At 31.9% G+C, this 57,197-nt stretch carries 61 protein-coding genes and 1 tRNA gene (1 of these 62 only partly in view); 19 read left to right on the forward strand and 43 right to left on the reverse strand.

Annotated features, from left to right (window positions below; all coding sequences use genetic code 11):
• Both ACQKCJ_RS02700 and ACQKCJ_RS02705 read left to right on the forward strand, forming a co-directional pair.
• Positions 1-326, forward strand: partial view of a two-component regulator propeller domain-containing protein gene (locus ACQKCJ_RS02700; protein WP_271334831.1) — the 3' end only. Its footprint begins 397 nt before the window's first position; only the last 326 of its 723 coding nucleotides appear in the window; its start codon lies off the left edge, out of view; it ends in the stop codon at positions 324-326.
• A 324-nt stretch (positions 327-650) separates the two neighbouring features.
• Positions 651-728, forward strand: a tRNA-Val gene (locus tag ACQKCJ_RS02705).
• Between the two features lie 207 nt (positions 729-935).
• Here ACQKCJ_RS02705 and ACQKCJ_RS02710 read toward each other — a convergent pair.
• Complete coding sequence (locus ACQKCJ_RS02710) at positions 936-1,871, reverse strand: DUF2268 domain-containing putative Zn-dependent protease (RefSeq protein ID WP_271334832.1); 936 nt, start codon at positions 1,869-1,871, stop codon at positions 936-938.
• Positions 1,872-2,343: 472 nt separating this feature from the next.
• Positions 2,344-2,958, reverse strand: a complete 615-nt coding sequence (locus ACQKCJ_RS02715; protein WP_271334833.1) for a tetratricopeptide repeat protein — start codon at positions 2,956-2,958, stop codon at positions 2,344-2,346.
• 305 nt (positions 2,959-3,263) lie between these two features.
• Between ACQKCJ_RS02715 and ACQKCJ_RS02720 the strand changes: the two genes are divergently transcribed.
• Entirely contained in the window at positions 3,264-4,469 is a 1,206-nt protein-coding gene (locus ACQKCJ_RS02720; protein WP_427401295.1) for a PQQ-binding-like beta-propeller repeat protein, read from the forward strand.
• A gap of 127 nt (positions 4,470-4,596) precedes the next feature.
• Here ACQKCJ_RS02720 and ACQKCJ_RS02725 read toward each other — a convergent pair whose 3' ends face one another.
• Both ACQKCJ_RS02725 and ACQKCJ_RS02730 read right to left on the reverse strand, forming a co-directional pair.
• A complete protein-coding gene (locus tag ACQKCJ_RS02725) occupies positions 4,597-5,028 on the reverse strand; it encodes a hypothetical protein (protein WP_427401296.1) in 432 nt (143 codons plus the stop codon).
• A 215-nt stretch (positions 5,029-5,243) separates the two neighbouring features.
• Positions 5,244-5,807, reverse strand: a complete 564-nt coding sequence (locus ACQKCJ_RS02730; protein ID WP_271334836.1) for an adenylate kinase family protein — start codon at positions 5,805-5,807, stop codon at positions 5,244-5,246.
• Positions 5,808-6,182: 375 nt separating this feature from the next.
• On the opposite strand from ACQKCJ_RS02730, the gene lepB reads away from it, so the two are divergent.
• Positions 6,183-7,790, forward strand: a complete 1,608-nt coding sequence (lepB, locus tag ACQKCJ_RS02735; protein ID WP_271334837.1) for a signal peptidase I — start codon at positions 6,183-6,185, stop codon at positions 7,788-7,790.
• A 115-nt stretch (positions 7,791-7,905) separates the two neighbouring features.
• Here the strand turns inward: lepB and ACQKCJ_RS02740 are convergent, their stop codons facing one another.
• The 5 genes from ACQKCJ_RS02740 to ACQKCJ_RS02760 form a co-directional block, all read right to left on the reverse strand.
• Entirely contained in the window at positions 7,906-8,433 is a 528-nt protein-coding gene (locus ACQKCJ_RS02740) for a hypothetical protein (protein ID WP_271334838.1), read from the reverse strand.
• 36 nt (positions 8,434-8,469) lie between these two features.
• Positions 8,470-9,267 carry a hypothetical protein gene (locus ACQKCJ_RS02745; protein WP_427401297.1) on the reverse strand — a complete coding sequence of 266 codons (798 nt, stop codon included), beginning with the start codon at positions 9,265-9,267 and terminating at the stop codon, positions 8,470-8,472.
• Between the two features lie 124 nt (positions 9,268-9,391).
• Entirely contained in the window at positions 9,392-9,967 is a 576-nt protein-coding gene (locus tag ACQKCJ_RS02750) for a hypothetical protein (RefSeq protein WP_427401298.1), read from the reverse strand.
• A 197-nt stretch (positions 9,968-10,164) separates the two neighbouring features.
• Positions 10,165-11,730, reverse strand: coding sequence for a serine hydrolase (locus ACQKCJ_RS02755; protein ID WP_427401299.1), 1,566 nt, complete (start codon positions 11,728-11,730; stop codon positions 10,165-10,167).
• A 302-nt stretch (positions 11,731-12,032) separates the two neighbouring features.
• Positions 12,033-13,109 (reverse strand): calcium:proton antiporter, encoded by a 1,077-nt coding sequence (locus ACQKCJ_RS02760; RefSeq protein WP_427401300.1) that lies wholly within the window; start codon positions 13,107-13,109, stop codon positions 12,033-12,035.
• A gap of 392 nt (positions 13,110-13,501) precedes the next feature.
• On the opposite strand from ACQKCJ_RS02760, the gene ACQKCJ_RS02765 reads away from it, so the two are divergent.
• Positions 13,502-14,572 (forward strand): serine hydrolase domain-containing protein, encoded by a 1,071-nt coding sequence (locus tag ACQKCJ_RS02765; RefSeq protein ID WP_427401301.1) that lies wholly within the window; start codon positions 13,502-13,504, stop codon positions 14,570-14,572.
• 230 nt (positions 14,573-14,802) lie between these two features.
• On the opposite strand, the gene ACQKCJ_RS02770 is transcribed toward ACQKCJ_RS02765, so the two are convergent.
• The 16 genes from ACQKCJ_RS02770 to ACQKCJ_RS02845 form a co-directional block, all read right to left on the reverse strand.
• Positions 14,803-14,943 (reverse strand): hypothetical protein, encoded by a 141-nt coding sequence (locus ACQKCJ_RS02770; protein ID WP_427401302.1) that lies wholly within the window; start codon positions 14,941-14,943, stop codon positions 14,803-14,805.
• A gap of 47 nt (positions 14,944-14,990) precedes the next feature.
• The gene (locus ACQKCJ_RS02775) at positions 14,991-15,788 is read right to left on the reverse strand and encodes a hypothetical protein (RefSeq protein WP_427401303.1); all 798 of its coding nucleotides are present in this window, start codon (positions 15,786-15,788) and stop codon (positions 14,991-14,993) included.
• An 88-nt stretch (positions 15,789-15,876) separates the two neighbouring features.
• Positions 15,877-16,380 carry an endonuclease V gene (locus ACQKCJ_RS02780; RefSeq protein ID WP_271334887.1) on the reverse strand — a complete coding sequence of 168 codons (504 nt, stop codon included), beginning with the start codon at positions 16,378-16,380 and terminating at the stop codon, positions 15,877-15,879.
• 244 nt (positions 16,381-16,624) lie between these two features.
• Complete coding sequence (locus ACQKCJ_RS02785; protein WP_427401304.1) at positions 16,625-17,203, reverse strand: YdeI/OmpD-associated family protein; 579 nt, start codon at positions 17,201-17,203, stop codon at positions 16,625-16,627.
• An 18-nt stretch (positions 17,204-17,221) separates the two neighbouring features.
• Positions 17,222-17,788, reverse strand: coding sequence for a DUF4256 domain-containing protein (locus ACQKCJ_RS02790; RefSeq protein ID WP_427401305.1), 567 nt, complete (start codon positions 17,786-17,788; stop codon positions 17,222-17,224).
• 40 nt (positions 17,789-17,828) lie between these two features.
• Positions 17,829-18,884, reverse strand: coding sequence for a linear amide C-N hydrolase (locus tag ACQKCJ_RS02795; protein WP_427401306.1), 1,056 nt, complete (start codon positions 18,882-18,884; stop codon positions 17,829-17,831).
• 182 nt (positions 18,885-19,066) lie between these two features.
• On the reverse strand, positions 19,067-20,659 hold the full coding sequence (abc-f, locus tag ACQKCJ_RS02800) for a ribosomal protection-like ABC-F family protein (protein WP_427401307.1): 1,593 nt from the start codon (positions 20,657-20,659) through the stop codon (positions 19,067-19,069).
• Between the two features lie 200 nt (positions 20,660-20,859).
• The gene (locus ACQKCJ_RS02805) at positions 20,860-21,228 is read right to left on the reverse strand and encodes a hypothetical protein (RefSeq protein ID WP_271334851.1); all 369 of its coding nucleotides are present in this window, start codon (positions 21,226-21,228) and stop codon (positions 20,860-20,862) included.
• 183 nt (positions 21,229-21,411) lie between these two features.
• Positions 21,412-22,344 (reverse strand): transglutaminase, encoded by a 933-nt coding sequence (locus ACQKCJ_RS02810; RefSeq protein ID WP_271334852.1) that lies wholly within the window; start codon positions 22,342-22,344, stop codon positions 21,412-21,414.
• Between the two features lie 18 nt (positions 22,345-22,362).
• Positions 22,363-23,214, reverse strand: coding sequence for a substrate-binding domain-containing protein (locus tag ACQKCJ_RS02815; RefSeq protein ID WP_271334853.1), 852 nt, complete (start codon positions 23,212-23,214; stop codon positions 22,363-22,365).
• A 51-nt stretch (positions 23,215-23,265) separates the two neighbouring features.
• Entirely contained in the window at positions 23,266-23,739 is a 474-nt protein-coding gene (locus tag ACQKCJ_RS02820; RefSeq protein ID WP_271334854.1) for a DUF4265 domain-containing protein, read from the reverse strand.
• An 11-nt stretch (positions 23,740-23,750) separates the two neighbouring features.
• A complete protein-coding gene (locus ACQKCJ_RS02825) occupies positions 23,751-24,137 on the reverse strand; it encodes a VOC family protein (protein ID WP_427401308.1) in 387 nt (128 codons plus the stop codon).
• 3 nt (positions 24,138-24,140) lie between these two features.
• Complete coding sequence (locus ACQKCJ_RS02830; RefSeq protein WP_427401309.1) at positions 24,141-24,581, reverse strand: DinB family protein; 441 nt, start codon at positions 24,579-24,581, stop codon at positions 24,141-24,143.
• Positions 24,582-24,616: 35 nt separating this feature from the next.
• Entirely contained in the window at positions 24,617-25,486 is an 870-nt protein-coding gene (locus ACQKCJ_RS02835; RefSeq protein ID WP_427401310.1) for a nucleoside phosphorylase, read from the reverse strand.
• Positions 25,487-26,215: 729 nt separating this feature from the next.
• Positions 26,216-26,548 carry a translation initiation factor gene (locus tag ACQKCJ_RS02840; RefSeq protein ID WP_271334858.1) on the reverse strand — a complete coding sequence of 111 codons (333 nt, stop codon included), beginning with the start codon at positions 26,546-26,548 and terminating at the stop codon, positions 26,216-26,218.
• Between the two features lie 111 nt (positions 26,549-26,659).
• Positions 26,660-27,610, reverse strand: a complete 951-nt coding sequence (locus ACQKCJ_RS02845) for an isopenicillin N synthase family dioxygenase (protein ID WP_271334859.1) — start codon at positions 27,608-27,610, stop codon at positions 26,660-26,662.
• A 173-nt stretch (positions 27,611-27,783) separates the two neighbouring features.
• Between ACQKCJ_RS02845 and ACQKCJ_RS02850 the strand changes: the two genes are divergently transcribed.
• Together ACQKCJ_RS02850 and ACQKCJ_RS02855 are read left to right on the forward strand one after the other, a co-directional pair.
• Positions 27,784-29,760 (forward strand): alpha-ketoacid dehydrogenase subunit alpha/beta, encoded by a 1,977-nt coding sequence (locus ACQKCJ_RS02850; protein ID WP_427401311.1) that lies wholly within the window; start codon positions 27,784-27,786, stop codon positions 29,758-29,760.
• Between the two features lie 68 nt (positions 29,761-29,828).
• Positions 29,829-31,571, forward strand: coding sequence for a DUF885 domain-containing protein (locus ACQKCJ_RS02855; RefSeq protein ID WP_427401312.1), 1,743 nt, complete (start codon positions 29,829-29,831; stop codon positions 31,569-31,571).
• A 154-nt stretch (positions 31,572-31,725) separates the two neighbouring features.
• Here ACQKCJ_RS02855 and ACQKCJ_RS02860 read toward each other — a convergent pair whose 3' ends face one another.
• The 4 genes from ACQKCJ_RS02860 to ACQKCJ_RS02875 form a co-directional block, all read right to left on the reverse strand.
• Positions 31,726-32,697 (reverse strand): quinone oxidoreductase family protein, encoded by a 972-nt coding sequence (locus ACQKCJ_RS02860; protein ID WP_427401313.1) that lies wholly within the window; start codon positions 32,695-32,697, stop codon positions 31,726-31,728.
• Between the two features lie 79 nt (positions 32,698-32,776).
• Positions 32,777-33,352 (reverse strand): Crp/Fnr family transcriptional regulator, encoded by a 576-nt coding sequence (locus ACQKCJ_RS02865; RefSeq protein WP_427401314.1) that lies wholly within the window; start codon positions 33,350-33,352, stop codon positions 32,777-32,779.
• Between the two features lie 14 nt (positions 33,353-33,366).
• Entirely contained in the window at positions 33,367-34,560 is a 1,194-nt protein-coding gene (locus ACQKCJ_RS02870) for a hypothetical protein (protein ID WP_427401315.1), read from the reverse strand.
• Between the two features lie 183 nt (positions 34,561-34,743).
• Complete coding sequence (locus ACQKCJ_RS02875; protein ID WP_427401316.1) at positions 34,744-35,145, reverse strand: glyoxalase; 402 nt, start codon at positions 35,143-35,145, stop codon at positions 34,744-34,746.
• A 60-nt stretch (positions 35,146-35,205) separates the two neighbouring features.
• Here ACQKCJ_RS02875 and ACQKCJ_RS02880 point away from each other — a divergent pair, with 60 nt between their 5' ends.
• Together ACQKCJ_RS02880 and ACQKCJ_RS02885 are read left to right on the forward strand one after the other, a co-directional pair.
• Positions 35,206-35,589: an acyl-CoA thioesterase gene (locus tag ACQKCJ_RS02880; protein WP_041516175.1), complete on the forward strand. Its 384-nt coding sequence runs from the start codon at positions 35,206-35,208 to the stop codon at positions 35,587-35,589.
• An 88-nt stretch (positions 35,590-35,677) separates the two neighbouring features.
• Positions 35,678-36,109, forward strand: coding sequence for a hypothetical protein (locus ACQKCJ_RS02885; protein ID WP_271334867.1), 432 nt, complete (start codon positions 35,678-35,680; stop codon positions 36,107-36,109).
• Between the two features lie 67 nt (positions 36,110-36,176).
• Here the strand turns inward: ACQKCJ_RS02885 and ACQKCJ_RS02890 are convergent, their stop codons facing one another.
• Both ACQKCJ_RS02890 and ACQKCJ_RS02895 read right to left on the reverse strand, forming a co-directional pair.
• The gene (locus tag ACQKCJ_RS02890; RefSeq protein WP_271334868.1) at positions 36,177-37,433 is read right to left on the reverse strand and encodes a mechanosensitive ion channel family protein; all 1,257 of its coding nucleotides are present in this window, start codon (positions 37,431-37,433) and stop codon (positions 36,177-36,179) included.
• Positions 37,426-37,713 (reverse strand): DUF3817 domain-containing protein, encoded by a 288-nt coding sequence (locus ACQKCJ_RS02895; protein WP_271334869.1) that lies wholly within the window; start codon positions 37,711-37,713, stop codon positions 37,426-37,428. The genes ACQKCJ_RS02890 and ACQKCJ_RS02895 overlap by 8 nt, the downstream gene beginning before the upstream one ends.
• A gap of 104 nt (positions 37,714-37,817) precedes the next feature.
• On the opposite strand from ACQKCJ_RS02895, the gene ACQKCJ_RS02900 reads away from it, so the two are divergent.
• The 5 genes from ACQKCJ_RS02900 to ACQKCJ_RS02920 all read left to right on the forward strand — a co-directional run bounded on the left by ACQKCJ_RS02900 (position 37,818) and on the right by ACQKCJ_RS02920 (position 43,543).
• The gene (locus ACQKCJ_RS02900; RefSeq protein ID WP_271334870.1) at positions 37,818-38,351 is read left to right on the forward strand and encodes a DUF6155 family protein; all 534 of its coding nucleotides are present in this window, start codon (positions 37,818-37,820) and stop codon (positions 38,349-38,351) included.
• Between the two features lie 108 nt (positions 38,352-38,459).
• Positions 38,460-40,001, forward strand: a complete 1,542-nt coding sequence (locus tag ACQKCJ_RS02905; protein ID WP_271334871.1) for a DEAD/DEAH box helicase — start codon at positions 38,460-38,462, stop codon at positions 39,999-40,001.
• 229 nt (positions 40,002-40,230) lie between these two features.
• A complete protein-coding gene (locus tag ACQKCJ_RS02910) occupies positions 40,231-41,565 on the forward strand; it encodes a DEAD/DEAH box helicase (protein WP_427401317.1) in 1,335 nt (444 codons plus the stop codon).
• Between the two features lie 73 nt (positions 41,566-41,638).
• Entirely contained in the window at positions 41,639-42,163 is a 525-nt protein-coding gene (locus ACQKCJ_RS02915; RefSeq protein WP_427401318.1) for a GNAT family N-acetyltransferase, read from the forward strand.
• A 120-nt stretch (positions 42,164-42,283) separates the two neighbouring features.
• The gene (locus ACQKCJ_RS02920; RefSeq protein ID WP_271334873.1) at positions 42,284-43,543 is read left to right on the forward strand and encodes an NAD(P)/FAD-dependent oxidoreductase; all 1,260 of its coding nucleotides are present in this window, start codon (positions 42,284-42,286) and stop codon (positions 43,541-43,543) included.
• A 186-nt stretch (positions 43,544-43,729) separates the two neighbouring features.
• Here ACQKCJ_RS02920 and ACQKCJ_RS02925 read toward each other — a convergent pair whose 3' ends face one another.
• Positions 43,730-44,959 (reverse strand): multidrug effflux MFS transporter, encoded by a 1,230-nt coding sequence (locus ACQKCJ_RS02925; RefSeq protein ID WP_427401319.1) that lies wholly within the window; start codon positions 44,957-44,959, stop codon positions 43,730-43,732.
• Positions 44,960-45,113: 154 nt separating this feature from the next.
• Here ACQKCJ_RS02925 and ACQKCJ_RS02930 point away from each other — a divergent pair, with 154 nt between their 5' ends.
• Both ACQKCJ_RS02930 and ACQKCJ_RS02935 read left to right on the forward strand, forming a co-directional pair.
• Positions 45,114-45,533: a hypothetical protein gene (locus tag ACQKCJ_RS02930; protein WP_271334875.1), complete on the forward strand. Its 420-nt coding sequence runs from the start codon at positions 45,114-45,116 to the stop codon at positions 45,531-45,533.
• A 96-nt stretch (positions 45,534-45,629) separates the two neighbouring features.
• Positions 45,630-46,007, forward strand: coding sequence for a hypothetical protein (locus tag ACQKCJ_RS02935; RefSeq protein ID WP_427401320.1), 378 nt, complete (start codon positions 45,630-45,632; stop codon positions 46,005-46,007).
• Between the two features lie 601 nt (positions 46,008-46,608).
• Here the strand turns inward: ACQKCJ_RS02935 and ACQKCJ_RS02940 are convergent.
• Positions 46,609-47,052: a hypothetical protein gene (locus tag ACQKCJ_RS02940; protein ID WP_427401321.1), complete on the reverse strand. Its 444-nt coding sequence runs from the start codon at positions 47,050-47,052 to the stop codon at positions 46,609-46,611.
• A gap of 54 nt (positions 47,053-47,106) precedes the next feature.
• Positions 47,107-47,490 carry a hypothetical protein gene (locus ACQKCJ_RS02945; protein WP_427401322.1) on the reverse strand — a complete coding sequence of 128 codons (384 nt, stop codon included), beginning with the start codon at positions 47,488-47,490 and terminating at the stop codon, positions 47,107-47,109.
• Positions 47,491-47,612: 122 nt separating this feature from the next.
• Between ACQKCJ_RS02945 and ACQKCJ_RS02950 the strand changes: the two genes are divergently transcribed.
• A complete protein-coding gene (locus tag ACQKCJ_RS02950; RefSeq protein WP_427401323.1) occupies positions 47,613-47,831 on the forward strand; it encodes a hypothetical protein in 219 nt (72 codons plus the stop codon).
• Between the two features lie 244 nt (positions 47,832-48,075).
• On the opposite strand, the gene ACQKCJ_RS02955 is transcribed toward ACQKCJ_RS02950, so the two are convergent.
• The 9 genes from ACQKCJ_RS02955 to ACQKCJ_RS02995 form a co-directional block, all read right to left on the reverse strand.
• Positions 48,076-48,930 carry a hypothetical protein gene (locus tag ACQKCJ_RS02955; RefSeq protein WP_427401324.1) on the reverse strand — a complete coding sequence of 285 codons (855 nt, stop codon included), beginning with the start codon at positions 48,928-48,930 and terminating at the stop codon, positions 48,076-48,078.
• A gap of 6 nt (positions 48,931-48,936) precedes the next feature.
• Positions 48,937-49,458, reverse strand: a complete 522-nt coding sequence (locus tag ACQKCJ_RS02960; protein WP_427401325.1) for a hypothetical protein — start codon at positions 49,456-49,458, stop codon at positions 48,937-48,939.
• A 160-nt stretch (positions 49,459-49,618) separates the two neighbouring features.
• Positions 49,619-50,164 (reverse strand): hypothetical protein, encoded by a 546-nt coding sequence (locus ACQKCJ_RS02965; RefSeq protein WP_427401326.1) that lies wholly within the window; start codon positions 50,162-50,164, stop codon positions 49,619-49,621.
• Positions 50,157-50,333 (reverse strand): hypothetical protein, encoded by a 177-nt coding sequence (locus ACQKCJ_RS02970; protein ID WP_427401327.1) that lies wholly within the window; start codon positions 50,331-50,333, stop codon positions 50,157-50,159. The genes ACQKCJ_RS02965 and ACQKCJ_RS02970 overlap by 8 nt, the downstream gene beginning before the upstream one ends.
• A gap of 103 nt (positions 50,334-50,436) precedes the next feature.
• A complete protein-coding gene (locus tag ACQKCJ_RS02975; protein WP_427401328.1) occupies positions 50,437-50,829 on the reverse strand; it encodes a hypothetical protein in 393 nt (130 codons plus the stop codon).
• Between the two features lie 114 nt (positions 50,830-50,943).
• Positions 50,944-51,420, reverse strand: a complete 477-nt coding sequence (locus tag ACQKCJ_RS02980) for a hypothetical protein (protein ID WP_427401329.1) — start codon at positions 51,418-51,420, stop codon at positions 50,944-50,946.
• 3 nt (positions 51,421-51,423) lie between these two features.
• The gene (locus ACQKCJ_RS02985; protein ID WP_427401330.1) at positions 51,424-52,143 is read right to left on the reverse strand and encodes a hypothetical protein; all 720 of its coding nucleotides are present in this window, start codon (positions 52,141-52,143) and stop codon (positions 51,424-51,426) included.
• A 277-nt stretch (positions 52,144-52,420) separates the two neighbouring features.
• A complete protein-coding gene (locus ACQKCJ_RS02990) occupies positions 52,421-53,614 on the reverse strand; it encodes a hypothetical protein (protein ID WP_427401331.1) in 1,194 nt (397 codons plus the stop codon).
• An 83-nt stretch (positions 53,615-53,697) separates the two neighbouring features.
• Positions 53,698-54,024, reverse strand: a complete 327-nt coding sequence (locus ACQKCJ_RS02995; protein WP_427401332.1) for a hypothetical protein — start codon at positions 54,022-54,024, stop codon at positions 53,698-53,700.
• Between the two features lie 654 nt (positions 54,025-54,678).
• Between ACQKCJ_RS02995 and ACQKCJ_RS03000 the strand changes: the two genes are divergently transcribed.
• Both ACQKCJ_RS03000 and ACQKCJ_RS03005 read left to right on the forward strand, forming a co-directional pair.
• On the forward strand, positions 54,679-56,595 hold the full coding sequence (locus ACQKCJ_RS03000) for a DUF294 nucleotidyltransferase-like domain-containing protein (protein ID WP_271334884.1): 1,917 nt from the start codon (positions 54,679-54,681) through the stop codon (positions 56,593-56,595).
• 2 nt (positions 56,596-56,597) lie between these two features.
• Positions 56,598-57,194, forward strand: coding sequence for a 3'-5' exonuclease (locus ACQKCJ_RS03005; RefSeq protein WP_271334885.1), 597 nt, complete (start codon positions 56,598-56,600; stop codon positions 57,192-57,194).
• Positions 57,195-57,197: the final 3 nt, after the last annotated feature.

The following is a 57,197-nucleotide window of genomic DNA, read 5'->3' on the forward strand; positions in this document are numbered from 1 at the left end:
TTGGCGTCTTGAAATATGAAGGAATAAAAGCAATCAATTTTACAGAGCAACAAAAACTAAAAAAGGAAGACAGTAAGGGAAATTCTCTTGAAAGAGTCTTTTCTATTGGAGAGGATAAATTGGGAAACATCTGGTTTGGGACTTTAGAATCTGGTGTGTGGAGATATGATGGCAAATCCGTAAAAAATTACACTAAAAAGGATGGGGTCAAGAGTAAACATATTTGGACTATATATAAAACCAAACAAGGAGAATTGTGGTTTGGAGGAGCAAGTCCAAGTGGTGTATATCGATTTAATGGTATTTCTTTTGAAAGAAAATATTAGAACAAGCACAAAGGCAAATTTACCAAAAATTTGATTATATTTTTTGAAAAAAAATCAAAAATTGGAGTTAAGTGTTTGATTACTATCCCTAACGTTCCACCAAGAAACTCCTTAAGAAATTAAGGCGTTTTTCATGCTTTAGTTTGTTGTTTTAGATTTTACATTTCTTACGAAAATTACAAAAGCATTTTGAATTCGCATATAAGACTGATAAATAATACTATATAAAAATGTTTTATTTTTTTTCAAAAAAGGCTTGCAAATACAAAATCTAGCTGTATATTTGCACTCGCAATCACATAACGATAGCAGCCTAGTAAAATAGGGCGATTAGCTCAGCTGGTTCAGAGCACCTCGTTTACACCGAGGGGGTCGGGGGTTCGAACCCCTCATCGCCCACCAAGAAACTCCTTAAGAAATTAAGGAGTTTTTTTATGTCCTATTGTTGCGGGCAATGATTGCAAATCCCATTGGATTGGTCGTTAAAAGTATTTGATATGATAATTTCATATGTTTGTGTTTCTTTTGATTTTCATTTGAATATTAATTAAGGTAAAATTGTTCTAACTCAAGTTTTGCTTTGTTTAACGTCGCGAAATAAGCTAACCTTTAGTTTTTCAAGAAAAAATCATCATAACTTTTTTTTTTTGATTTTTGGTACTTTTCAATATACGCATCTAAAAAACCGCTTTGTTTTAAAAACAGCAATGGATCTTTTATATTTAATATTTCTTCAATTGCTTTTTGCTTATCTTTCTGTTTGTTAAAATAAGATTCGGTTATTTTATAGCCCATCCAATATCCTAGATCATTTGGCCGATCATCTTTCTTAGAGGTTCCATATAGCCAATCTTGGTAATCAACATTTTTTAATCTCATTACAAATTCCTGAGCTAATTTATCCAGGTTTTGCTGTCCGTATTTATATGAAAACTGATTTATAGATTCTCCAGAAATAAGTTCGCCAATAAAGTCTGCACCTCCTTCAAGCAAACACCACTTCAAGAGCATATCCTGACCTTTTATATTTTGTTGATAATGGATGAGTTCGTGCGCAATTAAACCTGAAACTCCATCGAGATTTTTAAGCATTTCGATTCCAATAATAATTCCATCGGGAGAAGTAGTGCCTCCCGAGTTAAATCTGCCATAAACAAAGTAAACAGGAGGAAATTTTGCATCCGGATACCAATATTTTAATGCGCTATAAATAGCCCTTATTCTTTTTTCTTTGGAAGATATACCGTCAAGAACATTTCTTGAAAGCTCATAGTCTGATTTTCTTTTCTTCACAACAGCAAAAAGAGAGTCTGCATTGATTATTCTGTTTTCAGTAAATCCCTTAACACCCGGAGAGCCTTTTTGCATATATTCAATAAATGGATTTTGTCCTGATTTCTGCATTTTGTCAAATGCTTCCCAAAAAATTTTCGAATCTTTTGTTTCAAAAACTGCATCTAAGGGATTGTCTGAGAAATTACTTTGTGCGAAGAGAAAATTAGAAAAAACAATAAAAAGTGTTGTAATAACAAAGTTTGACTTCATAATTAAAATTTTTAAATGCATTTTTATAGAATGTAGCATAAATCAGTAATAATTAACGTAAAAGTGGTAGATGCATCACTTTCTTTACTGATTTTTAAATAGTATTTGAGTTTTTTCGAAGCGAATATAAGAAATATTTTTACTACAAAACAGTAACCTTTTTTAAGGTAAGTAGAAATCATTTGGGATCATTCTTTTTATTAAAATTCTTAATAAATTTCATATCTAATTAGTAAAAAGGTTGAAATTGCATTTGAAGTAAAACCAACAACAAAACCTATTTCAAATCTTGAATTTGCAGAGGATGAATCCTTGTTCTATTATTCTGACGCTGCTTTAATTTAAATTTAAGACAAAGGATGAAATGAAGTTTATTTGCGAACCTCTATTAAGGATGATGTTTATAATACATTTGTGAAACTAATTTAAAAAACGCCTTAAGAAACTAAGGAGTTTTATAGTATAACTTAAGCTATTTACAATATTTTTCTAATGTATCGCGACATCTTTGTCCGTCTATTAAATTATGCTCGTCAGCTTTTTTCAAGTCAAAACAAGCCCCGGTTTTATCTCCTAGTTTCAATTTAGCAAGTGCTCTGTTGTAATAAGCTTCTGCCGCCATATACTGGTGTATTTCTATTGCTTTTGTACAATCATCGATTGCACCTTGATAATTTTTTAAATAATATTTAGCCAAAGCTCTATCGGTATAGGCAGGCCAGGAAGTAGGATGCAGTTTTATATCTTTTGTAAAATCCTGTATAGCACCTTGATAATTCGCTAAATCAATTTTTACTAATCCTCTGCCATAATAAGAAGAAGAGTTTTCAGGATTAAGTTCGATCGCTTTAGAATAATCTTCTATAGCTTCACTATAATCTGCTACATAGGCTTTTTCACTTCCTCTTCTTCGATAAGCTTCCGCAAAAGTTTTGTCTAACGCTATTGCTTTTGAAAAGTCTGATATTGCTCCCTGATGATCTCCCAATTTACTTTTTTCTATTCCTCTATTATAATAATCACTTTCGTTCATACATGAAACATTGACAATTAAAATGAATAAAATGAGAGCCGACTTAAATTTCATTTGATAGTTATATTTGTTTTAAATAAACAAGCAAATTCTAATTGCTTAAGTTTTATTTTTTTTCTGTTATTTGATTGAACACTTTGTGATTTTTCAAAATTACAGCAATATTCTAAAGCTTTTATACGCTTACAAAATAAGAAAAAGAGCATTTTAAAGGAAACGAAAATACGATAAAAAATGGTAATTCGATTAAACTTTCCAATGTCTTAACATGTGTTTTATGTAGCGTATTTTCTTTTAAAATTTAGTTTTAATTTTTTACTATATTTGATTTAGATATTTTATCAAACCCAAATCTTAAAATGAAAAATAAACTAATAACTTTTTTATTCCTGTTTACTGTCATAAATATGTTTGCGCAAATGCCAACCATCTCAAAATCTAGTAAAACTAATTATTCAAATAATCAGATTTTAACGCTTGATGATATGGTTTTTAATACATCTGTAAATCCGCTTAAAAAAGTTCCATTAGATAAAAATTCGATCCTGGTTTATGATTACGACGGTTCTCTTTTTTCATTTAATATGGATTCTGAATCACTTAACTGGACTGTAAAAGCATCAGACTCTAATACTGAGATGTGCGCCAATCAAATAACATTGCAAGACGGAGTTTTGTACGTTCCTTTTATTAATGGTGAAATCTTCGCAATTGATAACCAGACCGGTAAACTTTTCTGGAAATCAAGGTTAGGCAATATTACAGATCAAATTATATTAAAAAATCAAGTTCCTTTTATAAATGATGGAAAACTATATATAACTACACAAAGTCCAAATAATAACATTTACGCTCTTGACATAAAAAACGGAAGTTTAATATGGAACTACAAGCTGGATTCTTCACAAAATGACATTCCGGTTCTCTTTTTTGATAACAAAGTTTTTGCCCAGACTGCGAAGAATCTCTATAGTTTTGAAGCAAATACAGGAAAACTCCTTAATCAAAAAACGTTTGAGGAAAATATGTCCGGAAAACCTGTAACAGATGGCGAAAATATATTTGTAGCAAATGATAAGAATACACTTTTTGCTTTAAGCCCTAATAAACTTGATGTTTTATGGCAATTTAAGTTAGATGAAAATCAATACAGCATCAAGGAACGTATCTTCTGTAAAGACAAAAAAATATATTTTGCAGCACAAGGAGCAGAGACCTCTTCGATATATGCTTTGGATTCAAAAACAGGAACTCAGATCTGGAAAACCGACTTTAAAGGTGATAATATCGTCTATATCATTGAAGAAAGCGACAACATTTGGGGATATACGCATAAAGCGAAACTTTTTCAAATAGATTTAGCAAATGGTGAAATTGCATTTGAAGTAAAACTAACAACGAAACCTATTTCAAATCTTGAATTTGCAGAGGATGAATCCTTGTTTTATTATTCTGACGCTGCTTTAATTCAATTTGAATTTAAGACAAAGGATGAAAATGAAGTTTATTTGCGAACCTCTATTAAGGATGATGTTTATAATGCATTTGTGAAACTAATTCGATAAGAAAAAAAAGCTGTCTAAACCTGACAGCTTTTTTTTTATAATTGTTTTTTACAAACTATTATAATGTATGTAAACATTGATTTATTATTATTATATAATATGGCAAAAATCGAACTGTAACAGATCGTTAATTGATCCTCTTTAAACTCCAATGTTTAACAATATAGTAATTCCAGATTCCTTCTTGTACTATTACTTCTAATGCAAAATCTTTCGGATTACGATTATAATTTTCGCGGTTCATTTCAGAAGTAATCGAAAAAACTTCGATTTTATCTTTAAAAGTAAAACTTATATCTGGATTTTTTTTAGTGTAAAATCCTTTAACATTGCAAATTACTATTTCAGTCGGATTTTTTTCTGCTTCCTTTTTATTTATATAATTCCAGACTATACCTGCGATTTGACCAAAACTTAAATACGAAACTAAAATCCCTTGTAACAAATAAAATCCAATCACATATATTTTAAGGTATACTTCTTTAAAGCTTTGGTATTTTCTAATTAAAAATTTTCTTCTATAAATTCCAAAAAATAGTATTCCGATAATTGTTGGCAACCAAAAAACATAAATTTGATACCTGGGATCGTGCCCAATAGTTTTATTTTCAATAAAAGTTAAATTTACTATACAAAAAATCATAGCAAATATTAAAAGGCGATAATGTAATCGTTCTGTTTTTTTCTCCTTGTTCTTTAAAGATGTTTTTTCTCTGCTTTTTTGTTTTCGTTTGTCTCTCAAAAAAAAAATGTATTTATTGTAAATAATAGCTATTACAAACTCGCTTTGATTCTTTCCGTAATTTCTTCAATCGTTCCAAGGCCATCAAAAGTAAGTACTTTCATTTTTGATTTCATATATTCAATTGCGGGTCTTGTGGATTCTTCAAAAATCTCAATTCTCTTTATATGAATTTGAGGGTCTTTGTCATCTTTGCGATCAGACGTTTCGGCTCTTTTTTTAGCTCTGACCAATAATTCAGATTTTGGAACATCGATATTTAGAACTTTTCCAATTTTCATATTTTTTGAATTCACCAGCCCAATTAAATCGTCTACCTGAGGTTTGGTTCTGGGATAACCGTCTAAAATTATTCCAGGTTTTGTTTTGTTTTCCTCCAATATCTTATCAAAAAGATCTTTTATTATAGCGTCAGGAACTAAATCTCCTTTTTCTTCGTATTCAGATATTATCTTTCCTATTTCGGTCTTATTATGTTTTTCTTCCCTGCATCTGTCTCCTGTAGAAATATGTTCAAAATCAAGAAGTTCTTTTAATACATTGCACTGCGTTCCTTTTCCTGAATAAGGCGGTCCGGTTATTATTAATATTTCCATTTATGTTGATTGTTTTATTTCCATCTATCTTGCAAATAATAATTACAAAACTTTCTCAAATGCCCAAGTTCATTAGTGTTGCATCTGGAAAAGTCTTATTTGCTTTCTATTTCCTGAATGGTTTTTATTCAAAGCGAATATAAGAAATATATACACTATAATTAGTTGATTTTTATTGAGAATAGCATCAAATAGACCAGAAGTTATCTTGTTTAAATCTTTTACAGATCGTATAAAAGACACGTCTTTTTAACAAAAATCAAAAGATCAGAAGTCTTAACTGATTTTTAACTTAGACGATGTGTAACAATTTAGTTAAAAGACTACTTATAGAATGGTTACAGATAAAAGCAACTTATAAAAATCAAAAAAATTATGAATGTATCAGAATGGCTCGTTTTTATTTTAATCCTGCAGCTTGTTCATGGATTATCTACATGGAAACTTTATTTAAAAGCGGGGAGAAGGCCTGTTGAATCCTTTATACCCATTTATAATTTAATCATTTTAATGAAAATCATAAATCGTCCGCGTTGGTGGGTTGTGTTGCTTTTTATTCCCATTATTAATCTTTTGGTAATTCCTGTCGTATGGATCGAAACCATTAGAAGTTTTGGTAAAAATTCAAGATTAGATACTGCGTTAGTCTTGCTGACATTAGGATTTTATATTACTTTTTTAAACTATACCAGTGACAAACTGACCTATATTGAGAATAGAGATTTAAAACCAGGTACTAAAACCGAAGATACTATAAGTTCTCTTTTATTTGCTATAATCGTGGCTACATTGGTGCATACTTATGTTGTACAGCCCTTTACGATTCCGTCTTCCTCAATGGAAAAAACATTGCTAATTGGTGATTTTTTGTTTGTAAGCAAAATTAATTTTGGAGCAAGAACTCCAATGACTTCAGTTGCATTGCCTATGGTACACGACTCAATCCCTCTAACGGGTGTAAAATCATATCTATTTAGTGATGATGCGACAAAAAAAGAAACGTCTTTATTAAACAAATTTCAATTGCCTTATTTTAGATTTCCTGCAATAGAAAAGATTAAACGTAATGAAATTGTAGTTTTTAATCAGCCTGCGGATACTTTGCGTGATATGGATAACTTTCATCCGGATAGAAATTATTACAAGCCAATTGATAAAAAAACAAATTTAGTAAAACGATGTGTCGGAATACCCGGCGATTCTTTAGAAATCCGTGAAGGAAACGTTTATATCAATGGCAAAATACCACAATTACCGGAAAGTGCAGAGACCCAATATAATTTTATTATAGATACTCAAGGAGCAACTATTAGTCAGGATGCTCTTGTGCACAGATATGGAGCCAGAGAAGGTATGAAGTACGAAAACGGAAATTTTGCACTTACAAATGAGGGACAGTATTATTTGACATTAACAGATAAGGAGGCCGCTGCATTAGCAAACAATCCAGTAGTAAAAGGTGTAAAAAAATATTTGGAACCAAAAGGAAAAGACGGAGGTGTATTTCCTAATATTCCTTCTTTAGGCTGGAATATAGATAATTTTGGACCTATTTATATTCCTAAAAAAGGAGCAACTATAAAATTAGATGTAAAAACACTTCCTTTTTATAAGCGAATTATCCAAGAATATGAACACAATGATTTAAAAGTTCATGGAAATGACATTGCAATAAACGGAAAAACCAGTACCACTTATACTTTTAAACAAGATTACTACTGGATGATGGGTGATAATCGCCAAAACTCATTAGACGCAAGATTTTGGGGGTATGTTCCTTTTGATCATGTTATAGGAAAACCAGTTTTTATCTGGTTTAGCTGGGACAAGGACGGAAGCGGTATAAACAAAGTAAGATGGAATCGAGTTTTTTCTGTAGTAAACGGAAAAGGAGAATCTAAATCTTATTTAATACATTTTCTAGTATTAATAGCACTTTACACAGTGGCCAATAAAATAATAAAGAAAAAGAAAAAAGAGTAATTTTTTAGAGAATGTTTGTCTAAAGCCTTTAAGAATGGTTTGTACGCAGATTTTTAAAGATCACAAAAAAGGCTCCTTAATTTCTTAAGGAGCCTTTTATTTTCTGGGTAAAGTTTTATTTTAAAGCTACAATGTTTTTAATTGAAATTCCTGCAAAACAATCATCCATGCAACCGTTTTCTACATATCCGCATTTAGAAATTAAACCGTTGTTTTCTGATTCAAAATAAGTGTTTGCATTTTTCCTTTTAACCAGCCATTGTGTTTTAGCTTTTTCGTAAATTTCATCTAACGTTAAAGGACTTGCAGCAGCTGAAAGTTCATGACTATTTATTTCTTTCTCATTTTCTGTCCATGATAATTTATTTTCAGGAATATTTTCCGTTTTACCGGTGTATTTAAAATCTCGTTGAATTATTTTTCCGCTTGATATTGTTAGTGTTGTTTCCCAACCATATGCGGTAAATACAGATCCTCCGTACACAACATATTTATACGAATTATTTGAGGATTCTTTAAAATCAAGCCAGGCTTTTTGACTCTTTTCAAAATCATTCTGATGATCCATATTGTCATCGGATGAGCAGGAAAATAATAAAATGCCGACGAATAGGAGTGTTATAAAATAAATTTTGTTTTTCATAATTGTTGTGTTTTATGGTTTATTGGATAGTTTTTATTATTTCAGATAGCTTTGAATTTCATCAGGATCATTATCACTCGCTATCAAATGCAAGATAATGGGTGTTTTTCCTTTTTTATATAATAAAGCATTTGGAGTATAATTGTTTATTTTACTTTTTGTATCAATTAGTATTGTCTTATTATTTTCGATTTTAAATTCTAAATATCTCTTTTCATTATAAGAAGACTTTACACCTTTTTTCTTAAAAAACTCCCTCAATTCGTTTGAGTAATATGCCCAATCGTCCATTGCTGTAAAATAGGATTCAGCTTCAACAGAATTTTCATCATTAAAATGTTTAATTTCGGGATTAAATAGAATTAACTGAGTTGATTCTACAGTCCTGACATCTTGCGAATTTTTATTTTTTGGACTTGTAAAAGAAACTACTTGCTGCTTATTTGTTATTTCGTTTCCTTTCAAAATTAGCCAATCGGATTTAATTCTTCCAAAGTCTTCAAAAAAATTAAGACTGTCCTTTTCTTCCATTAAATAATTGTCATAATCTTTGTATTTGCCATCCTCACGTGCAACTTTCAGCAATTCCTCTACAAAGTTACCATCTGTATCAAATCTGGCCTGAGATCTCCTTTCTCCATTTTTCATGTATAAAACAGAACCGCCATTGGCAACAAATAAATGATTTATATTTTTTTTCTCACTATTGGCGCTTTCCTTTGCTAAATTAATTTTAGAAGTCGCAGATATTGTAGTTTTTTCTTTCTGATGCTCATTTTCCCTGCAGGATATTAGCAATAAAATATAAAAAATTGGAAGAATTATTTTTCTCATTGTTTTTTTTGATTTTTGATTCTGGAAATATTTACATAATCAGTTTCCTGTCATTACTAAACGAATATCATTAAATTATTACTGATTTCAATTTCACCAGAGAAACAAAAGAAGATACTATATTTTATTTTGAACCAACTTTTAGCAGTTCAGAATAAATTTCATCCAAAAAATCCTGTTGTCTTTTATTGTTCTTAAAATAGCGTTGATAAAGCACACTACAGTCGTCAACATCAGAAATGTTTTCGGTATTAAAAGACCAATCTCCAATATTCTTGACTGTAATTCCTAAATCATTACTGCAACTTTGCCATAGCTGCGAAAATTTAGTTTTTTTATCGGCACTTAATTTTTCAAAATCCGCATAAACTGTAAATCCACGCATTTCTGAATTAAAAAATTTGTTGATCGAAGTTACAGGAACACCGCCCCAAATTATGGGTTGGCCAGTGGGAAACTCTATAGTAATTAGTTTTTCCTCGCTTAACATTTTATCTTGTTTTCCTTCTTTGAAGAATTGCTCTTCGTAAACTAGTTTTGTTCCCTTTGGGACCATTATCTTTTTTACTTCCAATGGTTCTGCAGTAATAAAATAAGGGTAATTTGGCGAAGAATTTCCGCCTGTAGGATTCATGTTTCCTACGCATCCTGTTAATAGGAGCAGGCCTAATATAGAGAAATAAGATTTGAAAAATTTCATAAGTGTCGAATTTTTTAAAGAGCCCGATTTGCTAATATACATAAACATTTTTATACAACTAATTAACGCTGAAGATTTATGACTCAGTTTGATTATAAAAACTTCTTTTAATTTTATTAAAATAGTTTTAGGAAAAGATTCATATAATCACAAAAAATGCCATTATTTCTAATAGCATTTTTTATGATTATAACTTTTTATTTTTGAACTCTTTTTAAATCTAAATCCTGAAAGTCAAAACTAAAATCAATATTTGGCGAAATACCTTTCATTTTGATAGTTTGAGCTTTTCCAGTTTCATCCAGTGAAAACATGGCAAAAGCATCACAATTCATGGCTTGATATTCCCATTTTATAGCAAATGTATTGGCATTATAAAAAGCCATTGGCCCGTTTAGTTTAGGTGATCGATATGATTTGAACCACAATTGTTTGTCTTTTTCAAACACTTCTATTTCTCCAAACCAATTGTCTGCATAAACTCCTATAAAATCTTCATTTTTTACTTTTTGTTTTTTAGATAATTGCACTTTTTCCCAAACTTTTTTAGTTACATCATCACTGGTGTTTTTACCTTCTTTCATCCATTCGACTACTTTATTTGTCCAGCCAAAATCTTCCAACCCTAAATAACTATCAGAAATCGTGTTTGTAACTGCTGTAAAAAGTCCGGCTCCGCCACTTTCAGTATTGGTTAAAATTACAATACCTAAGTTTAAATCCGGGTACATGGTTACAATCGACAGCATTCCGGGCAAACCTCCGGTATGTGATATTTTCAAACTTCCTTTCTCGTCTGATATTCCCCAACCTAACCCATAACCGCTAAAGTGAGAATTGTATCTTGGATCCGGGTTAGCACCTAAAACGGTATGTATGCGCCACATCTCTTTGTGATTTTTTTCAGAAAACAACGTTGTTTTTAAATCTGGACCATACTGACCTTTATTCAAAGATACGATCATCCATTTTGACATATCTGCTACATTAGAAAATATTCCACCTGCTGCGCTATTCATTTGCACATTAAAAGCATCAATTGTTTTTATCGTTCCTGAATCTGATGAATGTGGTGTTGCATAATTGCTTTTATCAGTAATCAAACTAGCACCAGCAAAACTATTTTTCATTTGCAACGGATCAATAATTCGTTTTTGTACAAATGCCTCATAACTCATACCGCTTACCCGTGCAATTACTTCACCTGCCACTACATACAGTAAATTGTCATAATCAAATTTAGTTCGAAATGGAGAAACCGGTTTAAAATACTGAAAGCTGGTTACAATATCCTTAACAGTATAGTTCGATCCATCAGGAAAAAACATTAGATCGCCAACACCTAATCCTAATCCGCTTCTGTGCGTTAATAAATCCTGGATATTAAAATTTTCAGTTACATAATCGTTATACATCTTGAATTCAGGAATATAACCTCTTACTTTATCTGTCCATTTCAATTTACCTTCATCCTCTAAAATGGAGAGCGCAGCAGCTGTGAATGCTTTACTATTTGACGCAATCTGAAAATTGGTGTTTTCGTTTACAGGTGTATTAGTCGCTATAGAAGTAACACCATATCCTTTTTGGTGAATTACTTTTCCATCTTTAACAATAGCAATTGACGCGCCCGCTACTTTAAACTTTTTCAAAGCATCCTTCATCAATGAATCAATTTTTGGAGATGTTAACTGAGCCAGCATTGTTGTAGAGGCTAAACAAATAAAGAGTAGGGAGGCTAAACGAATAGTTCCTTTTTTCATAGTGATGATAATTTTAAGGTTATGGTGTTTTAGTTAATTTTTTTGTCAAAAACGGCTGTATTACTCCTAAATTATAAGTAATTTATTTTGTAAATTAACATTATATGGTGCGAATATAAGAATATCTTTATTCAAAAGAAATCAATTCATTTTTAATTAAAGAGAGATTTATTAACTTTTTTTTTCTAAAATATTTACATTTTTTGTCCGTAATAATTCATGAAAATTATTTGTGAACGCATAAAAAAAGCTCCATTATTTCTAATGGAGCTTTGTGTTTATTTTTTATATCAGTTTTACTATCACGGATAGATCATAAGGAATACAAATGCAAATAAATTGACTAAAAGTACGACTCCATAAACAATATTTGATTTTCCTTTACTTAATGACAGCATTACGGTAAATACAGATAATGCAAGCAGCACGATAGATTTAATGTCAAGTCCCAAAATAATAGGCATATCCATCATAATACAAACTACTGCAACACTAGGAATAGTTAACCCAATACTCGCCAATGCTGAACCTAAAGCTAAATTGATACTGGTTTGAAGCCTGTTTTTTCTTGCAGCTATAATAGCAGCGATAGCTTCAGGCAATAAAATTATGGCTGCAATTACAACCCCAACCAAAGTTTTTGGCAAATGATAGCTAACAATGATACTTTCTATAGTAGGAGAGAGGGTTTTAGCCAATAATACTACAATTCCCAAACTTATAATTAGAAAAATCAAGCTGGTATAAAAAGTCTTATTATTGATGGGTATTGGCTCAACTACGTCTTCATTTTCATCATCTCCAACAGTAAGAAAATATTGTCTGTACCTGCTGGTTTGTGCAAATAGAAAAGAGCCATAAATAACAAGACAGGCAATTGAAGCAAAAACAAGTTGCGGCAACGAATAATAAGATCCCTTAACGCTTTCGGTAAAAGTAGGGAAGACCAGTGTAAATACTATGATCGAAACTAATGATACCAAACCAATGGTAACAGAAGAAACGGAAAAATTTTGTTCGTAATGTTTCAAACCTCCAATTAAAAGACACAATCCAATAATACCATTTAAAATAAGCATTGTAGCGGCATATACAGTATCTCTTGCCAATGAAGCTGCCTCAGAGCCTTCTGACAGCATTAAGGATACAATAATCGAAACTTCAATAACAGTTATCGATATGGCCAGAATAATGGTTCCGTAAGGTTCTCCAACTCGTTCTGCTATTATTTCTGAATGGTGCACTGCTGACATAACACTAAGAATAAGCAATATACTTGCAACAACCTGAAAGAAACTGCTGTTATCTACTAATCCGCTAAAAAAAAGAATCCAGGCAAGTGCTGGAATAATAATGGTCCACTGAAGTAATTGTTTCATATATAAATATTTTTGCCGTTAGTTTTTATAATAAAAACCGGCATTTTTAATTTTCCGTAATATAGGCATTTTTACCAGAAATAGCAAGTAAACAGGGGCATGTTTAACGATATACTAACAGATTAATGCTTAAAAACAGCTAATTTCATTCTTTTTTTCAAAATGTTCTGAATGCACAATTCAAAAACTCGTCTGCAATAAAACACAAAAGACTTCGTTATTTCTAATATTATTTTTATGACTAAATTCTAAGCATTAAATAATTCTTATGATCACTGCCAATAAGATCAATACCTAAAAAAACAAGTGAGATAATATTATCTTTAGCATCTGATACTTTCTTGTTTTTTAAAATTTGTCATCTTTTTTTAAGTAAAGACCAACATATAACCATGAAAAAAAAATACTTTTTTTATATACTCTTCTTTATAAATGCTTTTACTGTATCAGCGCAAACTGACTCTAAAAATTATGATTCTCTTTTGCGTGAAATGGCAGACTCTATTGTCAGTAATCACTATTCCGGAGTGCATAGTGTGCTTATTTCAAGAGACAAACAATTGGTATACGAACAATACTTTAATGGCTATAAGCGAGATTCACTTCATGATTCGCGATCTTCTTTTAAATCGATTACAAGTTTACTGGTAGGAATAGCGATTGATAAAGGATTTATAAAGAATGTAAACCAGAAAGTTTATGAATTTTTTCCTGAATATCCAGCTCTGAAAACAGATGAATTAAAAAAATATCTGACCATAAAAAATCTACTTGAAATGAAATCAGGTTTTGATTGCGAAGAGTTTAACGATACGAAAGATTGCGAAGAAGAAATGAGTTCAAGCAAAAACTGGGTAGAATATTCACTCAATCTCCCAATGAAAGATAAGCCTGGCGAAGTATGGTCCTATACATCAGTAGATCCGGTAATCCTGAGCGGAGTAATACGCAAAGCGACAAATATGTCTATTATGGATTTTGCAAAAAAATATCTATTTGATCCGCTGGGAATCTCAGCTTATAAATGGACAATAGATCCAAGCGGAAATGGTATGACGGGAGGATCCTTCTATATCAGGCCAGTAGACATGCTTAAAATAGGACAACTTGTAAAGGATAAAGGCGTTTGGGAACGTAAACAAATCATTTCAAAAAAATGGATTGCACAATCTACTCTTTGTGATATTGCAATTCCTGATTTTTCATTTATGAAATCCAGCAGAACTAAAATTGGATTTCCACAACCTGCTTTTTATGGTTTTTATTGGTATCGAGAGACTATAAAGACAAAGGATCTGGAGCAAAATTTGCTTTTTGCATCCGGCAATGGCGGGCAATATATTTTTATAATAGAAAGTTTGAATTTAACTGTTGTTTTTACTCAGGGTAATTACGGATCTTTCAAAGCCAAACAAGCGTTCGAAATTATGGCAAAGTATATTTTACCGGACTTTAAAAATTGAGACGTTTGTAGTTTTCAATACATCAGGGAGAACTTTTTATACCAGAAGCTATAAGGTTTTATCCGGTTAGTCTGTTATAGCTATTCTAAACAGGCTCATTATCTGAGCTCCTAGTAAGTTTTACCAACCTCACTATTTGATAAACGGCATGATTCTTTAAGGATAAGGAACGTGCTATTTCCGGAATAGCCTGCATATGCGCCTCGCATAAATACCCAAATTCCAGTTCTTTAATTATCGTAACGTGTTCTGATGTTGTACATCTCAGCATTTGTATGAAACAATTCAACGTATACTAAATACAAACCTTCAGAATAATCTAAAGGGGAAGCAATATTTTTCAGTAATTGTTCATAATCATTATTTTCCATCTTGTTTGAATGTTTATTATGTTACTAAATTAACTTCCAAAATGCTACTATTTAATGGTTTTATTTCTTTGAAGAACAAATTCAAAATCAGCTATTTGTGTTTTAAAAGTTTCATTTTCAAATTCATAAATGGGCATTTTGTAAATGAGCTTGTTAGATTCAAAATTATAATGATAGAAGAAACCATCTTTAATCTCAACATTTGATTCGTAGACATCGATTAAAAACACATTTCTTGTGTTATAATCCATCACTTTTGTCGAACATATAAATTTATACATTCCAGAATGAAACTTCTCAATTTTCAATTCTATTTTTGATCCCAAAGGCGTCCAATCGGTCATATTATAATTGATTCGCAACGCCCCCGATTCTTTTATCGAAGTCCAGTTTCCTTCTAATTCTTCTGGATTCACGATACTTAGCTCATAAAAAGTTCCACATTTCAAACCATTTAAAATTGTATTATAAATGTCCGTTTCGTTTATTCTGTTATCTAGCTGTTTGTAAATAATTTTTCCAATTTTCTTTAAATCGCCGTTTAAAAATAACTTTGATTTTAAAACATTATTTTCATCCTTTGGGATCGATCTAAACCTATTGGAATAAATCGATTCGAAAATTTTTATAAGAGATTCTTTATTTTCGTCATTTAGAACAATATTTAAGTCTAATTTTTTAAAACTGGCAAATTCTATATTTTGATTAAATTTGTTTAATAAAATATTGTATTCTTTTGGTAATAAGACTTCAAGATCACTGTTGTTTAGCAAATCAAACAGAACTACAAAAACAAAATTCGTATCATCAGTAAATGTCTGATCAAATATTTTTAAACTATTCATTAATATTTATTTGCGAGATTAATTTGGCGTCATACTACCAGCAATATTTTGCGTGTATTTTATTTTTAGAGTAATCAAGATTTAGTATTTACAATTCCTTCGTCAGTCTATCCATTTCCTTAAGCAAAGTTGGCATTCTAAATTCTCCTGCCATACTTTCTACTTTCTCAAATGCATCATCCAGATCAATACCAATAGCAGTTACAAACAATGGTTTTTTGCTGTCGCCTCTCAATAAAATTCTTTTATTTTTTTCGATAGATGCAAAATTGGTTTTTGCAACGCCAATAATTGGAATTTCTTTATTGAGTTTCTCATATAAATAACCTCCTAAACCATATTTCATTTCATCATCCAGATAAACAAATCCGTCGACGATAATGAAATCAATATCTTTTAAATCAAACTGATTCAGCAAACTAATAATGCAAGGCAATTCTCTTCTGTAAAATTCTCCGGGAATATATTCCTCAACATTCCCGATAATTTCGGTATGAACTTTAAAGTTTTCACTTTGATTCCATTCTGTAAATTCAAGGCAAACCGTTTTTGCTTTTCCATCAAAGTAATACGTGTCAAAGGCTAGTATCATTATTTATTTTTAAAATTGTTTAATTTATGTGATGTAATTTGATTTATTCTTTGTCTGTAATATAATTTGCCAAATAAAGATCACTAGTATTGAAAGTTCCGGTTTTAGCTTCTTGTTCCGTGGTATTCAGTAGTGTATTTTTGATTTAGTTTTCCCGAAAGTGAATATAAACCTATTTCTACAACAGTATAAATTCTTTTTTGATAACGTACTTTCTTTTATCCTCTTTTATTCTTTATAAACATCAATCATTCAGCCCTTTTCCTTCCAAAATTTGATCTATAACTTTCTCTATTCTTGATTCTCTGGTTTTAGATTGTTTTGGAGACGAAAAATGAAGTAAATAAGCTCTTTGTCTACCAGGAGATAAAGCTTTGAATGCAGTATGTAATTTTGGATTTTCGTCCAGTTTCTTTTGAAATTCTTCTGTAATCTTAAATTCTTCCGTTTTCTTTAATACTACTTTAAGACCAGCTTTTTCAATTTCTACAGCTTCGTAAATGTAGTTTTTTAAGATTTTTTTCTGATCAACAATTTCATTGAGGTCCGTAAATCTTATTTGTCGTGCACCCTGAACATTTTTAGATTGCTGAATCAGGATTCCATCCGTATCACTAAGTAAAGCTCCTTTAAAAAACAAAAGTGCACAATAGTCTTTAAAAGCGTGTATTAAAACAATATTACTATTTTGAAAAGTATAGCAGGGAACTCCCCATTTTAGCTCTTCGGTTAGTTGGCAATCCAATACAATTTGCCTTAATTCCGCTTGTTCTTTTTGCCATTTTTGGGCTTTATCAAAATAAAAATCAACCTTAGCATTCATAATCTTATTTGTTCCGGATTAAACTCTTAGCGCCCCACGAAAACCTCTTGCTGCATAATACGATTCAGCTCCGTTATGATATACAAAAACAGTATCATAACGAAAATCACAAAATAAAGCACCACCTAGTTTTCTGATATCAGATGGTGTTTCAATCCAGCTTGATGTTTTACTATCAAATTTACCTAATTTCTGAAACTCCTTATATTGTTGCTCATTCAAAATTTCAATTCCCATTTCGGCAGCCCTATTAAGAGCGCTGTCTGCAGGTTTGTTTTCTTTTCTTTTTTCTAGTGCTTCATGATCATAACACAAACTTCTGCGCCCTTTAGGACTTTCTGCTGAACAATCACAAAAAATATATTCATCTGTTTTCTTGTCATAGCCTGTTACGTCCGGTTCTCCTTCAGTTCTTTCCATTTCATTCAGAGACCATATATTATCAGGACTTGTCATTATTTTTGCTCGTACTTTATTCCATTCAATACCTTTATGACGTTGCCTATTTTTTTCAAAGCGAACTTCTAAAACACGAAGTAATTCTTCTTGTTGCTCAGGTAACAACTTGGTTTTATGGTTATTCATGATTTTTTATAATTTTAGGACATGGCAAACGTAACAAAATTTAATCTAATCCTGCAAATTGAAAAGGCGTCGTTACTTTAAAATTCATCGAAGATTCTCCGGAATAATTCTCATTATTTGCCAAACTAAGCTTTCTTATTTTACCTTTTTCACTAAAATCAAGTTTACCAAATTCAACCCAAACCACGTTAGGATTTACAACATTATCAAAATAATAAATTAGATTTTTTTGATCAGCTACAGTTCGCCAGCGTGTAGAGGAAATATTAGGTTCGGCTACAGACGAAATACCTAATGGTACGGAACAATTTCTAATAACGCCAAAAACACTGGCAATTGCTGTTCTTATATTGTCTGTTTTAGGAATTGCATCAATATAATAAGACGCTCTTACAAAACGATCAGCAGCTCTGTTAGTTCCCGGCAGCATAATAGTTCCCGGAATCCCTTTCCAGTAACTATTTATTGACAATTGCTCATCAAAAGTAGGAGAGTTGGTCATGGCAACAAATTTTCTGTCATGATGAATAACTAATTTACCATTGATATATTCAAAAATAGCATTATCGCCAGTATTATCCGAAACAGATAAATGTACCGTGGCAAAAATAGCTGTACCCGGAATATGAGAAGAAACCACTAAAAAATCATTTTTCTCTAATGCATTTACAACTTCAGCAACTGTTGCAAAATTATCAAGTACATATTGCAGCCAAAGCGAAACTGCCAATCCTTTTTGATTTCCATTCTTTTCGAATTTAGGATAATTAGATTCCGCCAGCCATAAAAGATTACCAACCAAACCTTTCTCATTCATTCCGTCAGAAGAAGCGATATCCCAGGAACTGGTAATAACACTTCCGAATTTAGATTTCCATTTTACCGAATTATTCCCAGCTTCTCCATTTCGGTCAATTCCTCTTGGAAAAACCCATAAATTAGCAGGTATTTCGGTTTTCCAGTCCATAGATCGGGCAGTTATGATTGTTCCGTCCAAACCTTCATAAACAACTCGTGTACATGCAATTGCTTTTTCGCTAAAAATAGCAATGCTAAGAAAAGCGGAAAGGGTCAAAATTTTGATTTTTGTTTTCATAGGATATATATTTAGTTTATGGTATTTGAAGTATCCTTAACTACGGTATAAATTCTAAAATCTTGTTCCTGCGCTATGTATCACTTTCCATTTTAACAAGGTGTTACTAATATAGTAATAATATCAATAGTAAACTGATTCCCCTTTAGTACTACAGCTACATTTTACCTTCATTTTATACTTTATTCCAACAAGATATTTTTCTTAATATTAATTTGCTCCAGAAAAGACTCATCGTGCGAAACTACAATTAATGTTCCCTGATATTCATTAATCGCTGCTGTTAAAATCTCAACATTCTGAAGATCCAGGTTGTTCGTTGGTTCGTCTACTATAATCATATCCGGAGATTGATTATTTATTGTTAAACAGCAAAGCATTAAACGCATTTTTTCTCCGCCGCTTAAAGCATTGCAAGGTTTATCCCAGTATTCCTTATGGAATAAAAACCGATTGAGTCTCATTTTTATTTCATGCTCTTCAAGACCAGAAATATTAAATACCTGAGCTTGTTCATAAACGTTAAGAGCATTGCTTATCAACGAATAATCCTGATCGATATAAACAACAGATTGATTTTCTGCAATATAAACAGTCCCGTTTTTTGGCTTTGTTTTGCCGAGTATTATTTTGATTAAAGTTGTTTTTCCGGATCCATTTGAACCCTGAATAGCGATTCTTTCTCCGCTAATTATTTCGATATTTAAATCTTTTTTCCAGAGAAACTGATCTTCGTAAGTATGGTTAATCGCATTTGCCGTAAAGAGTATTTTTCCTTTATGCAAAGCCGAATGATCAAAACCAAATTTCATCTGATCAATATCCGGCAATGACGAGCGCAACTCACGTAATTCTTTCGAAATGCCATCTACTTTCTCTATGTGAACACTTTTGAGTTTAGACGAACTGTTTTCAGCATTGTTACGCAGCGTATTCATCATAATACGGGCAACACCGGACTTTTCCTGTTTCTTTTTTCCCCGTGCATCTAACTTTTGCTGTCTTTCAACCGTTTCACGTTCTTTCTCTTTCGCTTTTCGCAAGGCCTTTTCCTTACTCTGCAGATCTTGGTTTAATGCATTGTTTTCGAGCTGTTTTTGTTCAGCATAAAAATCATAATTGCCACCATACGTTGTGATACCACGTTTACTCATTTCGCAAACTGTATTTAAAAGATGGAGCAATTTTCGGTCATGACTCACCACAATTAAACTGCAATTGGCTGTAACAATAAAGTTGTAAAGCAATTCTCTTGCCGCTTTGTCCAGGTGATTACTGGGTTCGTCTAATAAAACAAGCTCAGGTTCATGAATCGAAATTCCAGCCAGAAAAACCTTTGTCTTTTGGCCTCCGCTTAAGGTTTCAATTTTTTGTGTTAAATCCAAACCGTTTAATTGCCAATATTTCAGTGCGTTATTACAACGTTCCTCAATCGTCCAGTCCTCGTTGAGCACAGTAAGATTTTCTTCTGTAACATTCCCTTTCAGTATTGCTGCAAGGGCATTGAGCTTATGATTGACGCATAATGCTTCGCCAATGGTAAAATGATTGTATTGCCCAAAAATCTGAGGAATGTAATAAGGTTCAGAACTAGCTCTTAGCTCTCCGTTTGAAGGCGGTAATTCTCCTGCAATAATTTTTAGCAACGTAGATTTTCCAACGCCGTTATGACCAATTAGTGCGATTTTTTCGTGATTGTTTACTGTAAAACTAATGTTATCAAACAATAGATCACTGTTCTCGTGTTTATATGAAATGTTTTGTAGAATAAGCATAATTTCTTTCTCTAAAGATGAATAAATAGCGCAACCACAATTGTAGTTTACCCTTTAAATTGCCTGAAAGAAATTATTTTTCACATAAATTATTGCTTTTATTTAAGACTGCAAATATACGATTGTGTTTTAACTTATAAAAAAAGCCACACTGTATTTTAGTACATTGTGGTTTAATGTGGTTGATAGGCTACTGTATGCTATATTTTTTTGAGCGTAATTTTCATTTCTTTACTGTCTAATATCAGCTGATCATCTGTAATAGTGCTTTCACAAGGATATGGAGTACCTGTTTCATCTTTTATCACTAAGCTTTTTCCTCCTTTTGTCAATGCAAAAGTGCCATTATTTATTTCATTTTGTAAATATCCTGTAACATGTCCATCCTCTGTAAAAGTCAGCGTTCCGTTAGTCAGAATCACATTTTTTAAAGAATCAGAAAGAGGTGTTTTAGGTTCAACGGCCGTAATTTTCCAGGAGTTTACCAGTTTATTTCGACCTTTGTGACATGAAACCATTACTACTGCTAATAGTGCAATTGCGAAGATAAATAAGTTAGATTTTCTCATGATTTTGTGATTAAAGTTAGACATTAGAAAATTACAAAAATATTTTTGATTAAAAATCTAAATATCAAACATTTACAATAATAATTTCACAAAACAATGATCGCAACCAGCAAAATAGCATTTTTCAGGTATAAAACAAAACCCTCAGATCCTTAGTAACTTAGATTCTTATCCGCTAAAAAACTATTTTAAAGTCAAAGCACCCAAAATCTCTTCGTACATAAATGGTCCTCCCGGATATTTGGCAGTATAATCCAGATTCATCCAAACCTGACCACGCTCATCAATATGATAATGAATCTTTTTGCCATAACTTTCTTTTACAAAAAGCACATTTTTAATCAAATAATTGACCTTTTCCAGATCAATTAGAGAACCTATTAAAATCTCAGGATAAATGTGTCCTTTAGTATGAATTAATCTTGGTGTTCCGCCAATAGATCGAATTGCGGCTGCCATTAAAATAGAATGATCATCGCAATCGCCTGAAAAATATTCTAAAGATTCGCTCGCTGTAGCAATATAATCGCCTTCTTTAGGATCATTGACATAATTCCAGCGACTGTTAATCTCTTTAAAGACTGCAAAACACTGAATAATGGTTCTGTAATCTGAATATCCTTTTATTCCTTTAAAATGCTTTGACGTAGCCATAATGGCAAAATTGCGAACCTTTGGATTCTGATATTCGATCGCATTAATAATTTTGGACTTATTAGGAAACGGAAGCAATTTTGCAACAATGATATCTTGCGGAAAGGGATTATCAGACATCGTATAAATCATAGAATTATAATCTTCTGAAATTTCACTAAAACCATAATTACCAATTACAGTTCCATACACAAGAACCAATAAATAAACCGCAATACACAAAATAATAATGGTTCGCAGGTACATCAAGAGAAAGAAAATAGCTGTAAAAACAAAAATGAAGATAAATACACGGTCTAAATTAAAAGCCCATTCTAAATCTATCAGATTTTGATGCAGTATGATAAAAATCGGAATCGTAATTAAAAGACTCAAAAGCATGATAATAATCCTATCCCAGGGTGATTTCACCTGTAATTTAGATTTTAATTGCGGAAAGTCAATTTTAGGAAAATTTATCATAAGATTCAAAAGCAGTTATCACAGCGCTTTTACAGTTTCAACAAAAGTACTTTTTTTATCAATAATTCCGAGATCAAATAACTGATTTTGAATTTTAATAAATGCTTTTTCACTCAAATTCTTTTGAGACCATTGTGTAAGTTTCAGCCATTCCTGAATATCTTCAATTTTTTGATTGAAAAGTTCTGATAATGTTTTGTCTATATTGGGAATCTGGGTAAAATCGCGTGTTGTTTTGTTTATTATTTCTAATATTTTTTCAACAATTTTCGGGTTCTTTTTCAGGAATTCATCACGAACAGTAATTACAAATGACGGCCATGGAGTAGGGCAGTCGCCAACTCGTCTAAAAATACCCTGATCAACAAGCGGTTTAGTCATAAAACGTTCCCACATAAAATAATCAGCAGTACCTTTTGTCAGGGCTTCTACAGCTCCATCGATTGTATTTATGATTTCAAATTGCAGATCATCCGTTTTCCAGCCATTTTCATGTGCATTTACATAAGCCATTAATTGCGATCCTGAACCTATTCTCGAAATCGCTACTTTTTTATCCTTAAGATCTGCTACAGTATGAAAATTGGATCCTGCAGCAACGTGAATTCCCCAAATTAAAGGAGACTGAACATAAATCTGAACAATTTTACTTGGATTACCGGCAACAATATCTTTTACAATACCTTCAGTTAAAATTACAGCAATATCAGCTTCACCATCACGAAGCATCTGACACATTTTGCCAGTACCTTCAGGAATGTTTTTCCATTGCAAATCAATGTTTTCAGCTTCAAATTCGCCATTTTCGATGCATAAATGCCATGGCAAATTGAAGTGTTCCGGAACACCTACAATTTTTACAGTTTTCATTAGTTTAAGTTTAAGTTAAGTTTGGATGCGTATGCTAAGTTTTTTGTTTGTTTAGTTTTTTAATAAATCAGTTCTGTGTTTATCAGAAAGACAAGGTTCTTCAATTTCTATTATTGAATTGGATTCGTATTCAGCCAATACACTTTTTACAATCGAATAGTCGGTATTTTTAACCACTTCAACAGCAAAAAAAGTATCATTGAGGCTTTCGGAGATACAATTGATTGTTTTTAATTTTTCTATAATTATTTCCTTGTCAAATTCTTTTTCTAATAGTAATATCTGAAGAATTGAATTCCCAGAGCTCTCTATTGTTTCTTTATGCATGAAGAACTTTTCATTTTCATCATATTCTGCACGAAAAATATCGTCTGTGGCAATCAAAGGTCCAAAAAACGGAATATTATCTAATTTGAAATATCCTTTCTCCAAATCCACAATTTCTGCCCACATTGTTTCCGAAACAATCTCTTCTAAGTATGTACTATAATATTTAAATAATATTTTTTTATGTGTTTCCTGCATTACTAAATTTACTAATTAATTTCATCTATTATTGCCTTCAACGGCGACAAAACAATACGATAACCGTCTGGATCCAGAAACATTTTTCCGTTTTCATTCCAAAAAGGATTACTTGCAGGTATGATTGAAATGTTATTATGTATAATCTTATCCAATAACATATTATAATCTAAAATTGATTTAGGATAAAGCACTATAACATCATCCGGATCGAAAGTATGGTTTGCTTTTGTATCAGATTTTGTGAATTCAAAATGCCACTCTAAACCTGATTTTCCAATAAAAACACCATCATAATTATTATGATTTTGAAAATCTCCCAAGAGCTCAAAACCCAAAATATTGAAATCTATAATTTTATCTAAATCATCTGTATGTCTCGCTACTCTTAAAAACATAATCTAAGATTTAATCTGATTAATATGATGTTCTAAATGGGCTACATAATCCGTCATAAGAAACTTTAAATCAATTACAGATTCATCACTCAAAACAATTTTAAAGTTTAAAACCTTCTCATCAACACTTTTCATAATCCTGATAATTTGCTTGTTTACTACAAACCACAACTGTGTCAGCTCATCAATATCCATTGTTTGATATTGATTTAAATTTACTAAATCTATTTGATTATAGGGTCTGTGCTGATAAGGTTTTTCTACATAATTAATTTCTGTAAAACGTATCAGATTATGAATCGCTGAATCTGCCAAATGTCCTAAAATCTCTTTTTTAGACCATTTTCCATTTTCTTTAGTTTCTAAAACATCGTTATCTATCGTTGGAAAATAGTTGACATTTTCTAATAATAAATTTTCAAATTTAAGAATAGCGTCCTGCATGAATTATCTAATTTTCAAATTGACTAATTCCCTGATTACTTCTGAGCCAACTTATTTAATGTATAAGCAATCAATTCATCGACAGCCTTATAAGGATCTTCGCTAAAAGTTCCGGATGCACGATTGGCAATAATAGCATTCAATGATAATGCATTATGTCCTAAAAGCGCTGAAAGCCCATAAATTGCTGCAGTTTCCATCTCTAAGTTAGTAATTCTTTCGTCATTAAAATTAAAATTATCCATTTTACTGTTTAATTCTTCATCCTGAATATTCAAACGTAAAACGCGTCCTTGTGGCCCGTAAAATCCTCCGGCTGTTGCAGTAATTCCTTTAAACATTTTATCTGATTCTATTATTTTTTCTAATTTCTCAGAACAAGCAATTGCATACGGCCTTCCTTTTCTAATATCCCAATTCGTGTGGTTGATAAAAGCATCCTCAATCGCAGCGTTCGACACTTCATCGATCAGGTAGGAGCGGAGCATATTGTCTAATCCTAATCCAAATTTAGACATTACAAAACTATCCACAGGAATATCAGCTTGTAGAGAACCAGAAGTTCCAATTCTGATAATATTCAATGAAGTCAGACTTTCTTTTGGCTGACGTGTTTTTAAATCGATGTTAACCAAAGCATCTAATTCATTTACAACAATATCAATATTGTCAGGTCCAATTCCGGTTGACATTACAGATATTCTTTTACCTTTATAAATTCCCGTCTGAGTTTTAAATTCTCTTTTCTGTGTCGAATATTCAATCGAATCAAAAAATTGTGTGATTTTTTCGACTCTGTTTTGATCTCCAACAAAAATTATATCGTTTGCTATATGTTCAGGAAGAAGATTTAAGTGATAAACGCTTCCGTCCGGATTAAGTATTAATTCTGAATTTTGTATCATTTTTTTTTTAGGTTCTAAGTTACTGAGTGACTAAGGTTCTGAGGTTTTCTGTAGGGCGCTAACTTTTTTTGCCCACGGATTTGACGGATTGAACAGATTGTCACAGATTTTTTTATGCTTCTATGTTTTTTTTTTTTTCGTAGAGGCGCACAGCAGTGCGTCTCCTTGTTTATATAAAAGTGTCTTGTCTAATTATTATGCCAAGCTTTGCGATCTCTGCGCTTTCATTAAAACTTACAATTATAATTCTTCGCGTTCTTTGCTGTTATTTTTTTTAAATCTAAAATCTAAAACAACTAAAGCCAAAGCTTTGCGATCTTTTGTTTTTATAAAAACCTATTATTATAATTCTTCGCGTTCTTTGCGGTTAAAATTTTTAATCTAAATTCTAAAAGCTAAAACACCTAAAGCCAAAGCTTTGCGATCTTTGATTTTTATAAAAAAAACTATTATTATAATTCTTTGCGTTCTTTGCGGTTAAAATTTTTAATCTAAATTCAAAAATCTAAAATACCTAAAGCCAAAGCTTTGAGATCTTTTATTTTTATAAAAAAACTATTATTACAATTCTTTGCGTTCTTTGCGGTTAAAATTTTTAATCTAAATTCTAAAAGCTAAAACACCTAAAGTCAAAGCTTTGCGATCTTTTTTATAAAAAACTATTATTATAATTCTTTGCGTTCTTTGCGGTTAAATTTTTATACAGTTTGGAATTTGGAATTTAAAAATCTAACCACCAACACGTTTCGTTTTAAATCCTTTTGCTTTAAGGATTTCCATGATTTTATCCCGATAATCACCCTGAATAATAATAGAAGCATCTTTAAAGGTTCCGCCAACGCTTAATTTCGTTTTAATTTCTTTCGCCAGGATTTTAAAATCTTCGTCAGATCCTTCATAACCTTCGATAATAGTTGTGGCTTTTCCTTTTCGTTTTTCGAATTTACAAATCATAGGCTCTTTTTGAATAAAAAGAACATGATCTTCTTCCTGAACTACTTCAGGTTCATTTGATTCGATGTGATCAGGGAATAAGTTTTTTAATTGATCTTGTAAGTCCATAAATTTTTAGGCTAAAATAAATCTCAATAGTTCTGGTTTGTAAAAAATTAAATTCCAAATCCCAATTTGATAGTTTGGAATTTGGAATTTAAAAATTGTAGATTTAAAAGTTTATTTTTTTATTAAACCTAAATCTACTAAACGTTCGTATAAATAATCTCCCGCAGTAATATCTTCGAATTTCTTAGGATTCTCAGCATCAATACAGTTTTCTAAACAATCCAAACGCATATCGCTGACAGGGTGCATAAAAAACGGAATGGAATAACGTGAAGTTCCCCATAATTCTCTTGGTGGATTTACTACCTGGTGAATCGTCGATTTTAATTTATTGTTGGTATGTCTTGACAGCATATCCCCAACATTAATTACCAATTGATCGTCTTCTGCGATAGCATCAATCCATTCGCCATCATGATTTTGAACCTGTAATCCTTTTCCCTGAGCGCCCATTAAAAGTGTAATCAGGTTAATATCTCCGTGAGCAGCTGCGCGAATCGCATTTTCTGGCTCAGAAGTAATTGGCGGATAATGAATTGGTCTTAAAATAGAGTTTCCGTCATGAGCATATTTATCAAAATAAAACTCGTCTAAACCTAAATGCAAAGCCAAAGCTCTTAACACATAAACACCTGTTTTTTCAAGCATTTGATACGCTTCTTTACCCACAACATTAAAACGGGGCAATTCTGCTACTGCTACATTTTCAGGATATTCTGAAGCGTACTTAGAAGCAGCATCAACATACTGGCCAAAATGCCAAAATTCTTTCAAATCCCCTTCTTTACGTCCTTTAGCATGCTCTTTTCCAAAAGATACATAACCTCTTTGCCCGCCAATTCCGGGAATCTCATAATTATGCTTAGTTTCTACTGGCAAAGCGAAAAATTTTCTAATTTCGCTATAAAGCTCGTTTACTAACTGATCATCTAAAAAGTGACCTTTTAGGGCTACGAAGCCAATGTTTTCAAATGCACTGCCGATTTCATTTACAAATTTTTGTTTACGTTTCGGGTCGTCCGAAAGGAAATCACGTAAGTCTACACTAGGAATGTTTTGCATACTTTACATTTTTATTTAAAGAATGAAAGGTGGTATAAAGGCCTTTCAATAACAAAGGTAGAGAATATTTTAGATTTGAATTTTAAAAGTTATATTAAAATTAAATTATTATAACAAAAATTAATAAAATTGTTATAATTTTCTATATTTGAAACACTAAAACAACGAACCAAATGATCTTTTACAGACAAAACCTTACTGATGCTCAATTATTAGATTTATATAAAAAAATACTTAAACCACGCCTGATCGAAGAAAAGATGCTGATCTTAATTCGGCAGGGAAAAGTTTCAAAATGGTTTTCCGGAATAGGGCAGGAGGCAATCGCAGTAGGTGTTACCGCTGTTTTAGACGAATCTGAATACATATTGCCAATGCACAGAAATCTAGGAGTATTTACTACCAGAAATATTCCGTTGCATAGATTGTTTTCGCAATGGCAGGGAAAAGCAAACGGTTTTACAAAAGGCAGGGATCGCAGTTTTCACTTTGGAACACAAGAATATAAGATTATCGGAATGATTTCGCATTTGGGTCCACAATTAGGAATCGCAGACGGAATAGCCTTGGCAGATAAACTTCAAAAAAATAAGAAAGTCACAGTTGTTTTTACGGGAGAAGGCGCAACAAGCGAAGGAGATTTTCATGAAGCACTGAATATAGCTGCTGTCTGGAAATTACCGGTAATGTTTATTATCGAAAACAATGGCTACGGACTTTCGACTCCTGTAAACGAACAATACGCCTGTGAAAACCTCGCTGATAAAGGTGTTGGCTACGGAATTGACAGTTATATTATTGATGGAAATAATATTCTGGAGGTTTACAATAAATTGTCTCAGCTAAAAGAACATATGCAGGAAAATCCGCATCCGGTTTTATTAGAATTTAAAACCTTTAGAATGCGCGGTCATGAAGAGGCGAGTGGCACAAAATATGTTCCGCAGGAATTAATGGACGAATGGGCAGCGAAAGATCCGGTAACCAATTATAGAAATTATCTAACTGAAATTGGAGTTCTAACTTCAGAATATGATCAACAATTGCATGCTGAAATCAAGCAGGAAATTGACGAAAATTTGGCTATAGCAAATGCAGAACCGGAAATTGTACCTACCTATAGCGGAGAATTAGATGATGTTTACAAACCTTATCAATTTGAAGAAGTTAATCCTACTGAAGAAATAAAGAATATACGCTTTATTGACGCCATAAGATACAGTTTAGAGCAATCTATGAAACGTCATGGAAACCTTGTAATTATGGGTCAGGATATTGCAGAATATGGCGGCGCTTTTAAAATAACAGACGGTTTTGTAGATCTCTTTGGAAAAAACCGCGTGCGAAATACGCCAATCTGTGAGAGCGCGGTGGTTTCGACCGCAATGGGATTGTCTATCAACGGTTATAAAGCAATTGTCGAAATGCAGTTTGCTGATTTTGTTTCGACAGGATTTAACCCAATCGTAAATTTATTAGCAAAGTCGCATTATCGATGGGGCGAAAATGCCGATGTTGTGGTTAGAATGCCTTGTGGAGGCGGAACTCAGGCCGGACCGTTTCACTCTCAGACTAATGAAGCCTGGTTTACCAAAACTCCGGGATTAAAAGTTGTTTATCCTGCTTTTCCATATGATGCAAAAGGTTTATTAAATACTTCTATAAACGATCCGAATCCGGTGTTGTTTTTTGAACACAAACAATTGTACAGAAGTGTTTATCAGGATGTTCCCGTTGATTATTATACGATTCCTTTAGGAAAAGCAGCTGTATTGAAAGAAGGAAATCAAGTTACTATCATAGCTTTTGGAGCTCCCGTACATTGGGCATTAGAAACCTTGGCAAACAATCCTGAAATTAGTGCTGATTTAATAGATTTAAGAACTTTACAACCTTTGGATACTGAAACAATTTTTAATTCGGTTAAAAAAACAGGAAAAGTAATTATCTATCAGGAAGATACTTTGTTTGGCGGAATCGCGAGCGATATTTCGGCCTTAATTATGGAGGAATGTTTTGAATACCTTGACGCTCCGGTTAAAAGAGTCGCAAGTTTAGATTCCCCAATTCCGTTTACAAAAGCACTAGAAGATCAGTTTTTACCAAAAAATCGTTTTGAAGAAGTTTTATTCGAATTATTGAAATATTGATTACAAATTGCAAATAGTTTTGCATAAAGAACATTTTTTTTATCTTTAAACCATTAAAAAATTAACTTATGAAAAAACTATTTGTTTCATTTTTTGCAATTACCTTACTTTTTTCTTGCAATAAAAGTACTAAGTCTAACGAAGATAAAGCTTTAGACGCAAAATTCGATAAGTACAAAGATGGCTTTGTTACTGATTTATGGAAAATTAATCCAGGTTGGGCGTCAGGTGTTGGCTATCACAAATTAGACAGCATTTTAGTTGTTCCGGATGCGAATGATGAAAAAAGACAACTTGATTTTGCCAATGCTCAATTGGATTCCTTAAAACAATTTGATCCTGAAAATTTGTCTGACAATAATAAGACTGATTTTCAAATGATTAAAAATCAACTTGAAGGTACTATTTTTAGCGTAAAAGAATTAAGATCATCAGAGTGGAATCCTTCTGAATATAATGTTTGCGGAGCTTTTGCAGAGATTCTAAACGGAAAGTATGATTCTCTTGATGTACGTTTGCGTGCCTTTAATGCTAAATTGAATAATGTTCCTGCTTATTATGAAGCGGCAAAAAAGAACATTAAAAATCCAACTATCGAACATACAGATCTTGCAATAGCGCAAAATCTTGGTGGCTCATCGGTTTTTGATGCTGATTTAACGGCTGCTTTACAACAAAGTAAATTAAGTGTTGCTGAGAAAAAGGAGATCCTGGATAAAGCAAAAGTGGCTAAAAAAGCAATTACAGATTATGCTGATTGGTTAAAAACAACTCCAAACAAAACCCCGCGTTCTTTTAGATTAGGAGCTGCATTATATGCTAAGAAATTTAATTTTGATATTCAGTCAAGCTATACGGCTGATGAGATTTTTAAAGTTGCAAATGATCACAAAAAAGATTTGCACGATAAAATGTTTGTTCTGGCTGATAAACTTTGGACAAAATACAAAGGAAATGAAGCTAAACCAACAAACAAACTCGAATTAATCAAACAAGTTATTGATAAAATCTCGTTACAGCACACAACTCCTGAAAAATTTCAGTCTGAAATCGAGAAACAAATTCCGGAATTAACAGCTTATGTAAAAGCAAAAGATTTATTATACATTGATCCTTCAAAACCTTTAGTGGTTCGTAAAGAACCGGCATATATGGCCGGAGTTGCAGGAGCATCTATTTCTGCGCCCGGACCTTATGACAAAAATGCAAATACTTATTATAATGTAGGCAGCATGACTGGCTGGACAGCTGAAAACGCAGAAAGTTATTTAAGAGAATACAATGATTATATTCTGCAGATTTTAAATATTCACGAAGCAGTTCCGGGACATTACACACAATTGGTTTACAGTAATCAATCGCCAAGTATCATCAAATCTATTTTAGGAAATGGTGCAATGGTTGAAGGATGGGCTGTTTATGCAGAAAAAATGATGCTGGAAAGCGGTTATAAAAATTCTGATGAAATGTGGTTAATGTATTATAAATGGAATTTAAGAGCAACCTGCAATACAATCTTAGACATTAGCGTTCACACTAAAAACATGTCTAAAGAAGCAGCTTTGGATTTGTTGACAAAAGAGGCTTTTCAGCAACAAGCAGAAGCTGATGGAAAATGGAAACGTGTAACTTTATCTCAGGTTCAATTGTGTTCTTATTTTACAGGATATACAGAAATTTACAACTTAAGAGAAGAACTTAAAAAACAAGAAGGAGATAAATTCAATTTGAAAAAATTCCATGAGAAATTTTTAAGCTTTGGAAGCGCTCCGGTAAAATACATTAAAGAATTGATGCTGTCTCAAGAGTAAACTCTAACAACATTTTATAAAAAAAGGTTTGACGAGAATTATTTCTCATCAAACCTTTTTTCTTTATATTTTATGTCTTCTAAAGTCTGAAAAAAAAAAAACGTTTTTATCTGCATTTTGCTTTTAGCAATCCGTTTTATCAGAGCTCAATATTCTAAACAATGACTACCAGTCGTTTACCATCAGAAACCTCTCTGATCCAGGCTTCTTCAACAGCAATTAAAGGAACAGTTTCAATATTCACTTTCAGCTTATTTTGAGCAGCTAAAAGAAACATTTCAGGAAGTATTTCTGAGAATAATAATTTTACATCTTCTTTTGCCCAGCTTCCTAATCCGGAACCTGATAATTGCAAATCCACACTTCTTAAAATCCCTGATGATAACTGAATAGTATCACCCGCCATTCCTCCAATAGTAACATATCTTACTTTGGTCGTAAACGATCCGTTTCCTTTTAAAGCCGTAAGAATTAATTCTGCGGGATGACCCCATAAATAATCCAAAACAATATCAATAGGAGTGTTTAGGTGAATTTTTTTAAGCTGTTCGATAATTGTTTCATCCTCTTGTTTTAGAGAAATAACTTCATCAGCGCCTAAAGCAAAAAGACTTTTAAGTGTTTTTTCGTTTCTTCCGGTAACAATTACCTTTTTTGCTCCGTAATGTTTTGCAAGCTGAATTGCCATTTGCCCGGTAAAACCTGTCGTGCCATTTATTAAAACAGTCTCGCCTGATTTTATAGCAGCCTTAAATTTAAGCGCCATCGCTGAGCCTGCCACTGCATTAGGCAAAGAAGCAGCGATTGCATCACTAATTCCTTCAGGTAATGGGACAAGTATATTTTTATCAATAATCGCTTTTTCGGCAATTGTACCCGTAATTCCACGAGCATAAACTCTAGTGCCATTTTCTAGTAAACCAACGGCATCACTGCCAACGACAAAACCATTTTGATTATCGTTTTCAGAAGAATAATGTTTTCCACTGGCTTTTCCTTTATCAAGATTAGTAATGGCAACGGCTTTAACCGAAAGTAAAACCTGATTTTCGTTTTGCACAGTTGGTGCTTCAAATTCTGTATATTTTGGTAACTCGCCTTTTTTATAAACTACTGCTGCTTTCATAATTATTAAATTTTATAATGCAAATTTAGACTGCTGTTTACTGGCCAACGATAACATTTGTTATCAAATACAATCAGAACTATTTATTGTGAACTAATTTACTTTTGATCCTGCTTAAATGAACCGTGCTTATACCAAGATAAGATGCAATGTAATGTTGCGGAACACGCTGAATAACCTGAGGTCTTTCTTTAATTAAATTAAGATAACGCTGAATAGGAGAATCCTTTATAAACGAAACAAAATGTTTCATGTAATCAAATGTACGCTCAAAAAACATATTAATTAAACGGTCTCTTAATTCCGGAATTTCTTTAATTTCTTCTAATATTTTATCGAGATCATCTTTATGAATCCACCAAATAATCGAAGGTTCTATCGTTTCAATCACAACCGGACTCGGGAACTTTTTCATAAAACTTTCGATAGAAGCAACACTTTGATTTTCAAAAAAGAATTGAGTTGTTAGGTCTTTTCCATTATTATTGAACCAAACCCGGATACAGCCCTTTTCGATTATAAAAAGTTTTTTCGAAATTTCTCCTTCTTCTAAAAGTACAGTCTTAGTCGGAATTTCAATACGATTAAAACATTTAATGTAGGAGCTCCAGCGTTCATCATCGATAGGGAATTTATTTCGGAATTGATCAAACATATATAGTTATTTGATTATTGTACAAATTTATCTCCTGTAGCTTTATCAATAAGTACCAGCAAATCATATCCCAATACATATGTTTTTAATTTAGGATTGTCAATTTTTAGTTTATCCTGCTTTACAAGACGTCTTATAGGTCTTAAATCATAAACAACCCATTCATTCTCACCAACTTTTTCGAAAAAAGGCAAAAATTCTTTGAATTCTTCGAGACCATTATAAGCCACTATTGCCTTACTGTTATCCACTGGAGACATTCCGTTAATAGTGCCTTGTTTGCCTATAACAATAATATGCAATGATTTTTTACCGGCAGCATCAGCTAAATTATCAGCAAGATTACTGACTTCAAAACTTCCTCGGGAGGCGTGATTTCCTCCGAGTTTAAAAAGCAGTTTTGGAATTTTAATTTCATCTGCCGTAATATAAGGATACAAATAATTAAGTAAATTTTTCTTCATAAGACTTACTCGTGCTTCGTAACTTTCATTCGCGAAAATTGGAATACTTGTCTTAAGATCTCTTAACATTTTTTGACTGACCTGACTTTCATTTCTAAAATCATACAGCAATGAATCTACTTCGGATACTTTCATACGATAAGCCATAAAATCACTGTATTTATTGGAATCACCAAAAAGTGGGAAATCATTTTTAGCAAATTCATTGGCCTTTTTTAATGCAATTTTTTTATTAGAAGCTTGTTTCGAAGTCGCCGCAAGTGTTTCAAAAAAAGTAGGCATGGATAAAAAATTAATTTCATTGACACCCCATATAGCGATCTTCGAAAGTGTCATTTTGTGAATTAGATTCATTTCTTCCTGCCAACTGTAGAAAGCAAAATCATACGGTTTACGTTTAAAATAATCAGAGTAGCCTGCCGGATTTTTAGCTGTTTTTTCTAATTGGGCTGCAGTATAAGGATCTATTTCAACAACTAAAGCTTTAGGTTGTAATATATCTGCAATTTTTCCAGAGAAAACAGGAACTTCTGCGACACCATGCTGTTCGCCTACAAATACAATATGTGAATTAGTTACTTCTTTTTTAATTAGATCCCAGCCTTTACCTTCAAAATTTCCATTTTTATAAAAAAACACATTTTTAGTAAGAAGGCTATCAGGAACTTTGTTTACAGTTTGGGAAAATCCAGAGGGTATAAATGTTGTGACAAAAAGAGCAAGTAAAATATTTTTCAGGTTCATTGGTAAGTTTTTAGAGTAAGACTCAGGTTATTCTTTTTTGTTACAAGCATTAATTAAATAAAAAATCTTAATTTAAATTTGATTCCAGCTTCCCAAAAAACTTTCTTCTAAAACAACTCTTTTTATTTAAAAGCAGATTATCCAATTTTACAAACAATTAAAAATAAATATTCTAATCCTTATTTAATTAGTTTCTAATTCAAACAACTGTACCTGACTTTTTAAGCGATCAACCAATAAATTCATCATTCTTTTGTTTAAACTTGATGAGTTCTGAATGTAAATATCGTATTCTTCAATGGTAAAAAGCGCCATGATAATTCCTTTTAGGGAATTTCTGAATTTGATATCTTTCTGAATAGAATTTTCGATCGTTTGCAATTTCTTTTCGACAGTATACGAATAAAAATCAGCTTTGTTTTTATTTACGTAATTGATAAAAACCGCAATAAACAAATCATTCTGAAGTTTTAGAATTGGTCTAATCGTTTGATTTTGAAACAATTCATCTGGCGAAGATTGAGCACTTACAGTTCCTAAAGTCTCTCCTCTGAATTCTCTTAAAAAAGCGTCTCTATCTTCCATGTTTTTTCTTTAAATTTAGAAAAAATTCCAATACAAAATTCTTTTACCTAAATTAAAATTATGAGATTTCATACCAGAAAATGGGTCAAACCCGAAGATTTAAATCCAAACGGAACTTTATTTGGCGGGAAATTATTAGCCTGGATTGACGAAGAACTGGCGTTATATACCATAATACAACTAGAGAACACAAGAGTCGTGACAAAATACATGTCAGAAATCAATTTTAAGAGCTCAGCCAGACAAGGGGATATTGTTGAAATTGGAATTGACGTCGTGAAATTTGGTAACACTTCTTTGGTTTTGACCTGTGCCGTTAGAAATATGATGACGCGTGAAATTATCATTACAATTGACCAGACCACAATGGTTAATTTAGATGAAAACGGAAAGCCAAAAGCCCACGGAAAGACACAAATAGAATTCGTAAAAGACCGATTATAAATCTCTATCCTATAAGTGATATTAAGTTCATTAAAAATGAAGCTTTAATTTTCTTATATCACTTACATGGTTTTAAAAAGAAACTCTAATGAATATAAAACTTTTATTTCCCCTTTTTCTCGTTTTTATGCTTGTTTTTTCATGTAATTCTAAAGACGAAAAGAGTCAATACAAGCATATTGTATATCACGCCGTAAACGGAAAAGACACAGCCATTTTAAAAATAAATATAAATGACAAACGCTTTTACGGAAGTTATGAAAGATCTTATTATCAGCAAGGAAAAGATTCCGGCGATGTTAGGGGAGATATAAAAGGAGACACGTTAAGAGGGGATTTTCATTATATTTCAAATGGCGGAAGCTGGAAAAGGATTCCATTAGCGTTACTAAAGAAAGATAAAAAACTAGTCTTAGGAAACGGTATCATTACAACTTATTTCAATCTTCCGTGTTTTATGCCCGGAACCCCCATAGAATACCATAATTCAAAGTTTATTTTTGAAGAGGTGAAAAAGTAAATAGTTTTGAGTCGCAGTTTTTCAGTTATACTGCGTGAGACTGAAAACTGCGACTGAAAACTTAAAACTAACTAAGCGGTCCTATTGTCGATGGCAATTCGAATATTTCCAGATCAAAATAAATGACAGAAGCCATAACATGATCAAAAATATCGGCTTGGATATATTCGTAATTAGCCCAGCGTTTGTCACTCGAAAAAGCATAAATCTCTAACGGAACTCCGTGTGCTGTAGATTGCAGCTGACGACACATCATATGCATATCTTTGTTCAGTCCTGGATGCGTTATCAAATATTGAATAATATATTTTCTAAACAAACCAAGATTTGTCATATTTCGACCATTAAGCGACAGCGATTTATCGACCTCACGCAAATCATTGTATTTTTCAATTTCAGCCTGTCGCGTTTCAATATATGAACTAATAAGCTGAACACGTTTCATGTGATTAAGATCATCATTATTCAAAAAACGAATACTGCTGCTTTTTATCAGAATATGTCTTTTAATACGTCTTCCGTCAGATTTTTGCATTCCGCGCCAGTTCTGGAACGAATCAGAACTTAAAGCATAGGTTGGAATCGTGGTAATTGTATTGTCAAAATTTCGAACCTTTACAGTCGTCAGATTAATTTCGATCACATCACCATCAGCACCAAATTTATCCATTGTAATCCAGTCACCAATACGAACCATATCGTTAATCGCAACCTGAACACTCGAAACAAAACCTAAAATGGTATCCCTGAAAATCAAGATAATAATTGCTGAAAGCGTTCCTAAAATAGTTAGTAATTCACCTTGTTTGATTCCGAATAAAGTTGAAATAATAAGTGCAACACCAAAAATCCAAAGAACAATCATAATAACCTGAATAAAGCTATCAATTGGTTTGTCGCTATATTCCGGCTTTTGCTTTAAATAATCCCGTAAAGCATTAAAAATCGTTCTGATGATCCATAATGAAATCAAAACGATATATACACCAACTATTTTTCCAAAAACAGACTCCCAGTACTCATACTTGTCCAAAATAATTGGAACGGCTTTATAGATAAAGAAAAACGGAATTAAATACGCTGTGTATTTTGTAGTTTTATTGTGAATTAAATAATCGTCAAACTTTGTTTTGGTTTTTTGCGCAAATACAGCAGTCAAAGTAACCAAAACAAATTTTGCGATATAATAAATAGCAAAAGCCAATGCCACCAGGACGACAATATTAAGAATGAGGCTAATATAAGACGCAAAATTGCGGCTCATTCCCCAATCTCTAAAAAGAGGGTATAAAAAATTAAATATCTTATCCAAAAACTTATGCATTACTTTCTAAATATTTTTTCTCGATATAAAAAGTTCCAAAAGGAACAAGAGAAGCAATTTGTATGATTCCGAAAGTTTTTAGATCCCAATTTTGAGGTTTTCTAAGCAAAAATGCCAACAAAACATAACCAATAAATAAAACACCATGCGCCATTCCTAAAGGACGTAATAAAGTATGATAAAGTTCCGGATTATTGTTTTTGATAACGAGCATATTAGCGAATAATACTAAATAAGAAATTCCTTCTAAAATTGCGGTAACTTTGAAAATCTTGAGCATCTGTATGTTTTTTTAAATTTAATCAGGCAAAATTAAGTAATATGGTTGGTTTATGCGGTATGAATCAAGAAAGTAATTTACTTTTGTAATCTTAAACTTTGATAATGAGTAAACGCGATCTAAAAAAATATCTGACCGAATTGAGCAAAGAGCAACTCGAAGAGCAAATTATCGAGTTGTACGAAAAATTTAGTCCGGTAAAAGTCTATTATGATTTTGCATTTAACCCAAAAGAGGACAAACTTCTCCAGGAATGTAAAGTTAAAATATCACATGAATATTTCCCAATAAAAAAGCCCAATGCAAAATGGCGTCCAAAAGCAAAAATGCGACGCTCTGTGGCTCAGAAATATATCAAACATTTTATAGTATTAGGAGTAGATCCTTTTGTAATTGCAGATATAATGCTTTACAATATTGAAATAGCACAGACTTATTCATCAAACAATTTTATTAAGCAGGAATTATTCTACAAAAGCATGTTGAATTCATTTGAGCAGGCAGTAAATTTTGTAATTTCTAACGGAATTTTAACCGATTTCAAAGACAGGATTTTTTCGATACAACAAGAAACTCTTCAACAAAAATGGAAAAACAAGTATGATTTTGAGGCCATTTTAGAGAAAATCGACTTATAAAGACTTTTCTCATAAAAAATCTTATTTAAAAAAATCATTTATTTTACGTTAAAATAAGATGAATAACTGTTTTTTCGGTGTATTTTTGCAAAAATCCAAAAATAAACAATGTCTCAAAACACTTTAGAAATAGAAAGAGAAGAGAAAAAAGAACTTTATGCATACCAAAAAGGCGATATCGATGCCATTTTTGAACGTTTAGACAATGCTCCTTCGAAACATCATTTATTATATCAATTACCTACAGGTGGTGGAAAAACAGTTATTTTTTCTGAAATCGTGCGTCGTTATTTAGCGAATAATGATAAAAAGGTAGTGGTTTTAACGCACCGTATTGAACTTTGCAAACAAACCTCAAAAATGTTAAAAGGGTTTGGTGTTTCTAATAAGATAATCAATAGTAAAGTAAAGGAATTGCCTGACCAAAACGAATTTTCGTGTTTTGTTGCCATGGTTGAGACTTTAAAAAACCGTATCAATGATGAAAAATTACATCTTGATAACATTGGTTTGGTTATTATTGATGAGGCGCATTACAATTCATTCAGAAAATTATTAAACTCATTCAAAAATGCTTTTATTCTTGGAGTAACTGCAACACCTTTGAGTTCGAATATAAAATTACCAATGCACCAGAGTTACGACGAGCTTATTGTGGGAGACACTATTAGCTCATTGATCGACAAAGGTTTCCTGGCAAAAGCAACAACCTATAGTTATGATGTGGGATTAACATCACTAAAAGTAGGTATTAACGGAGATTACACCGTAAAGTCGTCAGACGATTTGTATACGAATACCATCATGCAGGAAAAACTTTTGCATGCATATACAGAACGCTCGTTAGGCAAAAAAACCCTGATTTTCAACAACGGTATTCATACTTCATTATATGTGTACGAAACGTTTAGAGAAGCTGGTTACGACATCAGACACCTTGATAATACAAGCAGTTCTGAGGAACGTAAAGATATTCTGGCGTGGTTCAAAAAGACCCCGGATGCTATTTTAACTTCTGTTGGAATCTTAACTACAGGTTTTGATGAACCAACAGTTGAAACCATCATTTTAAACAGAGCGACAAAATCGCTAACTTTATACTATCAGATGATTGGTCGTGGATCTCGTAAATTACCTGGTAAAGACGAGTTTACAGTGATCGATTTAGGTAATAATGCGGCACGTTTTGGTTTATGGAGTGAGCCTGTTAACTGGCAGCATATCTTTAAATCACCTGAATTTTATTTGGAGAATTTACGTGATGATACTGAAATCGAATTGTATTTTAAATACAGTATGCCACCGGAATTACGTGCGAAATTCCCAAAAACTGCGGATGTTACTTTTGATGTTGATGAAGAACATAAACTAATCATCAAACAAAACTTACGTTCTAAAGTAGTATTAGATAAGTCATTAGAGCAGCATGCAGCAATGTGTGTAGACAATACTGAAACCCTGCAGGAAGCAAAATCATTAGGAAAAGAACTAGACGACGATATCGATTGCCGTATCAAACGCTATTCTAAATGTTTGAGCCAATGTAGTAAAAACTACCGTGAATGGTTAGTTGACGATTACAAACTGAAAATGGTTTTATTAATTGGTAAAAAATACCGTGAAAAAATCATGAACGAACCGGATGAATAGAAAAAGCTTGTTTCAAGTTTATTTTTCTGAGGTTTTTTAGTTTCAGGTTTCAAGTTTCAAGTTTATTGGAATCTAAACAAAATCATAATCTTAAAAGGAGAAATCGCATTTTAGAGTAATTCATTCTATTGCGATTTCTCCTTTGGCAAATTACCAAAAACTTATTTTTAAGTTTTTAAAGCAACCTGAAACTTGAAACAAATAAAAACAAAATAAACAAAAAATAAAGATGTCTAAACAATTCTCAGCATTAGGAATTTCAGCACCAATTTTAAAAGCGTTAAGCGAATTGAACATTGTTGAACCAACAGAAATTCAACAAAAAACAATTCCGTTGCTTTTATCTGAAAGCCATGATGTTGTAGGTCTTGCCAAAACCGGAACAGGTAAAACAGCCGCTTTTGGATTACCATTATTACAATTGATTGATACCGAGTCGCCAATTGTTCAGGCTATAATTTTAGTACCAACGAGAGAACTGGGACAACAAATATTCAGAAATTTAGAAGATTTTGGAAAACATATTCCAAATATTTCTATAGCTGCAACTTGTGGCGGAATCCCAATAAAACCACAAATTGAGCGATTATCGCAACCCACACATATTGTAGTAGCAACTCCGGGACGTTTAATCGATTTGATTCAGCGCAAAGCAATTGACTTAAAACAAACAAAGTTTTTAGTTCTTGATGAAGCCGATGAAATGGTTTCTATCCTAAAAGAAAGCCTGGACGAAATCGTTGCTGAACTTCCTAAAAAACATAGAACTCTATTATTCTCAGCTACTTTACCGGGAACTATTAAACAACTAATCCAGAATTACCTGGATAAAAATGTAGTTCAGGTTAGTGCTAATATGGAAACTGTTGGTAATCAAGGAATAGATCACGAATATATTGTTGTTGACCCAATTGAAAAATTAGATGTTTTAATGCATTTTTTAAATTCAAAAGACGGCGAACGCGGAATTATCTTCTGTAAAACTAAAGCTGCAGTAAATAAATTAGCAAAAAACCTTGCCATAAATCGTTTTTCTTCTGGAGCGCTTCATGGAAGTTTATCTCAGGGAATTCGTGACAGAATCATGGAACAATTTCGTGAAGGGCATATCAATATCCTGGTTGCAACTGACTTAGCTGCAAGAGGAATCGATGTAAAAGAAATCTCTTATGTAGTCAATTATCATTTACCGGATACTTATGAAAACTACGTTCATCGTAGCGGAAGAACAGCAAGAGCAGGAGCAAAGGGACTTTCTTTAACCGTTTTACAACAAGAAGAAGTAGTAGAAATTCCGGAATTCGAAAAAGAATTAGGAATTAAGTTTACACAATTCCAGAAGCCTTCAGTAATAAGTTTAGAAGAGAATAATACGCTTTTATGGGCGAAACAAATCTTTAAAACAAAACCAAATCATGATATTTCAGATGATTTGAAAACGAAGGTAAAAACTGTTTTTCATCATCTTACTAAAGATGAATTAATTGAAAAACTAATGGCCAATTATGTTCTTCAAAATAAAGTTGAAGTAACCGAAAAACCTGTTAAAAAATTCAAAAAGTAATATTTTCCACTTTTGATTCCCTTATATATGTTGTAATTTTATAGTGCATAAACAACGCATTATACAGCATATTATGGCAGATATTCAAATACAAAAAATTACGCTCAACGAGATTCAGCAATTGCAAAAAATTGGCCGACAAACTTTTCAGGAAACATTTTCAGATTCAAATTCTGAAGAAAATATGAAAAATTATCTGGACACAGGTTTTTCTACAGAAAAGCTTACAGAAGAATTGACAAATAAAGATTCTGAGTTTTATTTTGCAACTTTAAATAATGAAGTAATTGGTTATTTAAAAGTAAACTTTGGCGCATCTCAAACTGAGCTTAAGGATAATAAATCTTTAGAAATTGAACGAATCTACGTTTCAAAAGAATTTCACGGCAAAAAGGTTGGCCAATTGCTTTATGATAAGGCAATTGAAGTTGCCAAACAAAAAAAGAACGATTATGTATGGCTAGGCGTTTGGGAGGAAAATCTGAGAGCCATCAGTTTTTATACAAAAAATGGATTTGTTGAATTTGACAAGCACATTTTTAAGTTAGGAGATGATGAGCAAACAGACATTATGATGAAACTAAAATTAACAAATTAATTCCACAGCAATTTTAAAGAAAACTCAGAATTGAGTTTTGTATTTGGAATTATAATGTTAAATTTATACAACTGCTAAAGCAGAATAGTATTACTCATAAATCCTCTTAAAAACATATATATGAAAATAGTCATCATTGGAGGTGGTTTTGCAGGAATAAATCTCGCAAAAGAGCTCGTAAACCATCCTCAAATACAAGTAACACTTGTAGACAAAAATAATTATAATTTTTTCCCTCCGCTTATATATCAGGTTGCTACGGCTTTCTTAGAGCCGTCTAGTATCAGTTATCCTTTTAGAAAATTCTTTGCAGGCAAAAAAAACCTGCAATTTCGCTTAGGCGAATTACTTTCTGTGGTTCCTGCCGAAAATAAAATAATCCTTAATAACGGCGAATTAACGTACGATCATCTCGTTTTTGCTACAGGTGCTGAAACAAGTTATTTTGGTATGGAAAACGTAATGAAAAACGCCATTCCGATGAAAACCTTAAATGACGCCATCGAAATGCGTAATACACTGCTTAAAAACCTTGAAAAAGCAGCTATCACCAAAGATATCCGTAAACGCCGTAAATTATTAACGATTGTTGTTGCCGGAGGAGGACCAACAGGAGTAGAGGTTTCAGGAATGTTTGCCGAAATGCGAAAAAACATTCTCCTTAAAGAATATCCTGAATTAGAAACATCAGCCAGTAATGTGTATTTGGTCGATGGGGGAGACGCACTTCTTGCACCAATGAGCAAAGCTTCTCAAAAAGATACTTTAGAGGCACTTACAAAATTAGGAGTTGTAGTTAAACTTCACACCCGTGTTACAGATTATATTGATGATACAGTTCATTTTGAAAATGGAGAAACCATCAAAACAAAAAATCTAATTTGGGCCGCGGGAGTTTCTGCCAAAATATTCGAAGGGATTCCAAAAGAAAGTTATGGTCGCGGACGCCGTATGGCAACAGATCAATACAATAAAGTAGATGGTCTTATCAATATCTATGCAATTGGTGATACAGCTATAACTGCAGGAGATAAAAATTTTCCGGACGGACACCCGCAAGTTGCTCAGGTTGCAATTCAGCAAGGATTAAATTTAGCAAAAAACTTTAAAGCATTAGCGCAAAACAAACCATTAAAACCTTTTGCTTATAATGATAAAGGTTCTATGGCAATCATTGGAAAAAATAAAGCCGTTGTTGATTTACCAAGTCCAAAATGGCATTTCAAAGGATTTTTTGCCTGGGTTATCTGGCTGTTTATCCACTTGATATCTCTAATTACTTATAGAAACAGATTAAATACATTCTGGAATTGGATGGTTGCTTATTTTGCAAGAGATCAATCACTGAGAATGATTATCAGACCAGATAAGAGATCTTAAAATGAAATAAAATTCCAATTATTTTGAAATTCCAAATTCCAAATAGATAGAGTATTTAATTAAATATAAAAAAGCCAGAATTTAATAAATTCCGGCTTTTTTATTTCAGTTTGTTATCATTGGAATTTAGAGCCGGGTGATAGCAAACATACGAAGCAATTTCAAAAAAATGGAATTTTATTTCTTCTAGTGCCCAATCAAAACATCATCATCTGCAGAAGCTTCAACTTTTTCTTTAATAAAACGTTTTCCTATATTTAAAACAATAAAAGCTATAATTGTAGTTGTGGTCATAATAAGAACCATTGGCGCCACAGAATCTTTTACAAATATACCAACGGCAAATGAGGCCAAAGCTCCCAGGCCTAATTGAATTGCACCCATTAAAGCTGAAGCACTTCCAGCATTCTTAGCAAATGGAGCCATCGTAAGTCCGGCAGTATTTGGGTTTGAAATCCCTAAACATCCTAAAAATAAAAAAAGCATTGCAATAATTTCATACAATCCTAACAGATTGTTCAGGGAAAGTATTAGAAAAACAATAGCAATTACAGATTGTGTAATAAGCGCTCCGAAAATCATCTGTTCACTTGAAAATTTCTTCAATAAAACCGAATTCAACTGACTGGAACCAATAAAACTCACTGACATAAAAGCAAAAATCCATCCATAAGTTTTAGCGTCTACATGATAAATGTCCATAAAAATTATAGGGGAGGCCGCTACGTATGTAAACAAGCCAGAAAAAGCGATAGAACCCGTAAAAGCGTAAGTAAAAAACTGTGGTTCTTTAAGCACCTTCAAAAAGTTAGCAATAATTGGTTTTGGTTTTAAGGAAATCGAAGTGTCCGGTTTATAAGTATTTGGCAATCCAACCATAGCAGCAATTAAAATTGCAATTCCCATACACATCAAAATAAAAAACACAGTATGCCAGCCGTAATCCTCTGTAACATAACCACCAATTGTTGGCGCCAACATTGGCGAAAGCCCCAGAACCAACATTAATAAAGAGAAAACTTTCGGAATATCTTTTACCGGAAACAAATCCCTAACCATTGCCACAGATGCTACAGTTGCAGCGCAACTACCAATAGCCTGAACAAATCTCAGAAGGATAAACGAATCAATATCAGCAACGTAAACACAACCTAAAGAAGCCAAAATATAAACTAAAAGACCAACGAACAAAGGTTTTTTTCGTCCAAAACGATCTAATAATGGTCCATAAAGCAATTGTCCTGCTGAAATTCCGATAAAATAACTCGATAAACTCATAGAGACTTTTGCAACCGTCGTATGCAAATCTTTTGCTATACCAGAGAATCCAGGCAAATACATATCGATTGAAAAAGGACCAAGTGCTGTTAGAGAACCTAAAATAAGTATAAGCTTAATATATTTTTTTGTTGTCATTTTCTTAAAAAATTGCATTTCATTTCCTGCAAAGGTAAATATTTACTACCTTGTTATATAATTAAACGCCTTTTTATATAAAAATGACGTTTAATTGAAGCTTGATTGAATTTCAAAAACTGATTTCAATATTAATCCTAAAATTTAAAAATTTATGAAAAAATTCACCTTACTATTAGCCTTTATTTTTACAACAATTTCATTTGCACAGACAATTACATCAAAAATAGAAGATGCAAGCCCTGAGCAATATGCACTTCTTCAAAAAGTAAATCAGTATTATCCGGACATTACTTTAAATAAATCAGTTACTAATTTCTACGCTGACGGAAAAATTATTGACACGCAACAGGAATTTAATCTGGACACGTCTAAATTTTCAAGTTATAAAATTGGTATTGAACCAGGTAACAAGAAATTATTGTTCGAATATGTTTCAGATGAAACTGGAAAGGTTTATGGAGATGTTTCTATTTTTAAAGGAAATGCCTTGAGAACCACTTTTTCAGAAAAAAACAGCGAAATAAATGTTGCGCTTAACGGAAAATCTGTTTATTTGAAAAAAATCAAGTAATACAATTTTATATTCAAAAAAAAAGCATTCGCTATGGCGAATGCTTTTTTGGTTTATATTTGAACCATAATATATTTAATAAAAATTGGAATCAAAATGAAAAAATTTATTCTTTTACTAATATTAGTTTCTTTTTCAGCACATTCACAAACAAACCGCTTTACAGGAACCTGGAGTACTGAAAATTGTAAAGATTGCAGCAAGGAATATGTTTTGAAATTAAACATAGCACAATCTAACAGTAAAATTTTTGGAACCGCTGAAATTACAAGCAGCAATGAAAAATTTGAAACCGGAATTATGGAAGTTACAGGATATGTAAACGGATTTGGCGAAAAAGCCCAAATTAGTATTAAATCTAAAAATGGTTCTGTAAGTGCAGTTCTTTTTGCAAATGATCAATCGCTACAATTCAATAAAAGAAGCGGCGACGATTTAGTTCCCAAAGAAACGATTCTCACGAAACTGTATTAAGTAAAGCTTATTTTTTAATTGGATAAAATGTTATGACATTTGAGCAAGCCTTAAAAATAAAAAATGATATTGGAGAAACAATATTAATTTATGGACAAAATCATAATGTTTATTTAGGTCCATATGATCAGACTGATTTTGATTTATGAAAAATCGCTTGTAATGAAAATAATTCTTTTTTTAACCGAATATCGATAACTGATGAATTAGCAAAAGAATATTCTAAAAATTCAAAATTTAAGGTTTATGGAATATTTGAAGATTCAATTCTTCAATTGTATAAACTCAACAACGAACTGTTCACAAAGAATACGATAAGTAGAAAACAGAAAAGAAAATTAATGTGAGTAATCTGGAAAACGATAAGTCTTGTATAGAACAAAAGCTAAAAGCTTTGAAAAACCAACACCCTGGTCCTTTTTAGTTATATCTATTTTGAACTATAATTTATAGTATGGAATACAGTATGTCCAAGAAGATGTTAACAACTTTATTAACAGCATTTTTAACCCCTATTTTGAAGAAATATAAAGGTATAAAAAAAATACGGACATAAAAAAACCCCGTTTTATTGGGGTTCATTTATTATTTTATATTTCAGTTATTTTATTTCATTCAATAATTTTCCATCTACATAATATTGAATAACTCTCGTTTTATCTTTCAACTTATATAAGGTTCGAACAACAGAACCTGCAAAAAGGCGAATATCTCCAGATACGAAAGTTCCATCTTTTAATTTATAAAAGTAATCTAAGGAAGTATTTGATTTACTAATTGACACCTTGTAAGCATCACAATCTTTTGGAGTTTCATAAAGAAAATCAGTAGTTAATATTTCCTGAACTTTTAAATTATTTACAATGTTATTTGTAACCTGTCTACTGACAAGTATATCAGGATAGAACTGATTCACTTTTTTAATAAAATCGTATTGATCAAAAGAAACGACTTCTGTCTTCTCTAGATATATTTTAACGTCGGTATCTTGACAATAAACAGCTGACGAAAATATTATAACAAGCAATAAAGTAATTTTTTTCATGTGGTTTCTTTGTGAGTTTATAATTACTAAAGTTTTCCAAATATAGTGCCAAATTTAATTTAAATAAAGTAATTGTGTTTTTAACTTTTGTAGTGTTTGATTTTTAGCCTCAACTTTCTCAATAAGTGTTGCAAACATCTTCTTCGTCATAACCTTATCATTTTTAGCCAATACATAGACTTTATCTGAATAATCTGTTTGAAAGTCATCTTTAAGCATATTAAGACATTGCTTATAGGTCATGTTATTATATAATTTGTGATTCGCTCCATTGTTACTATCAATATATTTTTGTAACAATGATTGAACTTCTAAATGTAATTGCTGAGTGACTTTAAAGTAAACTAAAAAATTATTTTTATCCTCAGTTGTATCAAAAGTTCTATGATAAGTTATCCACGCAATCCATAAACCAATTATAGCAATTATAATTTCCATCTAACTTTTTTTACAAATATATTAAAACAGCAATGTCAATTGTTATAAAAGAATAAATAATTATACTTTAAAAAAAGTATTTTTTCTTACATTCGTTAATACTAACATAAAAAAATAAAATAATGAGTTACATCAAATTCACTTTAGCAAGCAACGGTAAAGAAATTTACATTCATGAACAACAAATTGCTTCATTTCACACAATGAATGATTCAAGAGAGTACACAGTTATTATCTTAAACTCAGCAGAGAAATCACTTGTGGAAGAAAAGATTGACGAAGTAAAAAGGTTGCTAAACATCGACCAAAAAACAAAAGTTAAAAGCAGTGGTGTTCTTTAATCAAACAAAAAAACAAGCCTTTGTAAATTAATACAAAGGCTTATCTATTATGTAATCATTGAAATATTGTCGAGAAATATAATTACCAGTTTTACGGTTGTAAATATTAATGTAGTGATAATCAAATCCGACATTTTTACACCAATTATGAAGATAAAATATTGATTTACAAAATTCAATTTTTATAGGTCTTATACTTTTATCTTTATTAAAGATCGTACAACTGTATGGCGTTGGAGTAGTATTAGCCATATATAGTACTGATTTGTATTTCTACTTCATGAAGTAGATTTTTAATCTTGAACCCACCGTTTACACATATAAAGGTTGAAATATCAAATTCGCCTTTTTTAATAATGCTAGTACCTTGTTCTACATAATTGACTAAAATCCAAAATTCATTTGTTCGAATATCTGTAAAAATCCAAATCTTTAAACCATAAGGAAATGATGTTTTGGTAGTTGTCATTTTTACATAAAAATCTCCAAATTGAACAATACTGCCGTTATTCTGAACAGGAAAACCAGTAACCAAATCATAACCATTACGAATATAATTTGGAGTTTGTCCCTGAAAATCTACTACATCAACATGAGTTGAATTTGGATAAGTATCATAACCACCAACATAAAATTTATTATCTCCCTGAATAGTTCCAAGATTAAGAAAAGAATAAACTCTACGATCAAATGTGTAACCCGAACCCTGCGAAAATCTGCCGTCTATTCGGAATTGAGGTAATTTATATTCTTTTAAATATCTTAATGGCTTCTTTTGAAAATCGCTAAAATTTGAAATCTCGACACCCGTGCCAGCTGAATAAGGAACTCCAAGATACATTTCTGTAAAAGCAGTTGCAAAATGATTTTCAGGAATAACATTTAAATCTACATTACCCAAATCATTAATTACCGATAACATCGGCAGACTATCATAGTTGTTAAAAGTAACACCATTTACACGCTTATTCTCAACAAAAAGAGATAATATAAAAAATGGTGTTTGAATATCTGTTACAGCATAACCTTGTTCATAGTCCAAATAAACTTCCTTAACCTTTACAGCATAAGTATCATCAATGTATTGTATATAATTCATCTTGTTTTAATTGAATAAAGGAACTTTTTTTAAGTCCGAAGTTGATAAATATTTTTTTAAATCAGCCTTTAAATCACGTCTTGTAATAACATAATAACAGCCAATTACTAAAGGAACAGTTGTAACTTGTTTTACTTTCAATAACTCGTTAATCGTTTCATTTTCATTTTCGAAATTGGAAAACGGCTCAGTTATCCAAGTGTACCAAGGCGCATCTTTCGTTTGCTTATTTGTTCCCAACCACACAGCTAAAGATTCAGCAATGTCATGAACTTCTTTACGTGGTGTAATTTTGTTCAATTCGATTTCTTTTGTCATTGGATTAGAAACTGCAATTCTTAAATCTTTTTCTGCGTTTTCCAATTCTTTCTCCTCAGCATCTTGCGTAAACTTATCGTACCATTTTTTTAATAGTGGATAGATCACAATTATGCCAGCAATAAGAAGCCAGTATTTTTGCAGAAAATCAAAGAGCCAAACAGTATTGGCTTGGCTCTTTGTTCTATTAATTATTTCTCTTTGAGCCATAATATTATTTTTTCTTAAATAATTTATAAGCTAATAATCCTGCTAAAGCAACTAATACAACATTTGCAATAGTTTTATTGTTTGCGTAAAAAAGTTTGATTTTATCTAACATCTTGTTTAAATTTTTGAATTAATAATTTTTATCGTTTTGGGCGTTTGTTTAGACTGTAACGCTGTAAACAGTATAAAAAAAAAGCAGTACGGGAATAATCAAATAATTGAATTTGAATTTTCTTTTAGCTGTTACCGTTACACCTGAAAGATTATAATCTCCCATAATGTCTATAGCATCCTGAATGTCTGAATCATAAATTAAATTATGATCGGGCGCACATTCATGTTTAATAATTGCCCTTGCAATCACTAAATAAAACTTTGCATCTACAATTTTGATTGTTTGGTCAGGGTCTAAACCGACAGCTTTTGAAATAACATCAATATACTTTTGAGTATCGTTTTCAGATGGCGGTGCATATTCAGTTATAAGCTTTCTTACGGTATTTTTTCCCTTATCAATGTCGTTTGTCAAATCTCTTAACATGGCACGAATACCATATTTTACTTCCGTAAACTGTTCAAAATGTTTATCAGTATTTTGAGCATTTGGAATTTTACCCTGCCAAGCAATATTTGTCAAAACCAAGTTACCCGGATTGTTATTTCGAATACCTCTAGTTAATTCTTTTCTGCCTAAATAATCACTCATTTTCTTCTGTAATTAAAGGTTTAGCAGGCGTTTGCGGTTCATCTTTTCCGAAATCAAGCTTACCTAATTCGTCTGAAACTACCTGAATACCTTTTAAAATAGCAGTTACAACCGCACCATATTTAACGATAACACCAATTATCGAAACAATTCCTTTCAAATTTTTCATTACTTATTTTGTTTTAATTGTTTTCTTTTTTCTAAATACTCTTTGAGTAAATCCACCCCCTCATGAAGTATAAGAGGGAGGAACTTTAATATGACCTTAAACATTAGTTCGAGCGAATAAATGTACCTGCGTAACCCCCGTTTTTTGCACGTGGGTTGATTACAAAAGCCATGCTATCAATTACCACTTTACCACCGTTTTTCTGCATTGTACCCCAGTGGAAAGATTGAACACCCGTTTTAGTGTTAGTAAAAGTGCATGCTACAGAACCGAACCAACCTTTATCTGAAAGATTTGATTTAGTAGTTGTTACACATTTGATTGCAATTAATTCTCCTTTAGACAATCTCCAACCAGTTGTTAGATGCTGTTCTACGCCTTTATTAGGACCCGAAACAGGGGTGTAAGTTGTGTTTTTAGCACCTGAATGCTTAACTTTTTGTTGATTGTTATTATTCTGATTATTAGAATTATAACTCTTTTTATTTTGTGCCATTACTTTATAATGTGTTTAATTATTAATATGATTTCAGCCAGTTTTTTTATTATGATTACTGACGAATCTATCAGAAATACAATGAGATAGATTCGATAGTAATTTTTCGGCTTGTTATCTTTTTCTAGCAACTCTCTTACCTGAATTGTTACGATCACGTCTTATAAACCAAATCAATGCAATAAGACCAGCGACTGCGCCTAAAACAATTTTCCAGTTTCTTTGAAACCAAACCTTAATAGTTGAGCTTACGACAGTAGCACCAACCTGACCAGTTCCCTGAACAAAACCAGCACTTAATCCGTCATTAATACCCGTAACAACGCTTTTTGCGAAAATCTGAGAACCTGCATTTGCTACAGCACCAGCCGTTTGACTAGCTACAGCTAAAGCTTGCTGATTGTTGTATTCGGCTTGCGCAGCATTATTTGCTTTTTTTGCTTCGTGAGCATCTTGCAAATTCTGCGATATGTTTTGAACTGCTCCACCAACGAAAGGAATAGCACCCATAATAGGAGTAGCGACCTTTACCAAGTTTTTGAACGAAACATTTTTCTTAATCGCTGTACCAATTTTTTTAAAAAATCCCATAGTTTATACAGTTTTTAAACATCTTACGACGAAATTAATAATTGAGCCTTGCGACTTATTGATTTCAATACCAACCACAGCCACCAAAGGCAAGGTTAATCTATCCGTTAAACCTTGAAGGACTTTTCCATCTGCTAAAACAGCCTGAATTGGGTCAATATCACGACTTAAAGTTTGCAATTCAAAAGGAAGGTATTTAACCACTTGACCATTTGCGTACTGGTAAGAAAGATCACTTACAGATTCATCTACAGTCATGACAGCCAAATCAAATCCCTGAACATCAATTTTTTTGTTAAACTCTTCAGAAGCAACAGATTTTTGTTCAAAAAAGAATAAATTGTTTGTTTGCTGAGGCTCTTCGATTCCATATAAATCGTAGCGTTTACCTGCAATCAAATCTTCAAGAGTAATTTTAATACTCTCTTTATCTGCAAGATAAATTGAACCTTCGTCTGCTAATTCACATAATGCAATCAAAGCATTACTTTCATCGGATTGTGTATTTTCAGTTCCGTAGGTACTTGCTAAAATGAAATCTTTAAGCAACACTTTGTTTGCTAAAATGACATTCGAACCGTTTCCACGCTCAATGTAAATACTAATTTTTTCAGTAGTCAAAGCTGATAATGCTAAATCACTTGAAAGAATCAAAGCACCGATTGCTTTTGTTACTTGAAGTTCTGGCGATTTTGTAACGCCTGTAATAGTTGCAATTTTCATTTGTTATAATTTTTATTTGTTTAAATTTCTTTCACAAAGATTATTGCAACTATTATTTGACGTTCCCTAAAATTCCCTATAATTCCCTATTTTTCCCTAATTTTCCCTATAATATGCCATAGTTTATTAGGTCTTGAACCGTTAAATAGTTCCTTTTTAAAGCTAGAGAATCAATGATTGTTTGATATTCTTTACAAGCTGTTTTATAGCTTAATTCAAGAATATGCATTAACTGGGTTTTAGTTACTTTTTGGCTTGTATTCTGTGTTTTCATGGCTTATAAAAATAAAAGTTGGTGTTCGTGAAATAATTCAGAATCAAAGTCATTTACTAATTTTTCTTTGGTTCTAAATTCGTGCAGATAGAAATGTAATTTGTTTTGAAACCATACTAATAGTTGGTTTTCAGTAGTCATGTCCATATCTTCAAGTAAAAGATTTAGAGCAACGATATAAGATATATCCTGATTGTTTGCGTAATATTCTCTAAATAGAGATTTTGCAAGACGTTTTTTAATGGTTGTCGAAGAAAGAACAACCTTTTTTAAACGTTTGATTATAGGATTGAATTTTGTTATTTGAGATTGTAAAAAATCAAAATCAAATAAAACAATAAGCTTCTCTTTATTGATTTGACTTTTACCAGTATTCTCACGAAGTTCAAAAAAACCTTTATTTGCAATCTTTAATAATTCATAAAGGTTTGCTTTATCAAAAATACCCCAAGTCATTGTTTGACTGATATTTAAATCTAATTTTGAGTATTCATTTAAACCTCTAAAAAACGCTGAATTTAACTGATATTCAAAACGCCAAACATTGTCATTTTTCAAACCATTATTTGCGTAATATTCGTTTATATATGGCTTTTCAGTCAGTTGCAACGACAACGTTTTGTTATAGCATCGTATTATTTTGTCAGATGTTCTTTTCCCAATTTGGAAACCGTTAAGTATTGATTTTCCTTTATAGGTTTCAAAATAGCTTTGTAAATTTTTCGGACGCCCCGAAATAAGGTAGTTACCTGCAACAACATTACTATATAAATTACGGTAAGAATTGTTGATATCAGACTTATCAAGGCAGATATCCAGTCTATTAACAGACTTAAATATGTAGTTTGTTTCATCGCAAAAAGCGTTTATGACACCTCTTAAAGCATCGTTAGATAATGTGTAAAATAGATTGTTTTCGAATTGCAGTTGTGCAAATTGTTCACTCATAATTGCCGAGCGTGGTCTTGCTGTATAAATTCCAATTTTTAAATCTTCATAATATAAATCTGCTCTAAGTTCAAAAATCTTAGTTCCGTATTCATAAGGTTTTAAGCGAAACTTTGAATGTTCGGGAAATTCTCCAAACGGCTGACCCTCTAGATTGATAATTAAGTAGTCTATATTTATAAGAGTAGGTTTTAAAGTATTGTTTTTGAATTTAGTTTGGGCTTGATGCCTTTCTTTATATGAAATCATTGTTTTTTAGTAGGTTTGAGTGAGTTAGTTGCCGTTATACCCTACGGCAACTATTGAAAAATCGAAAGGGGAGTAGCAAAAAATTAATTTTCTAAATTTTGCCACAGCGAATAATGATTTTTGGGTAAATCGTTTATTGTAAATTCTTTTTTCGAAACAGCTTCAGTTATTTTCTTTTCGATCTCAAAAAATTTGTTTTTATAATTTGAAATTTGAGAATTAAAAAAAACATTTATCTGCTGACCAATTTTTGTGATCTCTCTAATAGTAAAATGATGCTGATGTTTTAGACCTAGCAAATCGACAGTTTCTACAGGATTTTTTGAATACTCGTTTAAATCGTGATTTAAACCAGCTAATTCCAAGAGTAAATTTTCTCGTTTTTGAATTAAAAGTAAAATTGTTGACATATTTTAAGGAATTAAAAGATTGTGTTTAAGAAGTTTTGAAAGCAATGTTTTATGAGAATTACAGTAAAAAATGAATTCGTGAACACAAAAAGATTGTGTTACTATAAAGCAATCCGTACAAACTCGAATTGTAATCCCTATATTTGAACCACGGATTCTTAGAAATAATGTTTTAAACTTTAAATGAGAGGTTTTGCAAAATGGACGCATTTTTTTCAAAAATGTTTTTGCATTGAAATTTGTGTGACGCATCTTGTTTAATTCTACAAGTAATAGAGTGTAATTCTCTAAAGAAGATCGTTTTAAGGCCATGTGGTAATTGTTAATTAGTTATACCACAAATGAACTATAATTTATATTATGTAAAATAGAATATTTCAAAACCTGCTCATGAACGATTTAATGATTGTTGAAAAAGTTTTGAAAAATACTACTGATCTATTCTCTATCTTGCAGCTTTGCTTTTTAAACAATATTGTCCGAAGTTTAACTATTTTTTATGTTCGTTAACTGGTAATAAATAGTTTTTAAAGCCTGTATACCAGTTAATTTTAACATTTTCTTAAAATAATCACATTCTCGTAAAGATGCTTTCATTGTAAGACTTTATTTTATTATTTTTACATTCGATACTTTAAAAAAAATTATCAACATATGAATACAATCGCTGAGCATATTGCAGATTTTTTAAAAGAATACCCACCATTTGATAATTTAACTTTTCAGGAATTATCTGATATTGCTACAAATATTCGTGTTATCAATTTAGAAAAACACGCCGTATTATTTCAAATCAACGATTTACTTCATGATAGTTTTTATGTTGTAGCTTCTGGTGTCATAAATTTAACAACAATTGCTGATGCTGAAGAAACGCTTATAAACAAATGTCATGAAGGTGATATTTTTGGTTTACGTCCGTTTTTTGCCAAGAATAACTACATGATGACAGCAAAAGCACGTGAAGAAAGCATTATTTATGCGATTCCTATTGCTGTATTCAGACCATTTGTAGCTAATAATTCGGATGTATTAAATTTTTTATTAGAAAATTTTGCCATCAATTCAAGACACGCAAAAGACAATGTAAATTCTAACGGTAAGTTAATTTCTGATACTGCATTCTATGTCGATCAGCAGTCAGAAATGCAATATATTCAATCACTTGCCTATAATACCTCTCCATTAACAACTGAATCAAACAAGATTGTTAAGGATGTTGCTATCCTAATGACGGAAGCAATGGTGGATAATATTGTAATCTGCGAAAAAAATAACCCAATTGGTATTGTAACAAATGCTGATTTATCTTCTAAAATTGCGACTGGCCGCTATCCTATTACAGAATCAATCGACAGGATTATGTCTTCGCCGGTCGTAACCGTAATTGAAAATGTATCGCTGGCTGAGGCGCAGTTGTTAATGTTAAAACATAATGTTACCCATTTATGTGTTACCAAAGACGGAACGAATAAATCTGCTGTAAAGGGAATTATTTCTGAGCATGATTTAATTGTGGCACAAGCCAGTAATCCAGGTGTTTTGATTAAAGAAATCAAACGTTCTCAACTTCCTAAAGATTTAAAACAAATACGCGATCGTTTGTCTGACCTGATTCAAAACTCTATTCAGAAAAACATTCCTATTTCACATATTAGCAATATTGCCAGTGAAATTAATCTTGCAATAATAAAGCGAGCTGTCGAATTGTCAATTTTAGATTTAGGCTCCCCTCCTGCTCGATTTGCATGGTTAAGCATTGGCAGTCAAGGGCGTAAAGAACAATTATTACTTACTGATCAGGATAGTATATTAATATTTGAAGATGTTGCGCCTGAGAAATACAGAGAAGTAAAAGATTATTTTTTAAGGCTGGCAAAACGAACAACTTCTATATTAGAAAAAGTAGGTTACGAATATTGTCCAAACGGACACATGGGAAGTAATATGTTATGGTGTAAATCGTTGACAGACTGGACAAAACAATACAACAGCTGGATGAATACTCCAGGTGAAAACAGCAATGATTTAAGTAGTATTTTCTTTGATTATGAAATTGTTTTTGGAGAGCCAAAAATCGAAGAAGTAATAGAAAATGTCATTTTTAAAAATGCTGTGAACAACACATTATTCTTTGATTTTTTAGGGAATGACGCTTTAAAAAGAAATTCTCCATTAAGTTTTTTTAAGAAATTTATTGTTGAAGAAGAAGGTCCGCATAAAACAACATTTGATATTAAAACCCGCGCATTAATGCCGTTAATTGATTCTGCACGTTTATTGATTTTAAATGCAAACATAAAAGGCATAAAAAACACTTACTTAAGATTCAAACAATTAGCAATCACAGATTCTAAAAATGCTGAGATATACTTAAGTTGTGCCGATGCATTTTTAACTTTATCAAAATTTAGAACGATAGAAGGATTAAAGAACGACGATTCCGGACAATATATTAATATGCGAGAAATGTCTAAAACAGACAAAGAAAAGTTAAAAAATGCCTTAACCCCAATGAAAGACCTTGAGGAACTGATTAAGAGTAAATTTCAACTTACACAATTCTCATAAGTATGCTAGACTGGATTAAAAATATCAACAAAGAGTATCCGGATTTCTGGAAGGATTACTTAACCAAGTTTGAGACAAAACCGAATCGTTTTGTAGTTTTATCTACAGAAACTTCTGGATTAAACCCCAATAAAGATGTTATTTTATCTCTGGGTGCTTTTTCTGTAATTGACGATGGAATTGTTATAAAAGATAATTTCGAAGCTGTTTTGCTGCAATATAAGTTTTTGCAGGATAATGGACTTTCGAATGAATTTATCATTGAAAGCAAAATGTTGAAAATGCCCGAGCCAGATGCTATCGAAGCGTTTGTAAACTTCATAGGAAATTCTATTCTGGTTGGTCATCATATAAATTTTGACATCGAAATGCTAAATGCCGCATTAGAACGTCTTGATTGTGGAAGATTGAAAAACGAAGCTTTAGATGTTGACATGATGTATCGCAAATTAATGGATATTAATGACAAACAATTTTCATTAGATGATTTAAGTGAAATCTTTAAAATTCCAAAAAGCGATAGAAATTCATCTTCAGAAGATGCTTATAAAATTGCACTTTTGTTTTTGAAACTAAAATCAAGATTGGGGATTAAATAGAAA

It is taken from the genome of Flavobacterium sp. NPDC079362 (assembly GCF_050267765.1).
Taxonomy (GTDB): domain Bacteria; phylum Bacteroidota; class Bacteroidia; order Flavobacteriales; family Flavobacteriaceae; genus Flavobacterium; species Flavobacterium azizsancarii.

Excerpts from the sequence above, each read along its gene's own strand:
- ACQKCJ_RS02710 (WP_271334832.1), bottom strand. The coding sequence starts at position 1,871 with ATGAAGTCAAACTTTGTTATTACAACACTTTTTATTGTTTTTTCTAAT.
- ACQKCJ_RS02715 (WP_271334833.1), bottom strand. The coding sequence starts at position 2,958 with ATGAAATTTAAGTCGGCTCTCATTTTATTCATTTTAATTGTCAATGTT.
- ACQKCJ_RS02720 (WP_427401295.1), top strand. The coding sequence starts at position 3,264 with ATGAAAAATAAACTAATAACTTTTTTATTCCTGTTTACTGTCATAAAT.
- ACQKCJ_RS02730 (WP_271334836.1), bottom strand. The coding sequence starts at position 5,807 with ATGGAAATATTAATAATAACCGGACCGCCTTATTCAGGAAAAGGAACG.
- lepB (WP_271334837.1), top strand. The coding sequence starts at position 6,183 with ATGAATGTATCAGAATGGCTCGTTTTTATTTTAATCCTGCAGCTTGTT.
- ACQKCJ_RS02740 (WP_271334838.1), bottom strand. The coding sequence starts at position 8,433 with ATGAAAAACAAAATTTATTTTATAACACTCCTATTCGTCGGCATTTTA.
- ACQKCJ_RS02745 (WP_427401297.1), bottom strand. The coding sequence starts at position 9,267 with ATGAGAAAAATAATTCTTCCAATTTTTTATATTTTATTGCTAATATCC.
- ACQKCJ_RS02750 (WP_427401298.1), bottom strand. The coding sequence starts at position 9,967 with ATGAAATTTTTCAAATCTTATTTCTCTATATTAGGCCTGCTCCTATTA.
- ACQKCJ_RS02755 (WP_427401299.1), bottom strand. The coding sequence starts at position 11,730 with ATGAAAAAAGGAACTATTCGTTTAGCCTCCCTACTCTTTATTTGTTTA.
- ACQKCJ_RS02760 (WP_427401300.1), bottom strand. The coding sequence starts at position 13,109 with ATGAAACAATTACTTCAGTGGACCATTATTATTCCAGCACTTGCCTGG.
- ACQKCJ_RS02765 (WP_427401301.1), top strand. The coding sequence starts at position 13,502 with ATGAAAAAAAAATACTTTTTTTATATACTCTTCTTTATAAATGCTTTT.
- ACQKCJ_RS02770 (WP_427401302.1), bottom strand. The coding sequence starts at position 14,943 with ATGGAAAATAATGATTATGAACAATTACTGAAAAATATTGCTTCCCCT.
- ACQKCJ_RS02775 (WP_427401303.1), bottom strand. The coding sequence starts at position 15,788 with ATGAATAGTTTAAAAATATTTGATCAGACATTTACTGATGATACGAAT.
- ACQKCJ_RS02780 (WP_271334887.1), bottom strand. The coding sequence starts at position 16,380 with ATGATACTAGCCTTTGACACGTATTACTTTGATGGAAAAGCAAAAACG.
- ACQKCJ_RS02785 (WP_427401304.1), bottom strand. The coding sequence starts at position 17,203 with ATGAATGCTAAGGTTGATTTTTATTTTGATAAAGCCCAAAAATGGCAA.
- ACQKCJ_RS02790 (WP_427401305.1), bottom strand. The coding sequence starts at position 17,788 with ATGAATAACCATAAAACCAAGTTGTTACCTGAGCAACAAGAAGAATTA.
- ACQKCJ_RS02795 (WP_427401306.1), bottom strand. The coding sequence starts at position 18,884 with ATGAAAACAAAAATCAAAATTTTGACCCTTTCCGCTTTTCTTAGCATT.
- abc-f (WP_427401307.1), bottom strand. The coding sequence starts at position 20,659 with ATGCTTATTCTACAAAACATTTCATATAAACACGAGAACAGTGATCTA.
- ACQKCJ_RS02805 (WP_271334851.1), bottom strand. The coding sequence starts at position 21,228 with ATGAGAAAATCTAACTTATTTATCTTCGCAATTGCACTATTAGCAGTA.
- ACQKCJ_RS02810 (WP_271334852.1), bottom strand. The coding sequence starts at position 22,344 with ATGATAAATTTTCCTAAAATTGACTTTCCGCAATTAAAATCTAAATTA.
- ACQKCJ_RS02815 (WP_271334853.1), bottom strand. The coding sequence starts at position 23,214 with ATGAAAACTGTAAAAATTGTAGGTGTTCCGGAACACTTCAATTTGCCA.
- ACQKCJ_RS02820 (WP_271334854.1), bottom strand. The coding sequence starts at position 23,739 with ATGCAGGAAACACATAAAAAAATATTATTTAAATATTATAGTACATAC.
- ACQKCJ_RS02825 (WP_427401308.1), bottom strand. The coding sequence starts at position 24,137 with ATGTTTTTAAGAGTAGCGAGACATACAGATGATTTAGATAAAATTATA.
- ACQKCJ_RS02830 (WP_427401309.1), bottom strand. The coding sequence starts at position 24,581 with ATGCAGGACGCTATTCTTAAATTTGAAAATTTATTATTAGAAAATGTC.
- ACQKCJ_RS02835 (WP_427401310.1), bottom strand. The coding sequence starts at position 25,486 with ATGATACAAAATTCAGAATTAATACTTAATCCGGACGGAAGCGTTTAT.
- ACQKCJ_RS02840 (WP_271334858.1), bottom strand. The coding sequence starts at position 26,548 with ATGGACTTACAAGATCAATTAAAAAACTTATTCCCTGATCACATCGAA.
- ACQKCJ_RS02845 (WP_271334859.1), bottom strand. The coding sequence starts at position 27,610 with ATGCAAAACATTCCTAGTGTAGACTTACGTGATTTCCTTTCGGACGAC.
- ACQKCJ_RS02850 (WP_427401311.1), top strand. The coding sequence starts at position 27,784 with ATGATCTTTTACAGACAAAACCTTACTGATGCTCAATTATTAGATTTA.
- ACQKCJ_RS02855 (WP_427401312.1), top strand. The coding sequence starts at position 29,829 with ATGAAAAAACTATTTGTTTCATTTTTTGCAATTACCTTACTTTTTTCT.
- ACQKCJ_RS02860 (WP_427401313.1), bottom strand. The coding sequence starts at position 32,697 with ATGAAAGCAGCAGTAGTTTATAAAAAAGGCGAGTTACCAAAATATACA.
- ACQKCJ_RS02865 (WP_427401314.1), bottom strand. The coding sequence starts at position 33,352 with ATGTTTGATCAATTCCGAAATAAATTCCCTATCGATGATGAACGCTGG.
- ACQKCJ_RS02870 (WP_427401315.1), bottom strand. The coding sequence starts at position 34,560 with ATGAACCTGAAAAATATTTTACTTGCTCTTTTTGTCACAACATTTATA.
- ACQKCJ_RS02875 (WP_427401316.1), bottom strand. The coding sequence starts at position 35,145 with ATGGAAGATAGAGACGCTTTTTTAAGAGAATTCAGAGGAGAGACTTTA.
- ACQKCJ_RS02880 (WP_041516175.1), top strand. The coding sequence starts at position 35,206 with ATGAGATTTCATACCAGAAAATGGGTCAAACCCGAAGATTTAAATCCA.
- ACQKCJ_RS02885 (WP_271334867.1), top strand. The coding sequence starts at position 35,678 with ATGAATATAAAACTTTTATTTCCCCTTTTTCTCGTTTTTATGCTTGTT.
- ACQKCJ_RS02890 (WP_271334868.1), bottom strand. The coding sequence starts at position 37,433 with ATGCATAAGTTTTTGGATAAGATATTTAATTTTTTATACCCTCTTTTT.
- ACQKCJ_RS02895 (WP_271334869.1), bottom strand. The coding sequence starts at position 37,713 with ATGCTCAAGATTTTCAAAGTTACCGCAATTTTAGAAGGAATTTCTTAT.
- ACQKCJ_RS02900 (WP_271334870.1), top strand. The coding sequence starts at position 37,818 with ATGAGTAAACGCGATCTAAAAAAATATCTGACCGAATTGAGCAAAGAG.
- ACQKCJ_RS02905 (WP_271334871.1), top strand. The coding sequence starts at position 38,460 with ATGTCTCAAAACACTTTAGAAATAGAAAGAGAAGAGAAAAAAGAACTT.
- ACQKCJ_RS02910 (WP_427401317.1), top strand. The coding sequence starts at position 40,231 with ATGTCTAAACAATTCTCAGCATTAGGAATTTCAGCACCAATTTTAAAA.
- ACQKCJ_RS02915 (WP_427401318.1), top strand. The coding sequence starts at position 41,639 with ATGGCAGATATTCAAATACAAAAAATTACGCTCAACGAGATTCAGCAA.
- ACQKCJ_RS02920 (WP_271334873.1), top strand. The coding sequence starts at position 42,284 with ATGAAAATAGTCATCATTGGAGGTGGTTTTGCAGGAATAAATCTCGCA.
- ACQKCJ_RS02925 (WP_427401319.1), bottom strand. The coding sequence starts at position 44,959 with ATGACAACAAAAAAATATATTAAGCTTATACTTATTTTAGGTTCTCTA.
- ACQKCJ_RS02930 (WP_271334875.1), top strand. The coding sequence starts at position 45,114 with ATGAAAAAATTCACCTTACTATTAGCCTTTATTTTTACAACAATTTCA.
- ACQKCJ_RS02935 (WP_427401320.1), top strand. The coding sequence starts at position 45,630 with ATGAAAAAATTTATTCTTTTACTAATATTAGTTTCTTTTTCAGCACAT.
- ACQKCJ_RS02940 (WP_427401321.1), bottom strand. The coding sequence starts at position 47,052 with ATGAAAAAAATTACTTTATTGCTTGTTATAATATTTTCGTCAGCTGTT.
- ACQKCJ_RS02945 (WP_427401322.1), bottom strand. The coding sequence starts at position 47,490 with ATGGAAATTATAATTGCTATAATTGGTTTATGGATTGCGTGGATAACT.
- ACQKCJ_RS02950 (WP_427401323.1), top strand. The coding sequence starts at position 47,613 with ATGAGTTACATCAAATTCACTTTAGCAAGCAACGGTAAAGAAATTTAC.
- ACQKCJ_RS02955 (WP_427401324.1), bottom strand. The coding sequence starts at position 48,930 with ATGAATTATATACAATACATTGATGATACTTATGCTGTAAAGGTTAAG.
- ACQKCJ_RS02960 (WP_427401325.1), bottom strand. The coding sequence starts at position 49,458 with ATGGCTCAAAGAGAAATAATTAATAGAACAAAGAGCCAAGCCAATACT.
- ACQKCJ_RS02965 (WP_427401326.1), bottom strand. The coding sequence starts at position 50,164 with ATGAGTGATTATTTAGGCAGAAAAGAATTAACTAGAGGTATTCGAAAT.
- ACQKCJ_RS02970 (WP_427401327.1), bottom strand. The coding sequence starts at position 50,333 with ATGAAAAATTTGAAAGGAATTGTTTCGATAATTGGTGTTATCGTTAAA.
- ACQKCJ_RS02975 (WP_427401328.1), bottom strand. The coding sequence starts at position 50,829 with ATGGCACAAAATAAAAAGAGTTATAATTCTAATAATCAGAATAATAAC.
- ACQKCJ_RS02980 (WP_427401329.1), bottom strand. The coding sequence starts at position 51,420 with ATGGGATTTTTTAAAAAAATTGGTACAGCGATTAAGAAAAATGTTTCG.
- ACQKCJ_RS02985 (WP_427401330.1), bottom strand. The coding sequence starts at position 52,143 with ATGAAAATTGCAACTATTACAGGCGTTACAAAATCGCCAGAACTTCAA.
- ACQKCJ_RS02990 (WP_427401331.1), bottom strand. The coding sequence starts at position 53,614 with ATGATTTCATATAAAGAAAGGCATCAAGCCCAAACTAAATTCAAAAAC.
- ACQKCJ_RS02995 (WP_427401332.1), bottom strand. The coding sequence starts at position 54,024 with ATGTCAACAATTTTACTTTTAATTCAAAAACGAGAAAATTTACTCTTG.
- ACQKCJ_RS03000 (WP_271334884.1), top strand. The coding sequence starts at position 54,679 with ATGAATACAATCGCTGAGCATATTGCAGATTTTTTAAAAGAATACCCA.
- ACQKCJ_RS03005 (WP_271334885.1), top strand. The coding sequence starts at position 56,598 with ATGCTAGACTGGATTAAAAATATCAACAAAGAGTATCCGGATTTCTGG.